The 56,287-nt window shown below is 73.4% G+C and carries 53 protein-coding genes and 2 pseudogenes (1 of these 55 cut by a window edge); 26 read left to right on the top strand and 29 right to left on the bottom strand.

Translation table 11 applies throughout. The features are described 5' to 3' along the window. Positions 1–459 carry the beginning of a LacI family DNA-binding transcriptional regulator gene (locus ACPC54_RS38120; protein ID WP_498971623.1) on the bottom strand. It extends 579 nt beyond the left edge of the window, so 459 of the gene's 1,038 nt are visible here — the first part of the coding sequence; it begins with the start codon at positions 457–459; the stop codon falls past the left edge of the window. 298 nt (positions 460–757) lie between these two features. On the opposite strand from ACPC54_RS38120, the gene ACPC54_RS38115 reads away from it, so the two are divergent. Further along, positions 758–1,732, top strand: coding sequence for a glycoside hydrolase family 6 protein (locus ACPC54_RS38115; protein ID WP_498971621.1), 975 nt, complete (start codon positions 758–760; stop codon positions 1,730–1,732). Positions 1,733–2,331: 599 nt separating this feature from the next. Then, positions 2,332–3,354, top strand: coding sequence for a LacI family DNA-binding transcriptional regulator (locus tag ACPC54_RS38110; RefSeq protein WP_498971620.1), 1,023 nt, complete (start codon positions 2,332–2,334; stop codon positions 3,352–3,354). A 274-nt stretch (positions 3,355–3,628) separates the two neighbouring features. Here the strand turns inward: ACPC54_RS38110 and ACPC54_RS38105 are convergent, their stop codons facing one another. Together ACPC54_RS38105 and ACPC54_RS38100 are read right to left on the bottom strand one after the other, a co-directional pair. After that, positions 3,629–4,417, bottom strand: a complete 789-nt coding sequence (locus tag ACPC54_RS38105; RefSeq protein ID WP_498971618.1) for a hypothetical protein — start codon at positions 4,415–4,417, stop codon at positions 3,629–3,631. Then, a complete protein-coding gene (locus ACPC54_RS38100; protein WP_498971616.1) occupies positions 4,414–4,944 on the bottom strand; it encodes a SigE family RNA polymerase sigma factor in 531 nt (176 codons plus the stop codon). Before ACPC54_RS38100 ends, ACPC54_RS38105 begins: the two co-directional genes overlap by 4 nt. 416 nt (positions 4,945–5,360) lie before the next feature. Here ACPC54_RS38100 and ACPC54_RS38095 point away from each other — a divergent pair, with 416 nt between their 5' ends. Further along, positions 5,361–5,723 (top strand): DUF1304 domain-containing protein, encoded by a 363-nt coding sequence (locus ACPC54_RS38095; RefSeq protein WP_498971614.1) that lies wholly within the window; start codon positions 5,361–5,363, stop codon positions 5,721–5,723. A gap of 172 nt (positions 5,724–5,895) precedes the next feature. Here the strand turns inward: ACPC54_RS38095 and mmsB are convergent, their stop codons facing one another. The 3 genes from mmsB to chvE all read right to left on the bottom strand — a co-directional run bounded on the left by mmsB (position 5,896) and on the right by chvE (position 9,910). Beyond that, positions 5,896–7,131 (bottom strand): multiple monosaccharide ABC transporter permease, encoded by a 1,236-nt coding sequence (mmsB, locus tag ACPC54_RS38090; RefSeq protein ID WP_498971612.1) that lies wholly within the window; start codon positions 7,129–7,131, stop codon positions 5,896–5,898. A 3-nt stretch (positions 7,132–7,134) separates the two neighbouring features. Next, complete coding sequence (mmsA, locus tag ACPC54_RS38085; RefSeq protein ID WP_498971610.1) at positions 7,135–8,700, bottom strand: multiple monosaccharide ABC transporter ATP-binding protein; 1,566 nt, start codon at positions 8,698–8,700, stop codon at positions 7,135–7,137. A gap of 115 nt (positions 8,701–8,815) precedes the next feature. Further along, positions 8,816–9,910, bottom strand: a complete 1,095-nt coding sequence (gene chvE / locus ACPC54_RS38080; protein WP_498971608.1) for a multiple monosaccharide ABC transporter substrate-binding protein — start codon at positions 9,908–9,910, stop codon at positions 8,816–8,818. 1,441 nt (positions 9,911–11,351) lie between these two features. On the opposite strand from chvE, the gene ACPC54_RS38075 reads away from it, so the two are divergent. The 5 genes from ACPC54_RS38075 to ACPC54_RS38055 all read left to right on the top strand — a co-directional run bounded on the left by ACPC54_RS38075 (position 11,352) and on the right by ACPC54_RS38055 (position 17,825). Next, complete coding sequence (locus tag ACPC54_RS38075; protein WP_498971606.1) at positions 11,352–12,383, top strand: LacI family DNA-binding transcriptional regulator; 1,032 nt, start codon at positions 11,352–11,354, stop codon at positions 12,381–12,383. A gap of 429 nt (positions 12,384–12,812) precedes the next feature. Continuing rightward, positions 12,813–14,528, top strand: coding sequence for a ribulokinase (locus ACPC54_RS38070; protein WP_498971604.1), 1,716 nt, complete (start codon positions 12,813–12,815; stop codon positions 14,526–14,528). Continuing rightward, on the top strand, positions 14,525–15,211 hold the full coding sequence (locus ACPC54_RS38065; RefSeq protein WP_498971602.1) for an L-ribulose-5-phosphate 4-epimerase: 687 nt from the start codon (positions 14,525–14,527) through the stop codon (positions 15,209–15,211). The genes ACPC54_RS38070 and ACPC54_RS38065 overlap by 4 nt, the downstream gene beginning before the upstream one ends. 11 nt (positions 15,212–15,222) lie before the next feature. Then, a complete protein-coding gene (araA, locus tag ACPC54_RS38060) occupies positions 15,223–16,731 on the top strand; it encodes an L-arabinose isomerase (protein ID WP_498971600.1) in 1,509 nt (502 codons plus the stop codon). A 38-nt stretch (positions 16,732–16,769) separates the two neighbouring features. Next, positions 16,770–17,825: an aldose epimerase family protein gene (locus ACPC54_RS38055; RefSeq protein WP_498971636.1), complete on the top strand. Its 1,056-nt coding sequence runs from the start codon at positions 16,770–16,772 to the stop codon at positions 17,823–17,825. A 166-nt stretch (positions 17,826–17,991) separates the two neighbouring features. Here the strand turns inward: ACPC54_RS38055 and xylA are convergent, their stop codons facing one another. Then, positions 17,992–19,164 (bottom strand): xylose isomerase, encoded by a 1,173-nt coding sequence (gene xylA, locus ACPC54_RS38050; RefSeq protein WP_498971598.1) that lies wholly within the window; start codon positions 19,162–19,164, stop codon positions 17,992–17,994. Between the two features lie 96 nt (positions 19,165–19,260). Here xylA and xylB point away from each other — a divergent pair, with 96 nt between their 5' ends. Continuing rightward, positions 19,261–20,691: a xylulokinase gene (gene xylB / locus ACPC54_RS38045; RefSeq protein ID WP_498971596.1), complete on the top strand. Its 1,431-nt coding sequence runs from the start codon at positions 19,261–19,263 to the stop codon at positions 20,689–20,691. A 69-nt stretch (positions 20,692–20,760) separates the two neighbouring features. Continuing rightward, positions 20,761–21,945: an ROK family transcriptional regulator gene (locus ACPC54_RS38040; RefSeq protein WP_498971634.1), complete on the top strand. Its 1,185-nt coding sequence runs from the start codon at positions 20,761–20,763 to the stop codon at positions 21,943–21,945. Positions 21,946–22,077: 132 nt separating this feature from the next. On the opposite strand, the gene ACPC54_RS38035 is transcribed toward ACPC54_RS38040, so the two are convergent. The 4 genes from ACPC54_RS38035 to ACPC54_RS38020 form a co-directional block, all read right to left on the bottom strand. Next, positions 22,078–22,998, bottom strand: a complete 921-nt coding sequence (locus ACPC54_RS38035; RefSeq protein WP_498971594.1) for an NADP-dependent oxidoreductase — start codon at positions 22,996–22,998, stop codon at positions 22,078–22,080. Between the two features lie 139 nt (positions 22,999–23,137). Next, a complete protein-coding gene (locus ACPC54_RS38030) occupies positions 23,138–24,394 on the bottom strand; it encodes an SLC13 family permease (protein ID WP_498971632.1) in 1,257 nt (418 codons plus the stop codon). Between the two features lie 223 nt (positions 24,395–24,617). Beyond that, the gene (locus tag ACPC54_RS38025) at positions 24,618–26,192 is read right to left on the bottom strand and encodes a cellulase family glycosylhydrolase (protein WP_498971592.1); all 1,575 of its coding nucleotides are present in this window, start codon (positions 26,190–26,192) and stop codon (positions 24,618–24,620) included. Positions 26,193–26,251: 59 nt separating this feature from the next. Next, positions 26,252–28,273, bottom strand: a complete 2,022-nt coding sequence (locus ACPC54_RS38020; protein WP_498971590.1) for a glycoside hydrolase family 6 protein — start codon at positions 28,271–28,273, stop codon at positions 26,252–26,254. A gap of 323 nt (positions 28,274–28,596) precedes the next feature. Here ACPC54_RS38020 and ACPC54_RS38015 point away from each other — a divergent pair. Further along, a pseudogene (locus tag ACPC54_RS38015) lies at positions 28,597–28,798 on the top strand (GntR family transcriptional regulator); the annotation flags it as partial. Between the two features lie 165 nt (positions 28,799–28,963). Here ACPC54_RS38015 and ACPC54_RS38010 read toward each other — a convergent pair. From ACPC54_RS38010 to ACPC54_RS37960, 11 genes are all read right to left on the bottom strand, one after another. Continuing rightward, the gene (locus ACPC54_RS38010; protein ID WP_498971588.1) at positions 28,964–29,455 is read right to left on the bottom strand and encodes a universal stress protein; all 492 of its coding nucleotides are present in this window, start codon (positions 29,453–29,455) and stop codon (positions 28,964–28,966) included. Between the two features lie 170 nt (positions 29,456–29,625). Further along, positions 29,626–29,769, bottom strand: coding sequence for a hypothetical protein (locus tag ACPC54_RS38005; protein WP_498971586.1), 144 nt, complete (start codon positions 29,767–29,769; stop codon positions 29,626–29,628). Continuing rightward, the gene (locus ACPC54_RS38000; RefSeq protein WP_498971584.1) at positions 29,751–30,263 is read right to left on the bottom strand and encodes a GNAT family N-acetyltransferase; all 513 of its coding nucleotides are present in this window, start codon (positions 30,261–30,263) and stop codon (positions 29,751–29,753) included. The genes ACPC54_RS38005 and ACPC54_RS38000 overlap by 19 nt, the downstream gene beginning before the upstream one ends. Beyond that, complete coding sequence (locus tag ACPC54_RS37995; RefSeq protein WP_498971582.1) at positions 30,260–31,105, bottom strand: protein kinase domain-containing protein; 846 nt, start codon at positions 31,103–31,105, stop codon at positions 30,260–30,262. Before ACPC54_RS37995 ends, ACPC54_RS38000 begins: the two co-directional genes overlap by 4 nt. Next, positions 31,069–31,638 carry a hypothetical protein gene (locus tag ACPC54_RS37990; RefSeq protein WP_498971580.1) on the bottom strand — a complete coding sequence of 190 codons (570 nt, stop codon included), beginning with the start codon at positions 31,636–31,638 and terminating at the stop codon, positions 31,069–31,071. The genes ACPC54_RS37995 and ACPC54_RS37990 overlap by 37 nt, the downstream gene beginning before the upstream one ends. 83 nt (positions 31,639–31,721) lie before the next feature. After that, complete coding sequence (locus ACPC54_RS37985; RefSeq protein WP_498971578.1) at positions 31,722–32,144, bottom strand: hypothetical protein; 423 nt, start codon at positions 32,142–32,144, stop codon at positions 31,722–31,724. A gap of 132 nt (positions 32,145–32,276) precedes the next feature. Further along, positions 32,277–32,468 (bottom strand): hypothetical protein, encoded by a 192-nt coding sequence (locus ACPC54_RS37980; protein WP_498971576.1) that lies wholly within the window; start codon positions 32,466–32,468, stop codon positions 32,277–32,279. A 222-nt stretch (positions 32,469–32,690) separates the two neighbouring features. After that, complete coding sequence (locus tag ACPC54_RS37975; protein ID WP_498971574.1) at positions 32,691–33,539, bottom strand: helix-turn-helix domain-containing protein; 849 nt, start codon at positions 33,537–33,539, stop codon at positions 32,691–32,693. Positions 33,540–33,559: 20 nt separating this feature from the next. Beyond that, positions 33,560–34,090 (bottom strand): DUF6879 family protein, encoded by a 531-nt coding sequence (locus tag ACPC54_RS37970; RefSeq protein WP_498971573.1) that lies wholly within the window; start codon positions 34,088–34,090, stop codon positions 33,560–33,562. After that, on the bottom strand, positions 34,062–34,241 hold the full coding sequence (locus ACPC54_RS37965) for a hypothetical protein (protein WP_498971571.1): 180 nt from the start codon (positions 34,239–34,241) through the stop codon (positions 34,062–34,064). Before ACPC54_RS37965 ends, ACPC54_RS37970 begins: the two co-directional genes overlap by 29 nt. 418 nt (positions 34,242–34,659) lie before the next feature. Beyond that, positions 34,660–35,559 (bottom strand): lysozyme, encoded by a 900-nt coding sequence (locus tag ACPC54_RS37960; protein WP_498971569.1) that lies wholly within the window; start codon positions 35,557–35,559, stop codon positions 34,660–34,662. 302 nt (positions 35,560–35,861) lie between these two features. Here ACPC54_RS37960 and ACPC54_RS37955 point away from each other — a divergent pair, with 302 nt between their 5' ends. The 4 genes from ACPC54_RS37955 (at position 35,862) to ACPC54_RS37940 (ending at position 40,993) form a co-directional block, all read left to right on the top strand. Beyond that, on the top strand, positions 35,862–36,428 hold the full coding sequence (locus ACPC54_RS37955; protein WP_498971567.1) for a GNAT family N-acetyltransferase: 567 nt from the start codon (positions 35,862–35,864) through the stop codon (positions 36,426–36,428). Between the two features lie 221 nt (positions 36,429–36,649). Next, a complete protein-coding gene (locus ACPC54_RS37950) occupies positions 36,650–38,365 on the top strand; it encodes a glycosyltransferase family 2 protein (protein WP_498971630.1) in 1,716 nt (571 codons plus the stop codon). Between the two features lie 178 nt (positions 38,366–38,543). After that, positions 38,544–40,670: an acyltransferase family protein gene (locus ACPC54_RS37945; RefSeq protein WP_498971565.1), complete on the top strand. Its 2,127-nt coding sequence runs from the start codon at positions 38,544–38,546 to the stop codon at positions 40,668–40,670. Positions 40,671–40,741: 71 nt separating this feature from the next. After that, on the top strand, positions 40,742–40,993 hold the full coding sequence (locus ACPC54_RS37940) for a hypothetical protein (RefSeq protein ID WP_498971563.1): 252 nt from the start codon (positions 40,742–40,744) through the stop codon (positions 40,991–40,993). A 16-nt stretch (positions 40,994–41,009) separates the two neighbouring features. Here ACPC54_RS37940 and ACPC54_RS37935 read toward each other — a convergent pair whose 3' ends face one another. Beyond that, complete coding sequence (locus ACPC54_RS37935) at positions 41,010–41,180, bottom strand: hypothetical protein (protein ID WP_498971562.1); 171 nt, start codon at positions 41,178–41,180, stop codon at positions 41,010–41,012. Next, on the bottom strand, positions 41,159–41,749 hold the full coding sequence (locus tag ACPC54_RS37930) for a hypothetical protein (protein WP_498971560.1): 591 nt from the start codon (positions 41,747–41,749) through the stop codon (positions 41,159–41,161). Before ACPC54_RS37930 ends, ACPC54_RS37935 begins: the two co-directional genes overlap by 22 nt. Positions 41,750–41,896: 147 nt before the next feature. Between ACPC54_RS37930 and ACPC54_RS37925 the strand changes: the two genes are divergently transcribed. The 7 genes from ACPC54_RS37925 to ACPC54_RS37895 all read left to right on the top strand — a co-directional run bounded on the left by ACPC54_RS37925 (position 41,897) and on the right by ACPC54_RS37895 (position 47,070). Further along, on the top strand, positions 41,897–42,127 hold the full coding sequence (locus ACPC54_RS37925; RefSeq protein WP_498971558.1) for a hypothetical protein: 231 nt from the start codon (positions 41,897–41,899) through the stop codon (positions 42,125–42,127). 24 nt (positions 42,128–42,151) lie between these two features. After that, positions 42,152–42,691: a hypothetical protein gene (locus ACPC54_RS37920; protein WP_498971556.1), complete on the top strand. Its 540-nt coding sequence runs from the start codon at positions 42,152–42,154 to the stop codon at positions 42,689–42,691. Then, complete coding sequence (locus tag ACPC54_RS37915) at positions 42,688–43,293, top strand: class I SAM-dependent methyltransferase (protein ID WP_498971554.1); 606 nt, start codon at positions 42,688–42,690, stop codon at positions 43,291–43,293. Before ACPC54_RS37920 ends, ACPC54_RS37915 begins: the two co-directional genes overlap by 4 nt. Before the next feature lie 97 nt (positions 43,294–43,390). Next, on the top strand, positions 43,391–44,011 hold the full coding sequence (locus tag ACPC54_RS37910; RefSeq protein WP_498971552.1) for a histidine phosphatase family protein: 621 nt from the start codon (positions 43,391–43,393) through the stop codon (positions 44,009–44,011). 76 nt (positions 44,012–44,087) lie between these two features. Next, positions 44,088–44,663 (top strand): TetR/AcrR family transcriptional regulator, encoded by a 576-nt coding sequence (locus tag ACPC54_RS37905; protein ID WP_498971550.1) that lies wholly within the window; start codon positions 44,088–44,090, stop codon positions 44,661–44,663. Between the two features lie 123 nt (positions 44,664–44,786). Further along, the gene (locus ACPC54_RS37900; protein ID WP_498971548.1) at positions 44,787–45,875 is read left to right on the top strand and encodes an SDR family oxidoreductase; all 1,089 of its coding nucleotides are present in this window, start codon (positions 44,787–44,789) and stop codon (positions 45,873–45,875) included. A gap of 163 nt (positions 45,876–46,038) precedes the next feature. Further along, entirely contained in the window at positions 46,039–47,070 is a 1,032-nt protein-coding gene (locus ACPC54_RS37895) for a hypothetical protein (protein ID WP_498971546.1), read from the top strand. A gap of 10 nt (positions 47,071–47,080) precedes the next feature. Here the strand turns inward: ACPC54_RS37895 and ACPC54_RS37890 are convergent, their stop codons facing one another. Continuing rightward, positions 47,081–48,664 carry a M4 family metallopeptidase gene (locus ACPC54_RS37890; protein WP_498971544.1) on the bottom strand — a complete coding sequence of 528 codons (1,584 nt, stop codon included), beginning with the start codon at positions 48,662–48,664 and terminating at the stop codon, positions 47,081–47,083. Positions 48,665–48,819: 155 nt separating this feature from the next. On the opposite strand from ACPC54_RS37890, the gene ACPC54_RS37885 reads away from it, so the two are divergent. The 4 genes from ACPC54_RS37885 (at position 48,820) to efeU (ending at position 52,689) form a co-directional block, all read left to right on the top strand. Further along, a complete protein-coding gene (locus ACPC54_RS37885; protein WP_498971542.1) occupies positions 48,820–49,053 on the top strand; it encodes a hypothetical protein in 234 nt (77 codons plus the stop codon). Positions 49,054–49,184: 131 nt separating this feature from the next. Continuing rightward, entirely contained in the window at positions 49,185–50,339 is a 1,155-nt protein-coding gene (gene efeO / locus ACPC54_RS37880; RefSeq protein WP_498971541.1) for an iron uptake system protein EfeO, read from the top strand. A 104-nt stretch (positions 50,340–50,443) separates the two neighbouring features. Next, entirely contained in the window at positions 50,444–51,802 is a 1,359-nt protein-coding gene (gene efeB / locus ACPC54_RS37875) for an iron uptake transporter deferrochelatase/peroxidase subunit (RefSeq protein WP_498971539.1), read from the top strand. 41 nt (positions 51,803–51,843) lie between these two features. Continuing rightward, entirely contained in the window at positions 51,844–52,689 is an 846-nt protein-coding gene (efeU, locus tag ACPC54_RS37870; RefSeq protein WP_498971536.1) for an iron uptake transporter permease EfeU, read from the top strand. Positions 52,690–52,755: 66 nt separating this feature from the next. Here efeU and ACPC54_RS37865 read toward each other — a convergent pair whose 3' ends face one another. From ACPC54_RS37865 to ACPC54_RS37850, 4 genes and pseudogenes are all read right to left on the bottom strand, one after another. After that, on the bottom strand, positions 52,756–53,025 hold the full coding sequence (locus ACPC54_RS37865; protein WP_498971535.1) for a hypothetical protein: 270 nt from the start codon (positions 53,023–53,025) through the stop codon (positions 52,756–52,758). A gap of 109 nt (positions 53,026–53,134) precedes the next feature. Beyond that, positions 53,135–53,434 carry a hypothetical protein gene (locus ACPC54_RS37860; RefSeq protein WP_498971533.1) on the bottom strand — a complete coding sequence of 100 codons (300 nt, stop codon included), beginning with the start codon at positions 53,432–53,434 and terminating at the stop codon, positions 53,135–53,137. 143 nt (positions 53,435–53,577) lie between these two features. Further along, positions 53,578–56,142: an ABC transporter permease gene (locus ACPC54_RS37855; protein ID WP_498971531.1), complete on the bottom strand. Its 2,565-nt coding sequence runs from the start codon at positions 56,140–56,142 to the stop codon at positions 53,578–53,580. 48 nt (positions 56,143–56,190) lie between these two features. Then, a pseudogene (locus tag ACPC54_RS37850) lies at positions 56,191–56,287 on the bottom strand (ABC transporter ATP-binding protein); the annotation flags it as partial.

The raw sequence follows: 56,287 nt of genomic DNA, 5'->3' as shown, positions 1-56,287 counted from the left end.
CACCACGGGCAGGTCCGTCTCCTCGGCCAGCCGGCCCAGGGGGTCGTCGCCGCGCACCGCCATCAGCATCACGCCGTCGGCCCGCCGGGAGCTCAGGATGCGCCGCAGGCGCTCCTTGCCGCGGGGCGTGTCGGCCAGCAGCAGGACCAGCTCCAGGTCCGTCCGATCGAGGTAGGAGCTGACGCCCACCGTCACCTCGGCGAAGAACGGGTCGGCGAACAGGCCGGGTTCGTCGCTGGACACCGCGAGCACGACCGCACCCGCGCGCCGGGTCGCCAGCGCCCGCGCGGTCGGGTTCGGCACGTAGCCGAGCTCGCGGACCGCCCGCTCCACCGCGGCGCGCTTGGCGGCGCTCACGTGCGGCACGTTGTTGATCACCCGGGACGCCGCCGTGCGCGAGACACCGGCCCGGGCGGCGACCTCGTCCAGCGTCGGCTGATGCCGTGGAGACGTCTCCATCGCGATCGTCGATCCTCCTGTTGCCGGTGGGTGCGCTCCGAACCATGGTTCCACGGGCCTCCCGTGCTGCCACGGTGATCGACGGTACCTGCTCGCCCCCGCCGACTGGAAGCGCTTCCAAGATCGGGACTTCCCGGCCCGGCCGAGCCCGAGCGAGCCGGGGCCCGGCCGGATCCCAGCGCCCGCGGGAATCGTGGGCACGTGCCGCAAGCGTCTTGACACCGGGTTCGGACTGCCCCAATCATCTGGGCCTGGAAGCGCTTCCATCCTCCCCCACCCCCCACCCAGTGGAGGAACCATGCGCCGCTCCCTCCGTACCCGCTCCCTGCTCCTGGCCCCGGTGCTGAGCACCGTCCTTCTCACGGTCCACCCCGGCACCGCCCACGCCGCCGGCCCCACCGGCATGACCAGCGGCTTCTACGTGGACCCCGACTCCTCCGCGCGGCGGTGGGTCGACGCCAACCCGGGCGACGGCCGCGCCCCCGCGATCCGCTCGTCGATCGCCGACGTGCCCACGGCACGCTGGTTCGGCAACTGGAGCGGCACCATCGGGACGGCGACCGGCGCCTTCGTCGGCGCGGCCGCCGCCCACGGCAAGCTGCCGATCCTGGTGGCGTACAACATCCCCGACCGCGACATCTGCGCCGGCCAGTCCGGCGGCGGGGCGGGCAGCGCCGCCGACTACCGGACCTGGATCGCCGCCTTCGCCGGCGGCATCGGCAACCGGCCGGCGGTGGTCGTCCTCGAACCCGACTCGCTCGGCGACGAGAGCTGCATGAGCCAGGCCCAGATCAGCGAGCGCAACGGCCTGTTGAGCAACGCCATCGCACAGTTCCACGCCAAGGCTCCGAACACCTGGGTCTACCTCGACGCCGGCAACCCCGCCTGGCTGAGCGCCGGCACCATGGCCCAGCACCTGGCCGCGGCCGGGGTGAGCGGAGCGCACGGGTTCTCGCTGAACGTGTCGAACTACCTCACCACCGGCGAGAACATCGCGTACGGCAACGCCGTCAACGCGGCCCTGGCGTCCACGAAGGGCTTCACCAAGCCCTTCGTCATCGACACCAGCCGCAACGGCAACGGCTCCAACGGTGCCTGGTGCAACCCGGCGGGGCGCAGGACCGGCCCGCCCACGCAGGTCGGCGGCGGCGCCGAGATGCTGCTGTGGATCAAGGCGCCCGGCGAGTCGGACGGCAACTGCGGCGTCGGAGCCGGATCCACCGCCGGCCAGTTCCTGCCCGAGGTCGCCTACCGGATGATCTACGGCTACTGACGCGGCGCGACGCCGGCCCCGGAGCCGTCCGGGGCCGGCGTCCCGCTCCCGTGCGGACCGGCGTCGCCGCCCTGCTCACCGGGCTCGCCGTCCTCGCACGGCCGCGAGGCAGACGGCCGCCCGGAAGCCCCGGCGCCGGTACAGCCGGCGGCTACGGTGCGTCGCCCGCCGTCGGTGCTCTCTTTCACGCGCTTCCGCTGACCGGACCGCTTGGCCGGACGACACCTGGTTGTCGCCGGTCCCGGAGAGGCTGCCGCGGCGCGAGAACTTCTCCGGCCACCGCCTTGACCCGATCCTCCGCTACCGGTCGGCGCGCGTGGCCTCGGGCCGGGGCCGGCCGGTACGGGCGGCGCGGACGGCGCGCGGGGAGGCGCCGAGTTCGCGGCGGCAGGCCAGAGCAGGAGCGGTACCGCGCGGATCCCGGACCGCTCGATGGCCTTGCCCGGCGCCGGTTCGACAGGCCGGCCCCGGGGCGCCTGCCGGCTCCCGGTCGCGCTGCCCCGAACCCCGGACGAGCCGTGGCGGTGCCGCGCCCCGTGACCTACGATCCCCTGCCAGCGGGTGCGCAAGCGATCGCGGCGACGGAAGGCGGGTGGGCAGTGGGCGACCGGCGGACCGGAAGGCCGACCCTGGAGGAGGTCGCGGCCCTGGCCGGGGTCGGGCGCGGCACGGTGTCCCGGGTGATCAACGGATCCTCGCGGGTGAGCGATCAGGCCAAGGAGGCGGTGGGCCGGGCCATCGCGGAGCTGGGCTACGTGCCGAACCGGGCGGCCCGGGCACTGGCGGGCAGCCGGACGGACGCGGTCGCGCTGGTCGTGCCGGAGACCGAGGCCAGGCTGTTCGCGGAGCCGTACTTCCTGGACGTCATCCGTGGCGTGAGCGCCGAACTCGGCGCAGCGGACAAGCAGTTGCTGCTCACGCTGATCCGCACCGAGCAGGAGCGGCAGCGCTTCGAGCAGTACCTCGCCGCACAGCGGGTGGACGGCGTGCTGCTGGTCTCCGTCCACCGGGACGACCCGTTGCCGGACCAGGTGCGCGCGCTGGGTCTGCCGACCGTGCTGAACGGGCGCCGTTCGCCGCAGGAGTCGGTGGCGTACGTCGACTCCGACAACGTGGGGGCCGGGCGTTCGGCGGTGGAGCACCTGGCGGGGCGCGGGCGGCGTCGCATCGCCACCATCACCGGCCCGCGGGACATGGATGCCGCCGAGGGCCGGCTGGCCGGCTACCGCCAGGGGCTGGCGGCGGCCGGCCTGCCGCCGGACGCGGGCCTCGTCGCCGCCGGGGACTTCACCGAGGACGGCGGCCGCCGGGCGATGCGGGAGCTGCTGGACCGCCGCCCCGAGCTGGACGCGGTGTTCGCCGCCTCCGACCTGATGGCGGTCGGAGCCCTCGCCGTCCTGCGGGCCAGAGGCCTGGAGGTGCCCGGCGACGTCGCGCTGGTGGGCGTCGACGACTCGCCGGTGGCCCGCCACCTCGACCCGCCGCTGACCACCGTCCGCCAGCCGATCGAGCGGATGGGCCGCACGATGGCCGGGCTCCTGCTGCGGCAGATCGCCGGGGAGCAGGCGGAGCCGTCCCGGCTGGTGCTGCCGACGGAGCTGGTGGTGCGGCAGTCCTCCTGACCTCGCGCCGACGGCCTGATCGGCGAGGCCGCCAGGCTGGTCGCGGACACCGGCAGCGGCGCGAGCGCCGCCACCCCGGGGCTGCGCAAGCCCGCCGCCTCGGCGGCTCCGGACTCCCCGGTCACCGAGAAGGAGCCGGTCGGCGCCTGAGCCTGCCGGCCGTCGGGCCTGGCAGCGGTGATCCGGCGGGCCGGAGTCCGAACCGGTCCGGGGGCGCCAGCTCGGTCGAGCGGGCGCCCCGGACGCGTTCCGGGGGCGGCGGCCGTTCGGCCCTTCACCGGCCCGGCGGGAAGCCTCCCCAGACGGAGACGGTGCCGCCCGCCGACTGGGCGTCGACGCGGTAGCCGTCGTTCGCGGAGGCGCGCATGCCGGTGGCGTGGTTGTACTGGCCGGCGAACTCGTGCTGCCCGGCCGGGACGGTGCGGCCCGGCTTGAGCACCCAGCGGTAGACCAGCGCGCCCCCGGTCTCCTGGACGGTGACGGTGAAGTCGTCGGCGGGCAGGGTCCGCCAGTTGCCGGTGTCGCGCACGTCGCCGGTCTGCGCGATGCGCAGTTCGACGGTGAGCGCGGTGAGCGGCTGGGCGGTCCTGAGGGTGAGGTTGCTCTGGGCCCAGTAGACGGTGCTGTGCGGGTCGATCGCCCCCTCCGACCACAGCGGGCCGTTCTGGGGCCGGGTGCTCGCGGTCGGGGTCGGGCGGGGGGCGGTCGGGGTGCCGGTGGGCGGCGCGGTGATCACCGGCGCCGGGGCGGCGGCCGGGGGAGCGGTCCGCGTCGGCGAAGGGGTGACGGCCGGCGAGGGGTCGGCCGGTGCGGTCGTGACGGTGTCCGCCGGTCGTGGGGTCCAGGGGGCGATGCCGGCCACGGCGAGTCCGCCGGTGGCCAGGGCGCCGACGGTCGCGACGCCGGCGAGCGCGACCCTGGGCCATGACCGCAGGCCCGACCGTGCGCGGTGACGGGTGGCGGGACCGGCCGTGCCGCGCTGCACGCGGGCCAGCATCCGTGCCCGGTCGGGCTGGTGGGCCTCGGCGGCCTCGCGCAGCTGCCGGGTGATGTGCTCGTTCACCGGTTCCTCCTCCCTGCCGTCAGTTCGCCGACCACGCGTGCGCCGAGTGCTCTCTCCAGCTCGGCCATCCCCTTCGAGGTCTGGCTCTTCACCGTACCGACCGAGATGCCCAGCGCCGCGGCGGTGTCCTTCTCCGAGAGGTCGAAGGCGTGCCGCAGCACCACGCACGCCCGCTTGCGGAACGGCAGCCGGGCGAGTGCCGTCCGGACGTCCAGCACGGCCGCCACGTCCGGTCCGTCGGTCCGCTCGGGGCTGCGGGTCCAGAACAGCAGGACCCGGCGCCGTTCGCGGACGGCACTGCGGATCCGCTCCCGGGCCATGTTGGCGACCACCCCGCGGGCGTAGGCGATCGGGTGGTCGGCCGCGCGGAGCCGGTCCCAGCGTTGCCACAGCGCGATCATGGCGTCCGCGGCGAGGTCGTCGGCCGCGTCCGCCTCGCCGGTCAGCAGGTGCGCGAGACGGGCGAGTTCGGCGTAGTGGCGTTCGAAGAAGCCGTGGAATTCCGCGGAGGTGTCATCGAGGAGCATGTCCCTCGGCAGCCCTCTCCCTGCAATGTGAGCGATGTGAGCGTTAACAATCTGCATGAGCCTAGCAGTGCCCCGATCCGGGGCGGCGCCTGCCCCCGGGCGTCACGGCCGGTGGAGAGTCCCCGACCTGCCCTCGTCCGTGCCGCGCCCGGGAAGCGGCGTACTTCGCAGCCCTCATGCCCATCCAGTTCGGTAGATCGCGTCGACGTTTCACCACTCAGTGGCCGCCGGGGCCGGAAAGGTTGCCGGTCCGGGCGATGTTCGTCCCCGCCGCCGGGGCGGGCTCACGTCGGGGCATGCGGATCGGCCCGGGCTTGACGGTTCCGCGAGGGCTGAGCAGAATGCCGGGCCGACCCCGTCTGTGATCGCTCACATCACGACGTGTGGGGCCCCGGCCACTGCGTAGGATGCCGGGCATGTCCACAGTTGCCGTGATTGCGGTTGTCGCGCTCGCCCTGCTGCACGTCTACATCCTGGTCCTGGAGATGTTCCTGTGGACCACTCCCCGGGCCCGGGCCTCGTTCGGTACGTCCCAGGAATTCGCCTCGGCGAGCAAGGCCATGGCCGCCAACCAGGGCCTGTACAACGGCTTCCTGGCAGCCGGGCTCCTCTGGGGCGCGTTCGCCTCCGACCCGGTCGGGTTCCAGGCGCGGGTCTTCTTCGCGTCCTGCGTCGCCGTCGCCGGGCTGTTCGGCGCGGTGACGTCCTCCCGGAAGATCCTCTTCGTGCAGACCGTCCCGGCGGCGGTCGTGCTGGTCCTGGTGCTCCTGGCCCGCTGAATCCCGGACGACCGTCCCTCGCGGGGCGCCGCGGCACGGAGCGGTCCGCGTGGAGGGACGGCTCCGCACGGGCGGTCGGTCGGCGGAGGGGAAGCGAACGGGCGGGGACCGGCACGGTGCCCACACACACCGCGCCGGTCCCCGCCCGGGTTCAGGGGCGGGCCGGGTCAGGTCACGAACCGGCCTTGCGCTTGTTGTAGACGTCGAAGCCGACGGCCGCGAGGAGCACCAGTCCCTTGATGACCTGCTGGTAGTCGGTGCCGACGCCCACGATCGACATGCCGTTGTTCAGCACGCCCAGCACCAGGCCGCCGATGATCGCGCCGAGGACGGTGCCCACGCCGCCGCTGGCGGAGGCACCGCCGATGAAGGCCGCGGCGATCGCCTCCAGCTCGAAGTTGACGCCGGCCTGCGGGGTACCGGCGTTGAGCCGCGCGGCGAAGACCAGCCCGGCCAGCGCCGCGAGGACGCCCATATTGGTGAAGGCCAGGAAGACGACCCGCTTGCTCTTCACCCCGGACAGCTTGGCCGCCGCCTCGTTGCCGCCGATCGCGTAGGTGTGCCGTCCGATGATCGAGTTGCGCATCAGGTAGCCGAAGCCGACCAGCAGCGCACCGAGGATCAGCAGCACGATCGGCACGCCGTGGTAGCTGGCCAGCAGCAGCGTGAACACGAGCACGGCCGCCGTGATCACGGCGAGCTTGGTGAGGAAGAGCCCGAGCGGGAGCACCTCCAGCCCGTACGAGGCGGTCTGCCGACGCCCGCGCAGCTCCTGGACGATCGCGACGGCCAGCACCGCGAGACCGATCAGCAGGGTGAGGTTGTGGTAGTCGGTGTGCGGGCCGACCTCGGGGAGGAAGCCGCTGCTGATGCTCTGGAAGCCCTTGGGGAACGGTGCCACGGACTGGCCCTGAAGCAGGATCTGGGTGCCGCCGCGGAACAGCAGCATGCCCGCCAGGGTGACGATGAAGGACGGGATCCCGAGATAGGCGATCCAGAAGCCCTGCCAGGCGCCGGCGAGTGCCCCGATCACCAGCGCCGCCAGCACGGCCACCGGCCAGGGCAGGTGGTGCTTGACCATCAGCACGGCGGCGGCCGCCCCGACGAAGGCGGCGAGCGAGCCGACCGAGAGGTCGATGTGGCCGGCGATGATGACGATCATCATGCCGATCGCCAGGATGAGGATGTAGCCGTTCTGCTGGATCAGGTTGGTGATGTTGAGCGGCTGGAGCAGGATGCCGTCCGTCCAGATCTGGAACAGCAGCACGATCAGGGCCAGCGCGACCAGCATGCCGTACTGGCGCACGTCGCCGCGCAGCGCGCGGGCCAGGACGGAGCCGAGGGAGGGGCTCGGGCCGGCCGGCGGCGCCTTCGGGGACGAATCCGGGATGATCTCGGTCGGGGCCATGCCTCACACCTGCTCGTTGCTGGATGCGGTGCTCATGGTCATGAGCCGCATGAGGTTTTCCTGGGTGGCGTCGGCGCGGGCGAGTTCGCCGGTGATCCGGCCCTCGGCCATGGTGTAGATCCGGTCGCACAGGCCCAGGAGTTCGGGGAGTTCGGACGAGATGACGAGTACGGCCTTGCCCTGGGCGGCCAGCTCGGCGATGACGGTGTAGATCTCCGCCTTGGCGCCGATGTCGATGCCCCGGGTGGGCTCGTCGAGGATCAGCACCTCCGGCTCGGCGAAGATCCACTTGCTGAGGACGACCTTCTGCTGGTTGCCGCCGCTGAGCGTGCCGGTCCGGGTGAACACCGTCGGGGCCTTGATGTTCATCGTCCGCCGGAACGATTCGGCGACCCTGGCCTCCTCGTGCCGGTCGACCCGGCCGTACCGGGCGACCTTGCCGAGCGCGCTCAGCGAGATGTTCCGGCTGATGTCGTCGATGAGGTTGAGGCCGAGGTGCTTGCGGTCCTCGGTGACGTAGGCGATGCCGTGCCCGATCGCCTCCGGCACCGTCCGGGTGCGGATCTCCCGGCCGTGCAGCCGCACCCGGCCGCCGCTCCAGCGCCCGTACGAGCGGCCGAAGACGCTCATCGCGAGTTCCGTGCGGCCGGCGCCCATCAGCCCGGCGACGCCGACGATCTCGCCGCGCCGCACGTTCAGGCAGGCGCCGTCCACCACGGTGCGCTGCTGGTCGATCGGGTGCCGGACGGTCCAGTCCTCGATCTCGAAGGCGACCTCGCCGAGGTCGGCCGCTCCGTCCGGACGGGGCCGCCGTTCGGGATAGCGGTGCTCCAGGTCCCGGCCGACCATGCCGCGGATGATCCGGTCCTCGGAGATGCCCTCCGGGCCGATCGCGATGGTCTCGATGGTCCGCCCGTCGCGCAGGATGGTGACGGCGTCGGCGACCCGGGCGATCTCGTTCAGCTTGTGCGAGATGATGATGCAGGAGATGCCCTGCGCCTTGAGTTCGAGGATCAGGTCGAGGAGCTTGCGGCTGTCCTCGTCGTTCAGCGCGGCGGTCGGCTCGTCCAGGATGAGCAGCTTGACCTTCTTGGCGAGCGCCTTGGCGATCTCGACCAGCTGCTGCTTGCCCACGCCGAGGTCGGCGACCCTGGTGTGCGGGCTCTCGTCCAGGCCGACCTGGCGCAGCAGGTCGGCGGCGTGGGTCAGCGTGCGGTGCCAGCTGATGATGCCCCGGGTGGCGTGCTCGTTGCCCAGGAAGACGTTCTCGGCGATGGACAGGTAGGGCACCAGCGCCAGTTCCTGGTGGATGATGACGATGCCGCGCTGCTCGCTCGCCCGGATGTCCCTGAACCGGCAGGGCTCGCCTTCGAAGAGGATCTCGCCCTCGTAACCGCCGTGCGGGTAGACGCCGCTGAGCACCTTCATCAGGGTGGACTTGCCGGCGCCGTTCTCGCCGCAGACGGCGTGCACCTCGCCCGTGGCCACGGTCAGGTTGACCTCGGAGAGCGCCTTGACGCCGGGGAACGACTTGCTGATCGACCGCATTTCGAGAACGGGTCCAGCCATGGGTGTGCGTCCGTATCGTTCGGGGCGGTGCGGTGGGGGAAGCCCTCGGGGCGCCCAGGGTCCCGGGCGCCGCACCGCCGGTTCGGCGCGGGGCCCGTCGACCGGGCCCCGCAGGCTACTTGAGCTGGTCCGCGGTGTACTGACCGCTGTCGACCAGGACCTTCCGGTAGTTGTCCTTGTCGACGCTGACCGGCTGGAGCAGCTGCGCCGGAACGACCTTCACGCCGTTGTCGTACTGGGTGGTGTCGTTGACCTCGGGCTTCCCGCCGGTCAGCAGGGCGTCGCCCATCTGGACGGCGGCCTGGGCGAGTTGCCGGGTGTCCTTGTAGACGGTCTGGGTCTGCTCGCCCGCGATGATCGACTTCACCGAGGCCACCTCGCCGTCCTGGCCCGTGACGACGGGCAGCGACTTGGAGGTGCCGTAGCCCACGGCCTTGAGCGAGGAGAGGATGCCGATCGAGATGCCGTCGTACGGCGACAGCACGGCGTCGACGTGGGCGCCGGTGTAGGCCTTGCTCAGCAGGTTGTCCATCCGGGACTGGGCGAGGGCACCGTCCCAGCGCAGCGTGGCGACCTGGTTGAAGTCGGTCTGGCCGCTCTGCACGACCAGCTTCTTCTGGTCGATGTACGGCTTGAGGACGCTCATCGCGCCGTTGAAGAAGAAGGTGGCGTTGTTGTCGTCCGGCGAGCCGGCGAACAGCTCGATGTTGAACGGGCCCTTGCCGTCCTTGAGGCCGAGCTTGTCGGCGATGTAGCTGCCCTGGAGGACGCCGACCTTGTAGTTGTCGAAGGTCGCGTAGTAGTCGACGTTCTGGGTGCCGCGGATCAGCCGGTCGTAGGAGATGACCGGGATGTGCGCGTCGGCGGCCTTCTGCAGCACGTTGGTGAGGGAGGAGCCGTCGATGGCGGCGATCACCAGGAGCTTGGCGCCCTTGGTGATCATGTTCTCCACCTGGGAGACCTGGTTCTCCACCACGTTGTCGCCGTACTGCAGGTCGGTCTTGTACCCCTTGGCCTGGAAGTCCTTGACCATGTTGTTGCCGTCGTTGATCCAGCGCTCGGAGGCCTTGGTCGGCATGGCGATGCCGACGAGCCCACCCTTGGCGTCGCCCTTGGCCGCTCCGTCGCCGACTCCGTTGTCGCTCTGACCGCAGGCCGCCAACGAGAGCGTCAGGCCCACCGCCACGAGGCCAGCTGAAAGCTTCCGCACAGTTCCTCCAGTGATGATGATCCGCGACCGGCGCAGGGCGACCCTGATGGGGCGACTGGGAGCGGTCGAGCGGGGCCGGCCGGAGCGGTCCCTCGCGCTGTGGAGACGTCGGGGCTGCGGTAGCTCTGGCCTGGCGTGCAATGAAGTGTTAACGCTCACAAGGATGGCGTCAAGGGCCCCGCGGATCACCGTTGGGTCGCGGTGCTCCGGAGGTCGGCCCGGTGGCGGCGCGAAGCGCCGGACGGGGGCTGCGCCGTCGCGCCGCGGGTGAACAAGAGGCAACCGGTGGACGAATGGTGAGGTCGCCACAGGTGGGCCGGGGGGGGAGAGGTGCCGGGTTCTGCTTCGAGGGTTGCGGCGGCGGCGTGCCCGTCTCGCGTCGGCGGCCGGGGGCGGGCACGTGCCGGTCCGGGGTCGGCCGGTGGCCGGGGGCGGGCACGTGCCGGTCCGGGGTCGGCCGGTGGCCGGGAACGGGCCGTCGGTCCGGAGGGCTGGGGCGACGGGCTGGACGTACGCCCGGGGCGGCTCCGGGCGGTCCGCCGCTCCGGGCGCAGCTCGGGCACCATCGATGGCCCCGATCGTCGTCGGGCGGTGAAACCCGGCTCCACGGCGCACGGCTATGGGGGCGGGAATTCCGGAGAACGCCAATCGGCGAGGGTGGGGGGAATCGACGGATTCCCCTGGACGCTGCCGAAATCCGGGGAAAGGGGGACCCCTCCGGTCGGCCGCCCGGGGAAGGCGGCTGCCAGCCGTTTCACGCCACGGGGGAGTGCGGGAAACGACCGCCGGGTGACCGGAGGGGCCGGATCGCGGCCCGGGCGGATCATTGATGGCAGGCCGCCCGGGATTGTTCTGGAATGCTCCGAGGTTTCTCCGGCCAGCGCATCCGGTGTTGACGATACCATGCTGACGCCGTGACATGTTATCGCTAACAATGCCACCGCATTACCTGCGGCGGGCCATCCCGGAGCGGGGCTTCGGGTCGCGTCCAAGGGGATCTCCAGCGGCGGGCGCGCGGGCCTGACGGTGACTCGGGTGACTCGACCAGCGGAGCGCCCCCGCTGGAGTCGCCGGGGTGGCGACAACCAGCGGCGGACGATCGGATGGCACCGACGACGGCCCGGCGCCGAGAACCGGCCCCGGCAACCGGCCCTGACCACCGGCCCCGGCCCCGGTCCCGCGCTCCCGCGGGCCGGGGCCGGAACGCGTTCCGTTCCCGACTGCTCACCGGCCGCCGGCCGCCGGTCCCTGCGCGGGCAGTTGGCGGTGATCGCGGCAAGCACCCCCGTGGAGCGGATGTGAGCGGTAACTTGGCGGTATCGGCGCATGTCGACGGCGCGTGGGGCTGGTATGAAGAGAGGCCGCCTGTTGAACCGAGGGTGACGGATCGGCCTGGACCTGGTCGCGTACTGTGGTCCACAACCGAGGATGGGGACTGCGAGTGGGAACCGACAGCGCCGGTGCGGAACAGCGCCAGCCCGTGATGGCGGACGTGGCGAAACTGGCGGGAGTGTCCCACCAGACGGTGTCCCGGGTGCTCAACGGCGCTCCGCATGTCCGGCCCGACACCCGGGACAGGGTGCTGGCGGCCATCCGGGAGCTGGACTACCGGCCCAACTCCGCCGCCCGCGCGCTGGTGACCCGTCGCTCGCAGACCCTCGGGGTCGTCAGCTTCGACTCCACGCTCTACGGTCCCGCCGCGATGCTGGACGGGATCGAGCGGGCCGCGCGCAGCGCCGGGTACTTCGTGAGCGTGACCAGCCTGCGCTCCCTCGACGGCCGTTCGGTCCAGGAGGCCGTCGACCGGCTGCGCGACCAGGGCGTGGAGGGCGTCGTGGTGATCGCGCCGCAGACCTCCGCGGTCAGCGCGGTGGCCCGGCTCTCCAGCTCCGTGCCGGTCGTCGCGGTCGGCTCGGGCGACCAGACCCAGGTGCCCATGGTGTCGGTGGGCAACCGCTACGGTGCCGGTGAGGCCACCGGGTACCTGCTGGACCTGGGCCACCGTACGGTGCACCACCTCGCCGGGCCGGCCAACTGGCTGGAGAGCCAGGACCGGGAGGAGGGGTGGCGGTCGACGCTTCAGGCGGCCGGAGCCCCCGTGCCCGAGGTGGAGCGCGGAGACTGGAGCGCTCGCTCGGGCTACCAGGCGGGGTTGCGGATCGCCGCACTGCGCGACGTCACCGCGGTCTTCTGCGCGAACGATCACATGGCGCTCGGCCTGCTGCGGGCGCTGCACGAGGCCGCCCGGGCGGTCCCAGAGGAGATCAGTGTGGTCGGCTTCGACGACATTCCGGAGGCCGCCTACTTCACCCCGCCGCTGACCACCGTGCGGCAGGACTTCGGCGAACTCGGGCGCAGGGCCCTGGAACTGCTGGTCGAGGAGCTGGAGGGCGTGGCGCACCCGCCCGCCCATGTGCAGATCCCCCCGGAGATGGTGCTGCGGCGCAGCGCGAGCCCGGCCACCCGGCGCTGAGCCGGCCGGCGGTCCCGTCACGGGGCTCCGCCGCCGGGCGCCGAGCCGGCAGCCGCTCCGCGGCGCCCCGATCAGTCCCGAGCAACGCCGAACAGCCCCGAACAGCCCCGAGCAGCCCGGATCACCCCCGTTGCGCGGCCGCGCGGCTGGGCGCCCGTGCGACCCAACCTCCCTTGACACAGTGATTGTTAGCGTTAACAATCACTGTGAGCGTTCACAACGACGCCCTCCCACTCCGCCGGCCGGTCCACCGCCTTTCCCGCTTCCGTGGCCCGGCCGGCGGCCATCCGTTCCGCCCGACCGAGGGTGAGGGCGGAACGAAGTCTGTCGCCGGTGCGGGCCGCCCCTGCCCCGGTCGCGGATCGCACCGGCGACAGGTGATGACGGCGACAGGTGATGACGCAGGCCTCCCGTACGAAGGATGAGGAAGTGACCGTGACTCCTGCCGCCCACGACGCCGACCAGTACGTGATCGGGGTCGACTTCGGAACCCTCTCCGGCCGCGCCGTGGTGGTCCGGGTCCGGGACGGCGAGGAGCTGGGCACCGCCGTCCACGACTACCCGCACGCCGTCATCGAGCGCGAACTTCCGGGCACCGGGCAGGCGTTGCCGCCCGACTGGGCCCTCCAGCACCCGGCGGACTGGCGCGAGGTGCTGCGCACCGCCGTGCCGGCCGCGCTCGCCGCCGCCGGCGTCGACCCCGCCCGCGTCATCGGCATCGCCACCGACTTCACCGCCTGCACCGTCCTGCCGGCGCTCGCCGACGGCACCCCGCTGGCCGAGACGGCGGACTGGGCGTCGCACCCGCACGCCTGGCCCAAGCTCTGGAAGCACCACGCCGCGCAGCCCCAGGCCGACCGGATCAACGCGCTGGCCCACGCCCGCGGCGAGAAGTGGATCTCCCGGTACGGCGGCCGGATCTCCGCCGAGTGGCAGTACGCCAAGGCCCTCCAGGTGCTGGAGGAGGACCGGGCCGTCTACGCCGCCTGCGAACGCTGGATCGAGGCCGCCGACTGGATCGTCTGGCAGCTCACCGGCGCCGAGAGCCGCAACACCTGCACGGCCGGCTACAAGGGCATCCACCAGGACGGCGGTTACCCGAGCGAGGACTACCTCGCCGCGCTCCACCCGGAGTTCGCCGACTTCGCCCGCACCCGCCTGGAACACCCGCTCTCCCCGCTCGGCTCCCGGGCCGGCTCGCTCACCGCGCGGGCCGCGGAGTGGACCGGCCTGCCGGAGGGCATCGCGGTCGCCGCCGGCAACGTCGACGCCCACGTGGCCGCACCCGCCGCCCGGGCCGTCGACGACGGCCGGCTCCTCGCCATCATGGGCACGTCCACCTGCCACGTGCTCAACGGTGCGGCGCTCGCCGACGTCCCCGGCATCTGCGGCGTGGTCGAGGGCGGCATCGTCGCCGGCTCCTACGGCTACGAGGCCGGCCAGAGCGCGGTCGGCGACATCTTCGCCTGGTGGCTGCGCCAGGGCGTGCCCGCCGACTACCTGGCCGAGGCCGAGGCGACCGGCGAGGACCTGCACCGCCTGCTCACCCGCAAGGCCGCCGACCAACCGGTCGGCGCGCACGGACTGGTGGCCCTCGACTGGATGAACGGCAACCGCTCCACCCTGGTCGACCACCACCTGTCCGGCGTGATCGTCGGACTCACCCTGGCCACCCGCCCCGAGGAGATCTACCGCGCCCTGCTGGAGGCCACCGCCTTCGGCACCCGCGTCATCGTCGAGGCCCTGGAGCGGGGCGGCGTCCCCGTCACCGAGTTCATCGTCACCGGCGGCCTCAAGAAGAACGCCCTGCTGATGCAGATCTACGCCGACGTGCTGCGCCGCCCGGTCTCGGTCGCCGAGTCCGAGCAGGGCCCGGCGCTCGGCTCGGCGATCCACGCCGCCGTCGCCGCCGGAGCCCATCCCGACGTCCGGACGGCCTCCGCCGCCATGGGCCGGGTGCGCCGGGACGCCTACCGGCCGGACCGGGCCGCCGCCGACACGTACGACCGGCTGTTCGCCGAATACCGCGCGCTGCACGACCACTTCGGCCTCGGCGCGGACAAGGCCCTGCACCGCCTGCGCGACATCCGCGACGCCGCCCGCACCACCCTCCCCACCCGCACCCCATCGAGCGAGGCTTCGTGAACGCGAACGCGAACGGGAACGCGACCATCGACCTCATCCGCCGCCAGGTCAGCGACCTCCATCAGGAGCTGGTCCGCTACGGCCTGGTGGTCTGGACCGCCGGCAACGTCTCCGCCCGCGTGCCCGGCGAGGACCTCCTGGTCATCAAGCCCAGCGGGGTCTCCTACGACGAGCTCTCGCCCCGGAACATGATCGTCTGTGACCTCGACGGCCACGTCGTCGACGGCGGGCACGCGCCCTCCTCCGACACCGCCGCGCACGCCTACGTCTACCGCCACCTGCCCGAGGTCGGTGGAGTGGTGCACACCCACTCCACCTACGCCTGCGCCTGGGCCGCCCGCGGCGAGGCCGTCCCCTGCGTCCTCACCGCGATGGCCGACGAGTTCGGCGCCGAGATCCCGGTCGGCCCGTTCGCCCTGATCGGCGACGACTCGATCGGCCGCGGCATCGTGGACACCCTCAAGGGCCACCGCTCGCCCGCCGTCCTGATGCAGAACCACGGCGTCTTCACCATCGGCAAGGACGCCAGGTCGGCGGTCAAGGCCGCCGTGATGTGCGAGGACGTGGCCCGCACCGTCCACCTCTCCCGCCAGCTCGGCGCGCCCCTGCCGATCGCCCAGGCGGACATCGACAGTCTCAACTTCCGCTACCAGAACGTCTACGGCCAGCCCCGGGCCCAGTGAGGAGCCACCCCATGACCAAGCCACTCGAAGGCCGCGAGGTCTGGTTCCTGACCGGCAGCCAGGGGCTCTACGGCGAGGAGACACTGCGTCAGGTCGCCGAGCAGTCCCGGCGGATCGCCGCGGCCCTGGACCACGACCCGGCCGTCCCGGTCGAGATCGTCTGGAAGCCCGTCCTCACCGACGCGAGTGCCATCCGCCGGGTCTGCCTGGAGGCGAACTCCGCGGACGACTGCATCGGCCTGATCGCCTGGATGCACACCTTCTCCCCGGCCAAGATGTGGATCGCCGGGCTCGACGCCCTGCAGAAGCCACTGCTCCATCTGCACACCCAGGCCAACGTCGAACTGCCCTGGGGCACCATCGACATGGACTTCATGAACCTGAACCAGGCCGCCCACGGCGACCGCGAGTTCGGCTACATCCAGTCCCGCCTGGGCATCGCGCGCAAGACCGTCGCCGGACACGTTACGGACCCGGCCGTGTCCGCCAGGGTCGCCGCCTGGGCCCGCGCCGCCGCCGGACGCGCCGAGCTGCGCGGCCTCAAGCTCGCCCGCTTCGGCGACAACATGCGCGACGTCGCCGTCACCGAGGGCGACAAGGTCGAGGCCCAGCGCCGCTTCGGCGTCTCCGTCAACACCTACGGCGTCAACGACCTGGTCGCCGCGGTGGACGCGGCCGACGAGGACGGCGTCACCGCGCTGGTCAAGGAGTACGAGGACAGCTACCGCCTGGCGCCCGGACTGCGGACCGGCGGGGAGCGCCACGACTCGCTGCGCTACGCGGCGCGCATCGAGCTGGGCCTGCGCGGCTTCCTGGAACAGCGCGGCTTCAAGGCCTTCACCACCAACTTCGAGGACCTCGGCGGGCTGCGCCAGCTGCCCGGCCTCGCGGTGCAGCGGCTGATGGCCGACGGCTACGGCTTCGGCGGCGAGGGCGACTGGAAGACGGCCACCCTGCTGCGCACCCTCAAGGTGACCGCCGGCGGACTGGCCGGCGGCACCTCCTTCATGGAGGACTACACCTACCACCTGGAGTTCGGCCACGAGCTGATCCTCGGCGCGCACATGCTGGAGGTCTGCCCGAGCATCGCCGCCGGCACCCCCTCCTGCGAGATCCACCCGCTGTCCATCGGCGGGCGGGAGGACCCGGTCCGCCTGGTCTTCGACGCCGAGCCCGGCCCGGCCGTGGTGGTCGGACTCGCGGACCTGGGCGACCGCTTCCGGCTGGTGGCCAACGAGGTGGACGTGGTCGCGCCGCCCGCACGGCTGCCTAACCTGCCCGTCGCCCGGGCCGTCTGGAAGCCGCGTCCGGACCTGCACACCTCCACCGAGGCCTGGCTGACGGCCGGCGGGCCGCACCACACCGTGCTCTCCGGCGCGCTCGGCACCGAGGAACTCGACGACCTGGCCGAGATGCTCGGTGTGGAACTCCTGGTGATCGACGACGACACGTCCGTCCGCCAGTTCACCAGGGAACTGCGGTGGAACCAGGCCTACCACCGCCTGGCCCGGGGGCTGTGAGCCCGGTGTCCCGGGACGTCCTCGCCTCCCCCGGTGACCTGATCGCGGACCAGGAACTCACCGCAGCCCTGCCGGACGGCCGGCGCGTCACCCGATGGACGTTCGGCTCCCCGACCGGGGTGACGGCCGAGGTGCTCAGCCTGGGCGCCCGTCTCCAGGCCCTGCACGTGCCGGACCGCGCCGGCCGGCGGGCCAACGTGGTCCTCGGCGGCGCCGACCCGGCGGACCTGATCGGAGCCGGGGCGTACCTCGGGGCGACCGTCGGCCGCTACGCGAACCGGATCGCCGGGGGCGTGCTGCCCCTCGACGGTGAGACCCACCGGCTGGCCACCCAGCCCACGGGGCACACCCTGCACGGTGGCCCGGACGGCTTCGCCACCCGGATCTGGGACGGCGTGCCGGTCCGGGCGGACCGGCAGGTCGGCGTCCGCTTCCGCCTGCGCAGCCCCGCCGGGGACCAGGGCTTCCCGGGAACGGTCAGCGCCGAGGTGACGTACCTGCTCGATCCGGACGGCGACCTCGCGATCACCTACCAGGCGGCCACGGACGCCCCGACGGTCGTCAACCTCACCAACCACGCCTACTTCAACCTGGCCGGCGAGGGCTGCGGACCGGTGCTCGACCACCTGCTGCGCGTCGAGGCCGGGGGGTACCTCCCGGTGGACCGGGACCTGCTCCCGCTCGGCCGGGCCGAGCCGGTGGCCGGCACCCCGTTCGACCTCCGCCGCGCCCGCAGGATCGGCACCTGCATCAGCGTGGAGCACCCCCAGCTCCGGGCGGCCGGTCACGGGTTCGACCACACCTGGGTGCTCCACGGCAGCGGGTTCCGCCGGGCCGCCGTGCTGAGCCACCCGGCGAGCGGCCGGCAGGTCGAGTGCCTGACCACGGAGCCGGGGCTCCAGGTGTACACCGGGAACCACTTCGACGGTTCGCTGACCGGCACCTCCGGTCGCCGGTACACCGCACACGCGGGCATCGCGCTGGAGACCCAGCACTTCCCGGACTCGCCGAACCGGCCGGACCACCCCTCCACCGTGCTCCGCCCGGGGGAGAAGTACCGGTCGAGGACGGTGTACCGCTTCTCGGCGCAGTAGCGACCGCCGGGAGCGAGCAGGAGGGGTGGTGGGCCCGGCGGGGCCCACCACCCCTCCGCGTTCCGCGTCCTCGGCGGGAGACGAGGACCCGCACGTCCCGGGCGCCGAGGGAGAGCGACCCGCCCCCGCCCACGGACGCCGGCCCCCGGCTCCGTTGTGGGTACGGTCAGCGGGCGCCGAGGAGATGTTCGAGGGCCAGCTGGTCCAGCTGCTCGAAGGCCATGCCGCGCCGGGCGGCGGCGTCCACGTCGAACTCCTCGAAGGCGGAGCGGTCCGCGAGCAGTCCGGTCAGGCCGTCCTCGGCCGTGGGGAGGGCGAGTTCGGGCAGCCGGGCGGCGGCGAGTGCGGCCCCGACCCGCGCGTCGGCCCGGAAGGCGCGGGAACGCTCGGCCAGCAGCAGGTAGTTGCGCATGCAGGCGGCCGCCGAGGCCCAGACGCCGTCGAAGTCCTCGGTGCGCGACGGCTTGAAGTCGAAGTGCCTGGGGCCGTCGTAGCCGGCCGTCTCCAGCAGGTCGACCAGCCAGAAGGCCTGGCGCAGGTCGCCCGCGCCGAAGCGGAGGTCCTGGTCGTACTTGATGCCGGACTGGCCGTTGAGGTCGATGTGGAACAGCTTGCCGTGCCACAGGGCCTGGGCGATGCCGTGCGGGAAGTTGAGCCCGGCCATCTGCTCGTGGCCGACCTCGGGGTTGAGGCCGACCCGGTCGGGGCGCTCCAGCGCGTTGATGAACGCCAGGGCGTGGCCGACGGTGGGCAGCAGGATGTCGCCGCGCGGCTCGTTGGGCTTGGGCTCGATCGCGAACCGCAGGTCGTAGCCCTGCTGTTCGACGTACTCGCCCAGCAGGTCGAAGGCCTCCTTGAGCCGGTCGAGCGCGGTGCGCACGTCCTTGGCCGCGCCGGACTCGGCGCCCTCGCGCCCGCCCCAGGCGACGTAGACCGAGGCGCCGAGCTCGGCCGCGAGGTCGATGTTGCGGATCGTCTTGCGCAGCGCGTAGCGCCGGACGTCGCGGTCGTTGGCGGTGAACGCGCCGTCCTTGAAGACCGGGTGGGTGAACAGGTTGGTGGTCGCCATCGGGACCTTCAGGCCGGCGGTGTCCAGCGCGGCGCGGAAGCGCTTGACGGTCTGTTCGCGGGTGGCCTCGTCCGCCCCGAAGGGGATCAGGTCGTCGTCGTGGAAGGTGACGCCGTAGGCGCCGAGCCCGGCCAGTCGCCGCACGGTCTCGACCGGGTCGAGGGCGGGGCGGGTCGCGTCGCCGAAGGGGTCGCGGCCCTGCCATCCGACGGTCCACAGACCGAAGGTGAACTTGTCCGCCGGGGTGGGGGTGAGGCTGTCGCTGGACATGGAGCGGCTCCGGAATCACGGCCGAAAGGGTGTTTGTCAGGGCTCTCAACAAATTAGTATGCCGGAACGTCAGAAGGAACCCCACCGGAGGAACGCATGGCTGAGCAGCGCGTCGTGATCGGCTTCGACAGCTCCACCCAGTCCACCAAGGCGCTCGCCGTCGACCTCGACACCGGCGCCGTCCTGGGCCACGGCCGCGCCCCGCACGCCGTCAGCACGGGCGCCGGCCGGGAGAGCGACCCCGAGCAGTGGTGGGACGCGCTCGGGCAGGCCGCGGCCGGCACCGGCTGGGCGGACCGCGCGGCCGCCGTCGCGGTCGCCGGCCAGCAGCACGGACTGGTCGCCCTCGACGCGGCCGGAGCGCCGGTCCGCCCGGCGCTGCTCTGGAACGACGTCCGATCGGCCCCCCAGGCCGCCGAGTTGAGGGCCGCGATCGGCGCCGCGGAACTCGCCCGCCGCACCGGCAGCGTGCCCACCGCCGCCTTCACCGCCCCCAAGTGGGCCTGGCTGCGCACCCACGAGCCCGCCGCCGCCGACCGGGTCGCGGCCGTCCGCCTGCCCCACGACTTCCTCACCGAGCGGCTGACCGGGGCGGCGGTCACCGACCGGGGCGACGCCTCGGGAACCGGCTGGTGGGGCCCGGACGGCTACGACCGGGACGTCCTCGACCGGATCGGCCTCGACCCGGGCCTGCTGCCGGAGGTCCTGCCCCCGGGCGCCCGGGCCGGCGTCGTCCGCCCCGGGACACCGCTGCGCGCAGGCACGCCGGTGGCCACCGGCACCGGCGACAACATGGCCGCCGCCCTCGGCCTCGGCCTGCTCCCCGGACAGCCGGTGCTCAGCCTCGGCACCTCCGGCACCGTCTACGCCGTCGGCCGGCGCAGGCCCGCCGACCCGAGCGGCACCGTCGCGGGCTTCGCCGACTCCCTCGGCGGCTGGCTGCCCCTGGCCTGCACGCTCAACTGCACCCTCGCCGTCGACCGCTTCGCCGCCCTGCTCGGCCGCGGCCGCGAGGAGGTCGAGGAGGGCGGCACCGCGGTCGTCCTGCCCTACCTGGACGGCGAGCGGACGCCGGACCTCCCGGCAGCCTCCGGCCTGGTCCACGGGCTGCGCCACGACACCACCCCTGGCCAGGTGCTGCAGGCCGCCTACGACGGCGCCGCCCACGCCCTGCTCGCCGCCCTGGACGGGGTGCTGCGCGAGGGCGGCGCGGACCCGGCGGGCGACGAACCGCTGCTGCTGATCGGCGGCGGCGCCCGCGGGCCGGCCTGGCAGCGGACCGTGCTGCGGCTCTCGGGCCGCGCCGTCCAGGTGCCGCAGGCCCGGGAACTGGTCGCGCTCGGCGCCGCCGCCCAGGCCGCCGCGCTGCTCACCGGCGAGCCCGCCGACGCCGTCGCCCGCCGGTGGCGGACGGCGCGGGGCCCGGTGCTGGCCCCGGTGCGGCGGGACGACGACGCGCTCGAACTGATCGGCGATACCCTGCGTCGGGCCGGGGCCTTGCAGGGCGCCCCGGCCCACGACCGGTAGGAGGGGCACGTGACACTGGTGGGCAGGGCGGACGGGCCGGCGGCGAGCGGACCGGCGTCGCAGCAGGACATGCGGCGGCAGAACCTCGCGGTCGTCCTCGGCGCGGTGCGCGTGCACAGCCCGCTCTCCCGCGCGGACGTCGCCGGACACGTCGGGCTGACCAGGGCGGCGGTCTCCTCCCTGGTCGACGAGCTGATCGGCCGCGGCGCGCTGACCGAGGCGGCGGCCACGGCCAGCGGCCGGCCCGGCCGGCCCGGGCGGGCGCTGGCCGTCAGCGAGCAGGGCCCGGCGGGCCTCGGCCTGGAGGTCGGCGTCACCCACCTCGGCGCGTGCGTGGTCGACCTGCGCGGCGAGCCGCGGGTGTGGCGCCGGGTGGAACGGACCAACGCGGGCCGGCCCGCCGGGCAGGTGCTGGCGGAGGTCGCCGCGCTGGCCGCCGAGGCGCAGGCCGAGGCCACCGCCCTCGGACTGCGGATCGAGGGCCGCGTCCTGGCCGTGCCCGGGGTGGTGCCGAACGGGCCCGGCGTACTGGTCGAGCGCGCGCCCAACCTCGGCTGGCACGGCGTCCGGCTCGCCGACCACTGGCCCGACCCGGACACCGTGCCCGAACCGGAGAACGAGGCCAACCTCGGGGCGCTGGCCGAGTACTGGGGCGTCGAGCCGGCCGTGGAGACCTTCGTCCACGTGTCCGCCGGGACCGGCATCGGCGCCGCCCTGGTCATCGGCGGGCGGCTGTTCCGGGGCGCCCGCGGCTTCGCCGGCGAACTCGGCCACATCCCCATCCAGCCGGACGGCGTCGCCTGCGCCTGCGGCGCCCGTGGCTGCCTGGAGCAGTACGCGGGCGAGGCCGCCGTGCTGCGCGAGGCCGGCCTCACGCGGCACGGCGGCGCGGACGGGGCCGGACCGGCCCCGGCGGGCGACCCGGTCGCCCTGCTGGCCGAGCGGGCGGCCGCCGGGCACGCGCCCACCCTGGCGGCACTGGACCGCGCCGGGCGGGCCCTGGGCCTCGCCCTCGCCTCCGCCGTGGAACTCATCGACCCGGACGGGCTGGTCCTCGGCGGCGCCTACGCCGAGCTCGCCGACTGGCTGCTCCCGTCCGTGCGCGCCGAGTTGGCCGCCCGGGTCACCGTACGGCCGTGGGCCCCGGAGGCGCTGCGCCCGTCCGCGCTGGGGCGGCGCGGGCCGCTGCTGGGCGCGGCGCTGACGACGGTCCGCCGGATCATGGCGGATCCGACCCTGCTGCCCGTCGGCTGACCCGGGGCCGGACCCTGCGGCCGACCGGCCGGCGGGCGGGGGCCCGACCCGCGGAACGGGAGTCCGGCCGCTGCCGTGCAGCCCGGGTGCGGCCCCCGCCACGCGCGCTCCCGGCAACGAAGGCACGGGCCGTCACGGCACGATGACCAGCTTTCCGCGGGTGTGGCCGGTGCGGCTGGCGTCGAAGGCCTCGCCCGTCCGTTCCAGGGGGAAGGTCCGGGCGACCTCCACGGTGAGCGCGCCGCGGTCCACCGCCTCCGCCAGTTCGGCGAGCTTGGCGCCGTCCGGGCGGACCCAGAGCCAGTGGCCGCCGTGCTTCTCCACGGTCGGATCGGCGACGGACACGTGCCGGCCGCCGTCCGCGAGCACGGCCAGCGTCGTCTCCAGCTGGCCCCCGACGAAGTCCGCGACGGCCGACACGCCGCCGGGTGCCAGCGCGCGCACCCGCTCGGTCAGCCCGTCCCCGTAGCTCACCGGTTCGGCGCCCAGCTCGCGGACGAAGGCGTGGTTGCGCTCCGAGGCGGTGCCGATCACCCGGGCCCCGCGGTCGCGGCCGAGCTGGACGGCGAGGCTGCCGACGCCCCCGGCGGCGCCGTGCACCAGCAGCACGTCGTCCGGCCCGACGGCGAGCCGGTCCAGGCTGCGCAGCGCGGTCAGGCCGGCCAGCGGCAGGCCGCCGGCCTGGGCCCAGTCGAGCGCGGCGGGCTTGCGCGCCACCGCGGGTGCGGCGACCGCGACGTACTGGGCGAAGGTGCCGGCCTGCACCACGTCCTTGCGGGCGTACGCCATCACCTCGTCCCCGGGGGCGAACTCGGGCGTGTCGGGGCCGGTGCGGGTGACCACGCCGGCCACGTCCCAGCCGGGGACGACGGGGAAGACCGTGTCCATCATGCCGTCCAGACCGCCCGCCATGACCTTCCAGTCGACCGGGTTGACGGAGGCCGCCCGGACCTGGATCAGCACCTGGCCGGGGCCCACCTTCGGGTCGGGCACCTCGCCGTACGTGAGCCGGGAGTTGTCCGGGGCGTACGAGTCGTAGGTCACCGCGCGCATGGACCGGCCTCCTGGAGTTCGGGCTGTCTGTCGTCTCGCGCCCGCGACGTGCCGGCGGGCGCCGTCGGCCACGCTATGCCGAGGGCCGGCTCCCGGCACCCGAGCAGAGCCGTCGGAGGGGCGGGACGGGCGGCCGTCCTCACCCTCCGATGGTCTGCAGGGACCCCCACAGCGCGAGCACGGCCGCCACCAGGGCGGCGGGTACGACGAGCAGTCCGAGCCGGGTGAACTCGCCCAGGCCGACGTCGGTGTCGTGCTCCCGGACGATGCGCCGCCACAGCAGGGTGGCGAGGGACCCGGCGTAGGTGAGGTTGGGGCCGATGTTCACCCCGAGCAGCACCGCGAGCACCGCACCCGCCCCGGCCGGGGCGGCCAGCGGCAGCAGCACGAGGGTCGCGGGCAGGTTGTTGATGACGTTGGCCAGTACCGCCGCCAGCGCCGCGATGCCGAGCAGCGCGGCCAGGCCGGTGCCGTGCGGGACGAGGTGCCCGAGCGCGGAGGCCAGTCCGTTGTCGACCACGGCCCGCACCACGACGCCGAGCGCCAGCACGAAGGCCAGGAACGGCACGGCGGCGGAGCGGACGATCGCGGACGGGGTGGTGCGCCGCCGGGCCAGCGCGCGGACGGCGAGGACGAGGGCGCCGGCCAGGGCGGCCCACGCGGGATCGATCCCGACCACGGAGGTGAGGATGAATCCGCCCAGCGTGCCGGCCACGGTGACGAGGGCGAACAGCGGCATCCGCGGCGGCGTCGGGTCGACCGGCCCGGGTGCGCCCGCGTCCAGGTCGGCGGCGAAGAACCGGCGCAGCACGAGGTATTCGACGGCGATGGCCGCCAGCCACGGCAGCGCCATCAGTGCGGCGAACCGGGTGAAGCTCAGCCCGCTGGCGGCGAACGCCAGCAGATTGGTCAGGTTGGAGACCGGCAGAAGCAGCGAGGCGGTGTTCGACAGGTGGGTGCAGGCGTAGAGGTGCGGCTTGGGCCGGGCGCCGAGACGCGCGGCGGTGGCGAAGACCACCGGGGTGAGCAGCACCACGGTGGCGTCCAGGCTGAGCACCGCCGTGATCACCGAGGCCACAACGAACACCTGCGCCAGGAGCCGCCGCGGCCGCCCGGCGGCGGTGCGGGCCATCCAGGCCCCGCAGGCGTGGAAGAGGCCCTCGTCGTCGCAGAGTTGGGCGAGTACGAGCACGGCTGCCAGGAAGCCGACCACCGGTCCGAGGCGCTGTGCCTCGGCCAGGGCGTCCGACGGTGCGATCGCGCCGACGCCGACCACCAGCCCGGCCGCCGGCACGGCGACCACGGCCTCCGGCCAGCCCCACGGGCGTACCACCGCGCAGAGCAGGACCAGCGCCAGCAGGACGACCGACAGCGCTTCCGCGAACGAGGTACTCAGGATCCACTCCTTGCAGACGATGGCGGCATCACACCGGGCAGCACCCCCGAAGAGCCGGAAACGCGAGGTCACGGCATGCGGGTGCGGCCCAACAGTACGCGCTGTGCGCGCGGCGGACGCGCACCGCTCCGGACCGTGGGGGATCGCGGAGTCCACCGTCTGTTAACGTTCACACCCCGGAACGCCTCCGGCTGGGACGCGTCGACGACCGGGAGCCGGCCGGCTACAGGCCGGCCAGGTGGGCGCGGTAGCCGGCGCCGAAGGCCGTCGGCGTGCCGTCGTAGGAGCTGATCAGGGCCGGGCCGCTGCCGCAGTCCCAGGTGTTCCAGGCCCAGGCGAGGTAGGAGACGCCGTGCCGGTCCAGCCAGGGCAGCAGGGCGTCCAGGTAGCCGTGCGCGCAGTCGTTCTCGCCCGACTCCCCGGTCACGACCGGCACTTGGGCGGCTACCGGGGCGACCTGGGCGTCCCAGCAGGAGGCGGTGCCGCAGGCGTTGAAGTTGTACGAGTGCCAGGACGCGGCCAGGTTGTGCAGGGGATCGGCCGGCCGGTACGCGGCCCACTGGGTGAGGTCGTTGGCGTACTCCAGGCCGCCCAGCATCAGGACGTTGTCCGCGCCGGTGGAACGCACCGCGTCGACCATCGCCTGCATGCCGGCGACCTGGAAGCCGATTCCGGGGCAGCTGCCGCCGTCCCGCCAGCAGGCCCAGCCGCTGGCCTCGCCGCCGGTGGCGCGTGACGGGTAGGGCTCGTTGAACAGGTCGAGGACGGTCGCGTCGTCGCCCTTGAAGGTCTGCGCCACCGAGGTCCAGAACGGGATGGCGCCGGCGGCGTCCGGCATGGGCTTCTGGCAGGTGGCGTTGGCGTCCGGGCAGCCGGCGGACGGTCCGGTGTACGCGCCGTCCGTCCAGTGCAGGTCCAGGACGGCCACCAGGCCGTTCCGGTGCAGCAGGTCGACGTAGCCGCGCACCGCGCCGATGTAGGCCGAACCGGCGTAGGCGGGGTCGACGTTCGAATGGCCGAGCCAGCAGTCCTCGTTCAGCGGCACGCGGACGGCGTTGATGTGCCAGGACGTCATCGCGGTGACGGAGGCCTGGTCGGCCGGGCCGTCGAAGATGCCGTGGCCCTGGACGCACATGAACTCGGCCCCGGAACGGTTGACCCCGTGGAGGGTGATCGGGGTGCCGTCGGGCTTCGCCAGGGTGTTGCCCGCGACGTGCACGGCCGGGGCGGGGCCGCTCGGCGGCGACGGAGGGGGAGTCGTGGTGGGGGGCGCGGTGGGCGTGGGGCTCGGGGGCGGGCTCGACGGCGGTCCGCAGGGGGTGCCGTTGACGGTGAAGGCGGTGGGGGCGGCGTTGGGGCCGCTGTAGGAGAAGTTGGCGCTGGTGGTGTAGGAGGCGCCGGGGTCGATGGTGGGGGCGTAGCCGGGGTTGGTGACGGTGACTGTTCGTCCGCTCTGGCTCCAGGTGCCGTTCCAGCCGTTCTGGAGGGTCTGGTCGCCGCTGTAGGCGTAGCCGAGGGTCCAGCCGTTGACGGCGGTGGTGCCGGTGTCGGTGAGGGTGAGGTTGGCGGTGAAGCCGCCGCCCCAGTCGTTGACGGCGTACTTCACGCCACAGGAAAGGCCGGCGGTGGGGGCCGCGGCGGCGGTGAGCGGGAGCACCGCCAGGGCGGCGCACGCGGCGGTGGCGGCCGCCAGCCCGGCGGTGCGGGCGGATGCGGTACGGGCGGAGGTACGGGCGGATGCGGTGCGGGCGGATCCGGCGCGGCGAGGGGCGGTGCGCGCAGGGACGGTACGGGGCATGCCGAGCTCCTCGGAGGTGGGGCCGGGGCCGCGGGCGCGGCCCCGGCGGGGGGTGGAGGTCAGCTCGCGGTGCAGGTCAGGGACGGAGCGGTGTCGCCACCCGAGTAGGCGGCCTGGAAGCCGAAGCTGGTGGTGGCGTTCGGCGCGAGCGCGCTGTTGTAGGCCTGGCCGGCGGCCGTCACCGTGCTGCCGCTCTGGGCGACGGTGGCGTTCCAGCTGTTGGTGATCTGCTGGTTGCCGCCCCAACTCCAGGTGACCGTCCAGGACTTGGTGGGCGTGGTGCCGGTGTTGGTGACGGTGACGGCGGCCGTGAAGCCGCTGCCCCAGTCGTTGCCGACCGCGTAGCCGGCGGAGCAGCCGCTGCTGCCGCCGCCGCCCGAGGCCGCCGTGGTGGCGGTCACCGCGGTGGAGGCGGGGGAGACCTTCCCGGCCGCGTCCTGCGCCGTGACGGTGTACTGGTAGGCGGTGGCGGGGGAGAGTCCGGAGTCGGTGTAACCGGTGCCGGTCGTGGTCGCGACCCTGGTCCCGTTCCGGTACACCGAGTAGCCGGTCACGCCGGCCGGGTCGGTGGACGCCGTCCAGCTGAGCGACACGCTGCCGCTGGTGGTACCGGTGACGGTCAGTCCGGTCGGCGCGGTCGGACCGGTGCCGCCGCCGGGGGTGCCGAACGCCGGGTACGCGTTCTGCACCAGCTGCCGGAACTGGGCGGGGTGCCACTGTCCGGCCGGGATGTTGTCACCGGGCATGGAGTCGGTGGGGTAGGTGTTGCCGTTGCCGTCGGTCTGGGTGCCGTTCGGGTCGCAGTGCGGGTCCCCGTGGGGGTGGGAGGCGCTCGGGTAGTCGCCGTCCGACTCGCCCGGCGGCTTGACCCAGAGGAACGCGATGATCGGGTTGCCCGCGCCGTACGGCTGGGCCTGCGGACGGGCGCCGATGCCGGTGCCGATGATGTTGCACCAGTCGCCGCGGAAGGGCTTCCGGTCGACCTTGTTGGCCGCGACGTACGCGTTCACCGTGGTGGGGGCGGAGTCGAGCGCGGTGGGTCGGGCGGGGCCGCCCCAGCCGTTGCGCGAGGTGTCGACCAGCATGCCGATGCTGCTCGGGAACCCGTTGGAGACCAGGGTGGCGTACATCGCGGTGTCGTAGTGGTACTCGTCGAACGCGGGGTTGTACTGGTAGAAGTCGGCCGACTTGAGGGGCTGCCCGCCGACGTTGAGGTCGGGGTCGGTGAGGAACGGCTCGCCGAGCGGCGTGGTGTTGGCGGTGTCGCTGATGAAGCCGTCGACGCTGGCGAACCCGGCCGTCGTGGCCTGGGCGACCTTGGCGTACTCCCGGCCCGCCGGCACCATGTTGGTGGACCAGCCGAGCCAGCCCGCGTGACCGATGTCGAGGTAGTCGTACACGTTGGGGATGGCGTGGAGCTTGTTGAGTGCGTACTCGATGCCCGCCTCGTAGTACGGGGTGGCGGTGGCGCAGGTCGGCTTGGACTGGTTGGTCACGGCGTTGGGCAGTGAGTCCGGCTCGATGACGGCCGCGATCCTGACACCGGCGTACTTCGGATCTGCCAGCACGGCCGCGATCGGGTCCACGTACTGCGTCTCGTAGGTGGTCAACCCGGCTGCTGTGGCGGGGAGTTCACCGTTGGAGGCGATCGCGGCGCAGTCCCGTCCCGGCAGGTCGTAGACGACGACCGGGAAGACGATCGGCGTGCTTCCCTGCTGCTGGGCGAGGGCCTGGTCGAGGTGGGACCGGAGGCTGAGATGGGTGGAGTCACCGGTGATCGCGCCGATGTGGTCCATCCAGACGGCGGTGGGGTTGGCGGCGACCTGGGATTCCAGCGCCCCCAGGGCGCCGCCGTCGGCGCCGGCCTGGGAGTTGACCTTGGCCGTGAAGTCCGGGTTGAGGTAGCTGGTCGCGCCGACGAACGGGTTGGCGACGTGGACGGCGGCGGCTTGCGCGGGGGCGGCTTGTGCCGGGGTGGCTTGCGCGGGGGTGGCGGCGCCGATGCTCGGCAGCAGGCCGGCGACGCCGAGCACCATGGCGGCCGCTGCTGTGCGCAGGCGGCGCAGGGCGGGTTGGGGCACGTCCGGGTCCTTTCGGAAGGGTGGTTCCTGGCGGATCTCGGAATCGAGTGGGAGCGCTCCCGCGGCGAGGCGAGGCGATCCCCTCCTCATCAAGCCAGCGCTCTCGAATCGTCGTCAATGGTCGCGGGAGCGCTCCCGCACGACCGTGAAACTTACCTGCCCCCGCCGGGCCGACACATGGGATGGATCGGCCCGGCGGGGGCACCCTCGGGCGATCACGAGCTGTGCCGGTGCCGCCGAACTGGCAGGTGGTGTACGGGAGTCGACGAAGGTGAATCATCGGGTCTCCTCCAGGACACGGGATCTCCCGCCAGGTTGACGCTGTGTCACCGGCCGACAAGGCCATCGCCCGCATCCGGCAGCTGATCCGGGACGGCGAGCTGCCCCCGGCTCCAAGCTGCCCCCCCCCCGAGCAGCAGCTCGCGGCCGAGCTGGGCCTGTCCCGGAACCTGAGGCGCGAGGCGGTCAAGACACTCGTCGTCGCCCGGGTCCTGGAGATCCGGCGGGGCGACGGCACCGGCGGGAGCCTCACCGCCCTCGCCGCCCTCCTGACCGACGAGGCGGGCAACCTGGCCGCCACCACCGTCCCCGGCGACGGGCGGCGCCTTCGGGCCCGCTTTCCCGCGGGCAGCCGGCGCCGGCTCTCCTACCCGGCGCCGGACGTCGGCCACTGACCACCGGCCGGTGGCGTCACCGGTGGTGGCGCGGCGGGGGCGGCAGGGTGTCGGCCCCCGGTGCGGGTTCCGGCCAGACCAGCAGCACGGGGCAGGGAGCGTGGTCGACGACGAAGCGGGTGGCGGGGCCGAGGCTGTGGGGCCCGAGGCGGGTGCGGTCGCCGTCGCGGGCGAGGACGAGCAACTCGGCCCCGTCGGCCGCCGCGACGACCTCGCGTTCGGTGCGGCCGGTGCGCTCCAGGCGGGTGCAGGGCCGGCCGAGACGGTCGGCGGCGGCGTCCAGGAGGTGCTGGCCGGAGGCGGTGGCCAGGACCTCCACCCGGTCGCCGGGGTCGCGCTCGCGGTGGCCGCGTCCGAGCAGGCCGGCGAAGGCCCCGTGCGCGAGGCCGGCGACGTCCTGTCCGCTGATGTGCAGCAGCACGAGCTCCGCGCCCTGCGGCGCGTGGGCGCGGGCGGCGTCGACACAGGCGGGCCAGGTGCCTTCGGTGATCCAGACGACGACGGTCACGGTGTCAGCCTCCAGTGACGTGCGGGGAATCCCACAGTGCCACCCCGACCGGCGCCGCGGCAGCGGGCACGACGGGCTGTCCCCGCCCGCACCGCCCCCGGCCCCGGGCGGCCCCGGTGCCCCGCGATCGTCCGCAGGGCGCCGGGGCCGCCGTGCTCAGCGGCCGGGCGTCAGCCGAGGGCGAGGGCGCTCAGGCGGTCGGAGGCGCCGTTGAAGAGGTGCCGAGGTCGGCCTCGTCCCCGGGGCGTGCGGTAGTAGCGGATGCCGGTCACCGCGTAGATGGCGAGGATGACGATCAGAGCAACGCGTTCCATGGCGTGCTCCGGTTGTGCGGGGATGGGCGGACGGCTGGTGGGGGCCGGATGGCGTAGGTGTGGAGTCCGGTGAGCGTGCCGGTGGGGGTGAACCCGGCCTTGGCGAGGACGCGGCCCGAGGCGGGGTTGTCCGGGTGATGCTTGGCGCGGACCTCGGGCAATCCGAGGTGCCCGAACGCCAGGGCGAGGATCTTGCGGACTCCCTCGGTGGCGTATCCCCGCCCCCAAGCGTCCGCGCGCAGGATGTAGCTGATCGCGGCGACGGGCCGGTCAAGGTGGAGCTTGAGGACTCCGACGAGGTCACCGTCCACGACGAGTCCGAGCACGTAGAGCGTGCGCGGCGACTGTGCTGCGGAAGCGGCGGCGCTGCGGGCGTAGTAGCGGGCTTCGCCAGCATCCATCGGGGCCCGGCCCAGATGCTTGGTCGACTCCGCGCTGTAGATCCGCAGAACGGCCTCGGCGTCGCCGGGGGCCAGCTCCCGCAGCTCGATCACACGTCCACCGCTTCGATGAGCTTCACGAGTTCTGCGGCGGTGGGCCGGTCGTCGGGTGCGGCCAGCAGGACGTAGCGCAGCCGGGCCTGGAGGGCGGGCCAGGGCATCGCGGTGGCGATCGGGACGGCGCGGTGGGCGATGGCCTTGCGGATCTCCTCCAGCGGCGCTTCCTTCTTCAGGCCGGCCCGCTCGTAGTCCAGGGGCCACGCGCCGGTGACGCAGGTCCACAGGGTTCCGGCGAGGGCGTAGACGTCGGCTGTCCGGGTCGTGTCGACGGGTTGGGGTCCGTCGATGATCCGGGCGGCCAGCTCGGGTGCGGTGAGGTGGATCATCGTGCCCTCGAACGCCGTCCACGGGGTGCTGCCGATCCTGCGGGACCAGGCGAAGTCGATGAGGCGCGCCGTTCCGTCCTTGCCGTGGATGCCGTGGGCGGGCTGGAGGTCACCGTGGACCCACCCCTCTGCGTGGAGATCGGCCACGGCGCGGCACAGTCCCGTCACAGCGCTCAGGGCGTCCTCGCGCCCGCCGTCGCCCTTGCGTACGGGTCGGAAGACGTCCCACGTGGACGGCCCGGACAGCCACGGGGTGACGTACCAGACACCAGTGGCAAGCCGGCCGACATCCACGGAGTAGCCGGGGAGCTGTTCCAGCACGGAGGCTTCGCGCGCGGTGATCTCGGCTGCCTCGCCTGTGCCGAGCTTGATGCTTGCCGAGCCCAGCGGACCGGTTGCCTTCCACACCGTCGAGCCCCGCCGGCTGCTGACCTCCTCCAGCTTCAGAGGGCCGCAGATGCTCTCGGCAGCCTTCAGCGCGTCACCGGCATCGGACGCGAACTCGCCCATTCTCGAACTGCCTTCCACTCGCAAGGGATGTGCTCGAACACGTCCCGGCCGTCATCGGCCGACACGGCCAGCGCCGACGCAAGATCGGGCGTGTCCTTCAGGAACTTCGGGTCCAGTGGGCGGACGCCCACCCGCACCGGGAGGAACGAGAAGGGCGGCGGCGGGATGTTCTCCCCGCGTCGGCCCAGCTCGACAGCACCCCTGGGGAACTTGCCGAACATGACCCCGACCGGCGCATAGAGGTTCTTCAACGCCCAGTGCGGCCAGGCCAGCAACTCGCGGTGGTCCGCGCCTTCGCAGCGCCCGACCAGCACCACGTTCTCGCACACGAGAAGTCCGTTCGGCCGCGCCATCAGCGGGCGAACCCATTCGGCGGCCTGGACCCCGGCATGGAACAACTCGGCTTCCACGGCGTACCGGTGGCTGCCCGGGGTGATCTCGTACACGGTCCACCCGGTCATGCCGCGTCTCGTGGACGGGCGCAGGAACGGGCAGTGCTGGTACAAGCCGGCGAGGTAGTTGTTCACGTCCACGCTGACGGGGTTCTCCGTCCGAGCCTCGGTGAGGCGGAGCGCCCCGGCGGTGGGCCGGGACGCTCCGTCGATCGGCGCGATGATCACAGGTAGGACGCCGCGGGGACCACGTCGCCGTCGCCGTCGCCCGGGGCGGGCGAGCAGTCCCACTCGGCGAAGACCTCGCCCGTGTCGCGGTAGCGGGCCAGAGCCCCGGTGTTGACCCTGCCGTTGGCGTCGGTGAACCAGATCTCCGGCAGGGAACCGTACGCCTCCTCGTACGCGCTCACCCAGGCGATGTGGCCGCTGCCCGCGCTCTCGACGTGGGCCAACTTGCGGCCGGCGTGCCGGAGGGTGAACGCCTCGTGCGCGGCCGGGTCCGCGACGAGCGAGTGCCACGTGGCGTCGATCGCGGTGGAGAACATCTCCGGCGCGCTCTGGCCCGCGTCGATCCGGCGCGCGGCGATTGTGAAGAACTTGCCCAGTTCGTCCAGCTCGACGCCGGGCTTGATGGTGGCGGTGCTCACATGCCTCTCCCATCGGGTTGGCTCTGTCCGCCCGGGTGTGGGCGAACAGTCGTGCGGGGTGATGCAGGCCCAGCCCGTCAGACTCTTCGTCGGGCCGGGAGCTTGTGGGCGCCCGAGGGGCGCGGGTTGCGCCTAGAAGCGGCCGCAGGCGATGAGTGCCGTCGCCAGCGCTATCAGCGTGAGCAGCGAGAGGGTGTAGGCGACGGCGGCCGGCACGGGGGTCGGGACTCCGCGAGCTGCCCGCTCAGCGGTCTCGAGGTAGCCGTCCGGCCGGTCCCCGGCGAACCCCTCACCGGTGACCCGGACGGGCAGCGGCGTGCTCAATCCGCGGCCTCCGAGTCCTCCAGCGGGACCATCTCCGGGTAGGGGTCACTGGAGCCGTCCCGGTTGACCCAGGCGTGAGCGCCTCCCGGTACTCACGCTTGGTCTTGGGGGGTGCGTCTCACCATCGGTCTCTCCTCCGTCGCCGTGGCGGTGGGGGTGCGTAATAGACCGTAGGGAGTCCGTCACAGGCAGTGCCACGAAGTTGCACGCGGTTGCACAGGTTCACCCGAGGGCGCTGCGTGCCTTGGCGATTCGCCTTCGAGCTTCGGCTCCGTGAACTGCGATCCTGGCCAGTTCGGCGAAGGCGCGGAGGTAGGTGCGGATCTCGCCGGGAGCCGTGACGTTGATCTCCGCCGTCAGCGTCTCGACCGCCACGAGGCTCTCGTCGAAGACGTAGAACGCTTCGAGTGGCCAAACGGTTCGGCGGGCCCGGAACGGGATGACGCCGACAGAGACGTTCGGGAGGGAGGCGATCACCAGCAGGTGGTCGAGCTGACCCGCAAGTGCTTCGTCGTCACACACGCCGTAGTAGAGAACGGCCTCTTCCAGGACGAGGGCGAACTGATGGCCGGCATCGTTCAGGACACGGGATCGCTTGAGCCGGGCCTTCACCGCATCCTCCACGTCGTCCGGGGTGCCCTGGAAGGTCGTGATCGAGCGGAGGAGCCCGGTTGCGTACGGGGCCGTCTGCGTCATCCCAGGCATGACGTTGGAGGCGTACACCTTGAACTTTCGTGTCCGCTGGTAGAGCGGCAGGGTCTTCTGGTGCACCCGTTTCATGCCGTCACGGTGGAGGTCTCGCCACTGTGTGTACATCGACTCGGCGGTGCGCGACGCCGCGACCAGATCCGACGCCTTCTCCGCAGACCCACAGGCCGTGCACCAAGCACGGATGTCGCTGTCGGAGGGCACCGTCAGACCACGGGCGATGCGGGACGACTTGGACTTGTGCCACCCACACCGTACGGCCAGTTCAAGCCCTGAAAGCCCGGCGTCACGCCGGATCTGGTCGAGCTGATCGGCGAGCGCCTTCCGTGCGGCTTGGGCACTGGAGAGGGGAGACGAGGACATGGACCGGCCGCCTGTGGTGGCTACTCGGCGATGCTGTAAGCCTCGTGAGGGATGGCACGCTCCCACACAGCGTCGAAGGCTGCCGCGCAGAGCCGGGCCACATCGGGATCTTCACTCTGATCCGTGTGCACCCATCGGCCCTCGCCGTCAAAGATGTTGAACTGGACGATCCTGCCGTCGAACAACCAGAAGTCGTTTCCGGGAAGAAGAAGGTCGGAGGCATTCCGGCGAGGCAGCCACCGCACTTCCTCGCCACCGGCCACGTTGGTGAAGGTGAACGAGTGCTCGTACTGGATGTACTCGCTCGCCGGCTCCGAGATGACTCTGGCTCGCTTCACGGAGACGCCACTGGCGGTCACCTCCTGAACGAGGTCGAGCCACGGCCTCCACCAGGACGAGCGGTCGGCAGGATCAAGTCGGTGGCCGGCCTTCCAGGCCCGGAAGCCTTCATCCTCGTTGCCGACCGAGTAGACATCGCGCAGTTCCAGATGGACCGCGGACTTCCGCGCAGCCCTCAAGAGGTCAGCGAAGCTGTTCAAGCTCTGCGACATCCAACGCCTCCTTGAGCGCCTTAGCCATCCGGGCAGGGATGCGGACCACGGTCTCATGATCCGGGATCGGACCGTCAGCCAGGCAATCGGCCGTCGTTGCCTCGTCGATCTTCCACCCCTGGATGACGAAGTCGCGGGTGTCCGGGTCCACCCACACAGTGGGAGACCCGTGATCCCCCGACTTCTCGTCCTTCGCAACGAACCGTAGTGCCATCTGATCCTCCCGTGTCGAGCCGGTTGCGCTCAGTTGCAGACCTGAGCCGATGCCCATACTCCGCCTTGGAGGCTCGCCCTGTCAGGAGTTTCCATTTCTGGCGAACTACCAGGTTTGAGGCAGCGGAACGTCCAGTCCCGAGGAGGGGGCAAGGCTTGGCGCGGCGAAGTCGCCGTCGTTGAGGACGACGTCGAAGCGGTGGTCGGGCCAGGCACCGATCCCCCCACCCCGCCAACCCTCTGCCCAACGGCCGATGTCGTTGAACCCCCGCCGCTGCCGTTGGTGGAACGGCAGCGGCGGGGGACGGTCCCGGCCGCTCACGGCGAGCGGCCGGGACCGGCGGGCCGGGGGGTGCTCAGCCGAGGGCGAGGGCGCTCAGGCGGTCGGAGGCGCCGTTGAAGAGGTTCTGGTCGCCGGGGAAGGTGCCGGAGTCGGCGTACTGCCAGAAGGTCTGGTAGCCCCAGCCGTTCGGGAGGGTGCCGGGGCTGCTGGAGTAGCGGGCGATCCAGAGCGGGTTGGTCGAGCCGAAGCTGCCGTCGTTCCCGGTGCACTGGGACCACCAGTTGGTGGTGGTGTAGATCGTGGGATAGCGGCCGGTGAGGTTGTGCACGGTGTTGCTGAAGTCGCGGATCCAGTTGACCATGCCCCACTGGCTCAGGCCGTAGCAGGTCGCGCCGTAGGGGTTGTACTCGATGTCGAGCGCGGGCGGCAGGGTCTGGCCGTCGGCGGACCAGCCGCCGCCGTGGCTGACGAAGTAGTTGGCCTGGGTGGCGCCGGAGGAGCTGTTCGGCAGCGCGAAGTGGTAGGCGCCGCGGATCATGCCCGCGTTGTAGGAGCCGTTGTACTGCTGGGCGAAGTACGGGTTGGTGTAGCCGGTGCCCTCGGTGGCCTTGACGTAGGCGAACTGGGCGCCGTTGGCGGCCGCGGTGCTCCAGTCGACGTTGCCCTGGTAGCTGGCGACGTCCATGCCGGGGGTCTGGGTGACGGCCAGCGAGGCGTACGGCGCCGCGCCGCGGCCCTCGTGGGCGGCGACGGTGGAGCCGGCGAAGTCGCGCTCGGGGTGGAAGCCGGGCCGGCCCTCGACGACGGGGGCGGCGGAGTCGGCCGTGGTCGGCTCGGCCGCGTACGCGGTGGCGGCGAGGCCGGTGACCAGGGCGGTGGCGGCGGCGAGGGCGGCGAGGACGGGCAGTCGGCGGCGGCCGGCCGGTCTCGGCGCGGGGGCGGCGGTGCGGGCGGAGCGGGAAGAGCGGGTCATGAGCACTCCTCTGTTCCGGTGCGTTGGCCCAAGGGGCCTGCTGGTGCCGGGAGTTGATCCGGCAGGGGAGCACCCTAGCCATGTACCCGCCAGTGCCGCCAGATATCCTCGGCCACTTCTTGAACGGACGTCACGCGGCAGCGGCCGCCCCCGGCCGGCGCGGGCGGTGCCCGCCGGGGGCGGCCCGGCTGGGCGTTCGTGCTGGTCCCCGGCCCGGGGGGCCGCCCGGGGGCTGTGGCACGATGCCCGGACCGGCCGCCGCCCGGCGCGGCCGGTGCCGCCGTAGGACGAAGGGATTCGCCATGTCCGAGACCACCGCCGGTTCCGCCGGCTTCACCGGGGAGCCGACTCTCCGGACCGCCACGCTCGCCGACGTCCCGGCCTTGGTGACGCTCGTCGAGTCCGCCTACCGGGGCGAGGCCAGCCGGGCCGGCTGGACCACCGAGGCCGACCTGCTGGACGGGCAGCGCACCGACCCGGACAGCGTGGCCGCGGCCGTCCAGGACCGGGAGGGGGTGGTGCTGGTGGCCGAGCGCGACGGCGAGCTGATCGCCTGCTGCCAGCTCGAACGGCGGGCGGACAGCGCCTACTTCGGCATGTTCTCGGTGCGCCCGACGCTGCAGGGCGGCGGCATCGGCCGGGTCGTGCTGGCCGAGGCGGAGCGGGTGGCCCGTGAGGAGTGGGGCGTGCGGGTGCTGGAGATGAAGGTGGTGGAGCAGCGCGCCGACCTGATCGCCTGGTACGAGCGGCGCGGCTACCGCCGGACCGGGGTGTACAGCCCGTTCCCGTACGGCGACGAGCGCTTCGGCCTGCCGCGCCGGGCGGACCTCCGGTTCGAGCAGTTGACGAAGGAGCTCGGAGCGCTCTGAGGGGCGGGCGGGAGGCGAGTGATCGGACGTCCGAACGTTGATCATTTGACGTTTCGTCGGGAGCTGATTTGACGTCAACCCGCTGACCAGGGGCGATGCGGAGATGTCACACCGAATTCATGATTGGTCTAGGCCAATGTGAGAGGCTGAGGGCGAACGGCCACGTTCCGTCCCATGCCCAGGGGGGCCATTTCCGCATGCCCGTACTCCATGGCACCGCCATGCCCGCACCCGGCACCGGCCCGCACCGCCCGGCCGCCGCCGACCCCGACCACCGCCTGCCCCGCCCACCCGACGACGAGGAGCTGTACTGGTACTTCGGCCCGCAGCGCCGCTGGGTGCTGCTCTGCGCCACCCTCTCCTACGCCGGCGCCACCGCCACACTCGGCCTGTTCGCCCTCAGCACCCCGCTGCTCTGGCCGTTCCTGCTCCTCACCCTGCTCAACGCGGCCACCTGGCTGCTCTCCGTCGCGGACGGGCAGCGCGCCCGCCGCTACACCCGCGACTCCCACGACCTGCTGCTGCGTGCCTGGAACCCCGAGCGCCACCCCAGCGTCGACCTGCTGCTGCCCACCGCCGGCGAACCCCTCGCCGTCCTCGACAACGCCTACCGGCACACCGCCGCCGTCCGCTGGCCCGGCGAACTCACCGTCCTCGTCCTCGACGACGCCGACCGCCCCGAAGTCCGCGAACTCGCCGAGTCCTACGGCTTCCGGTACCGCGCCCGCCCCGACCGCGGCCGCTTCAAGAAGGCCGGCAACCTCAACCACGGCCTCGCCGAGGGCGACGGCGAGATCATCGCCGTCCTCGACGCCGACTTCTGCCCCCGCCCCGACTTCCTGCACCACCTGGTGCCCTACCTCGACAACCCCGAGGTCGGCATCGTGCAGAGCCCGCAGTGCTTCGACACGGACGCCGACATGTCCTGGCTCGAACGCGCCGCCGGAGCCACCCAGGAGATCTTCTACCGCTGGATCCAGCCCTCCCGGGACGCCCAGGACGGCACCGTCTGCTGTGGCACCAACGCCCTCTACCGCCGCGCGGCACTGCGGCGCGTGGGCGGGTTCGCCGAGATCGACCACAGCGAGGACCTGTACACCGGACTCGCCCTCGCCCGCGCCGGATGGACCACCCGGTACGTGCCCGCGCTCGTCGCCAAGGGCATGTCGCCCACCGGCCTGCCCGCCTTCATCAGCCAGCAGTACCGCTGGTGCCTCGGCTCGCTCGCGCTCGTCGGCGACCCCGACTTCCGGCGCGGCCCGCTGCCCCGCTCCGCCCGGCTCTGCTTCTGGAACGGCATCCTCGGTTACGTCACCAGCGCGGTCAACGTCTTCGCCGTGCCGCTGCCCGCCCTGATCATGCTGTACTTCCGGCCCGAACAGATCCAGCCCTGGCAGGTCCTGCCGTTCCTGCCGCCCATCTGGGTCGCCCTCGTGCTGCTGCCCGCGATGTCCCGCACCCGCTGGCGCTTCGAGGTCACCCGCGTCCAACTCCTCGGCGGGCTCTGCCACATCGTCGCCATCGCGCACGCGCTGCGCCGCCGCTCCGCCGACTGGGTGCCCACCGGCGCCGTCTCCGGCGGCAGTTCCCTCGCCCGCACCGTCGCCCGGACCGGCGTCGGCTGGCTCGGGCTCGTGGTCGTGGCCGGCGCCGCCGGACTCGCCCAGGCCGCGCTGCGGTACGGCTGGCAGCCCTACTGGGCGCTCACCGCGCTGCTCGCCCTCACCGCCTACACGATGGTCCCGCTGATCCGGGCCCTGTGGCCGCTGCTACGGGGGACGGACGGCGGCAAGGGCGCCGCAGTCGGCGAGGTCGCCCCGCCCGCCCGCGGCCGCTCCGACCTCGGATTCGGACAGGCCGAAGCCGTCGCCGTCACCGCCGCACTGCTGCTGTGCGGGCTGCTCGCCTCCGGGTGGGCCGACCCACTGCTGTTCTGACGGTCCCGCCCGGCCCCGCCCGGCCCCGCCCGGCCCCGTCCGAACCCGTCCCGAACCCTTCCCCAGCCGTTTCCTTGCGCGTCGCCCCACCGGCGCGGACTCCGCCGCCCGGCCGCCCCATCGGCCCGGCGGGCCAGACCACCGACTCCGCCCTGCCAGCCCTGCAAGGAGCACCGCCGTGCCAACGGCCGTACCACCGCCTTCTTCCAGCCACTCCGCAGCCGCCACCGCAGCCGCCACCGCAGCCTCCGCCTCCGTCGAACTGCCCGGCCTCGTCCGGGTGTCGCGGCCCGCCGAGGTCGCCACCGTCACGGCGGAGGCACCCCGGCGCATCGCCTTCCGGCCCGACATCGAAGGCCTGCGCGGCGTCGCCGTCCTGGCCGTCCTCGCCTTCCACGCGGCCGTCCCCGGCCCGACCGGCGGCTACGTCGGCGTCGACATCTTCTTCGTCATCTCCGGCTTCCTGATCACCGGCCTGCTCGTCGGCCGCCCGATCGGCCTGGGGGACTTCGCCGCCCGCCGCGCCCGCCGCATCCTGCCTGCCGCCGCCACCGTCCTCGTCGCCACCGCCGCCGCCGGCGGAGCCCTGCTCGACCCGCTGCGCGGCACCGACCTCGCCCGCGACCTCATCGCCGCCGCCGGCCAGTTCGCCAACTGGCGCTTCGTCGGCCAGCAGACCGACTACCTCGCCGCCGAACGCGACCCCAGCCCGCTCCAGCACTTCTGGTCCCTCGGCGTGGAGAACCAGTTCTACCTGCTCTGGGGCGTCCTGCTGCTCGGCCTCGCCCGGTACCTGCACGGACGCCGCCGCACCGCCGCGATCACCCTCGCCACCCTCGGCGTCGGCGCCGCCTCGCTGCTGCTCTGCCTGCGCTGGACGGCCACCTCCGCGCCGCTCGCCTACTTCTCCACCGCCAGCCGGCTCTGGGAGTTCGCCGCCGGCGCCTGCGCGGCCCTGGCCGGGCGGGCCCTCGCCGCCCGCGACGCCACACCCGCCCTGCGCCCGCTCGGCTGGCTCGGGCTCGCCGCTCTGGCCGGCCCGGTCTTCCTCTACGACCGCACCACCCCCTTCCCCGGCGCCGCCGCGCTGCCGCCCGTCCTCGGCACCGCCGCCCTGCTGCTCGCCGGCGCCACCCCGCGCCCGCTCGGCGCCGCCGACGCCGGCCGGCTCCTCGCCACCCGACCGCTGCGCGCCGCCGGCCGCCTCTCCTACGCCTGGTACCTGTGGCACTGGCCCGTCCTCACCATCGCCCAGGCCCGCTACGGCGCCCTGAGCTGGCCCGTCCTCCTCGCTCTCACCGCCGCCGGCGCGCTGCCCGCCTGGCTCACCCTGCGGCTCGTCGAACAGCCCCTGCGGTACGGCAGCAGCCCGGCACCCCGGCGCGGCCTCGCGGTCGGCGCCAGCGCCCTGGTCATCCCGCTGATCGCCGCCCTCACCCTCGGCGGCGGCACCGTCCGCGCCCTCGGCACGGCCGCCGCGGGCGAGGTGGCCGCGCCCGCCGGAGCCGTCGACGGGCCCGCCCTGCTCCCGCCCGGCACCCGGCTCGCCGCCCTCACCCCCTCGCTGGCCCGCGCCCGCGAGGACTTCCCGCCCGGCAAGGGCTGCGAGATCGCCCTCAACGCCGACCGCAGCCCCCGCTGCCTCTTCGGCGACGAGCACAACCCCGACCGGCTCGTCCTGCTCGGCGACTCGCACGCCGGGCAGTGGATCTCCTCCGCCCTGAAACTGGCCGAACAGCGGCACTGGGCGCTGGAAGTGCTGGTCAAGCCCGGCTGCCCGCTCGCCACCCTCACCGTGCGCAACAACGTCCTCGGCCGCACCTTCGAGGAGTGCGACCGCTGGCGGGAGAACACCCTCACCCGGCTCGCCGACGAACCCAAGCCGCGCCTGGTCCTGATGGCCGGACTCAACCGCTACGGCAGCCAGGACGAGCGCACCCAGGGCTGGACCCGCACCCTGGACCGGCTCGCCGCGCTCGGCGCCCCGCTCGCCTACCTCGGTGACACCCCGATGCCCGGCAAGGACATCCCGACCTGCCTCGCCGCCTCGGACGGCCGCTCCGACGCCTGCTTCTTCCCGCGCGACACCGCCTTCGAACGTGACCCGATGCTCGACGGCGGCCTCGCCGTGCGCTACGGCGTCCGGACCCTGGACCTCGGGCCGTTGCTCTGCCCCGGCACCGGGCCGTCCTGCCCGGCCGTCCTGGAGGGCGTCGTGCTGTACCGCGACACCGGGCACATCACCGACACCCTGGCCCGGGTGCTGGCACCCCGGCTCGACAAGGGCCTCCTCGGCGCGGCCTGAGCCGCCGGAAGCCCCCGGGGAGCGGGACGGGCCGCGGCACGCGCCGCGGCCCGTCCCGTACGCTGCGCACCATGGTTCGGTTCAAGGTGGCAGCGGACGGTCCGGGCGCGTTGACCGTCCGGTTCGAACCCCTCGCCTGGGAGGTGGTGATCGAGCCGGGCGACCACATCGTCGTCGAATGGCCGGAGCGCCGGCCCGGCCCCGCCGGCACGGGCACGTTCTGCCATGAGCCGGGTCTACTGACGATCCTGGAGCCGCACTTCCTGCCGGGGCGGAACTGGGCCCGGGTCTGGGACTCGAACGGCGAGGAGATCACGTACTGACTCCCGCCCCTGCCCGTCAGATGCAGGGCGTGCAGCGCCAGGCCGTCGTGCCCGGCGCGAACGCCCAGGTGGCGGCGCAGCGGGCGCTCCAGACCAGTTCGACGTCCACACCGCCGACCGGCACGCTCGCCACACTCGTGGCGTCCGGGTCGGGGGCCGCCGCCGTCAGCCGTAGACGCTGCGGCACAGCCGGGCCTGCTCGGAGCCGGGGGCCCAGCGGGCGGTGCGTTCGGCCTGGTCGCAGACGTTCCGCGGCCCCAGGGAGGGCGGGGCCGGGGCGGCGGCGGGGGTCGCGGCCGCGCGGGGGGAGGCGGCCGGGTGCGCGGAGTGGCTCGGCTTCGGGCGCGGGGCCGTCACCGGGTGCTGCGGGTCGGCCGACTGCTCGGCCTCGCCGGTGGCGCCCAGGCCGGTCTCCGGGGTGGGCGGCGGCAGCGGGGAGGGGGCGGGCGTGGCAGGCGTGGCGGGCGTGGCGGGCGGCGGCCCGGCCGAGGGGGAGGCCGGGCCGGAGGGCAGCGCCACCAGCCGGGAGTCGTCGCCCGCACCCGGCCCGCCGCAGGTCGCCAGCACGGCTGCCAGCACCGCGCCCGTGCCGACCGCCGCCAGCACCCAGGCCGCCCGGGCCCGGTCCGAACGGCGCGGCGCGGGCGCCGGGGCGGCCGGCGGCGCGCCCGGCGGGGGCGGAGCGGGCACCGGGGGCGGCTGCCAGGCGTTCGCCGGCCACTGCCACGGCTGCGCCTCCGAGGGCCGCCCGGTCACGTCCTGGTCCTCGTCATGTCCTCGTCCTCCAGCCGCCGAGCCCCCGCCGTACCTTTCCGTGCTCAACGAGCGGGCGGACGCGGGGACATGACCCGGAAGAGGGGTCTGGACGGGCGCGGGTTGCCACCGGACCACATGCTGGGGGGCATGGAGAACGACAGCACGTCCGCGCACCTGGTCGAGGTGGCCGAGTTCCGCACCGACAGCCGCTACCGGCTGGTCCACTTCGAGGGGCAGGGGTGGGAGCCGCTGGGCCCCGAGGAGTTCGAGCCCCGCGTCCACCAGCTCTTCCCCGACCTCGACCCGCACGACCCGGTCCGCGTCCACTGGGTCGACCACCCCTGGGAGTGGCCCGCCTGGCACCCCGGTGAGGCCTGACCCGCCGTTCGTTACGCTGTCCGGGTGAGCGTGGATCACTTCTGGCGCCGACTGCCCGGGCAGACCGTGGACGCCTGCTCGCCGCAGGAACTCGGCGAGCTGGTGCCCCGGCACCGCGACGTCCGGTACGACCGGCTGGCCGCCGCCGGACTCGCCCTCGGCGTGCGCCGCACCGCCCTGCTGATGGAACTCGCGCTCACCGAGAACGGCCTGCACCCCGACCCGGCCGCCCGGCTGCCCGTCTACGGCGGCCCGCCCCGACCGGACGGCACCGCCGCGCAGGGCGCGCCGCTCGTCCTGCGCCCCGAGCAGGTCGCGGCCGCGTCCGCGTTCCTGCGCGGCTCCGCGCTCGGCGAACTCGTCCGCCAGCAGGCCGCCGTGCTCGCCCGTACGGTCGCCACCCAGGGTTTCCCCACGCCGTGGTCCGAGGTGTGGGCCGCCCGCATCGTCGCCGACCTACGCGACCTGCGGGACTTCTTCGCCGACGCGGCCGCCGCGGGCGACGCCGTGCTCGTCGGCGACGCGGAACGGACCGACCGGACCACGAACGGGGGGCTTTCATGAACCAGCCTGCGGGAACGACCGGTTACGGACCGGCGGCCGAGCGGCTCGCCGAACAGTACGAGAGCGTCGACTACGCCGACGTCCACCGCGAACTGCGGCCCCACTACCCGCCGCCGCCCGCCGCCGTCCTCGACGTCGGCGCCGGCACCGGGCGCGACGCCGCCGCGCTCGCCCGCCTCGGCCACCGGGTGACCGCCGCCGAGCCGACCCCCGAATTCCTCGCCATCGGCGAGCGGTTGCACGCCGGCACCGGCATCCGCTGGGTGCCCGACGCCCTGCCCGCGCTGCCGCTGCTCCGCGCCGAGGCCGCGCGCTACGACCTCGTCCTGCTCACCGCCGTCTGGATGCACCTCGCCCCGGACGAACGCCCGGTCGCCATGGACGCGCTCGCCGCCCTGCTCGCCCCCGGCGGCCGGCTCTCCCTCACCCTGCGCCACGGGCCCGTCCCCGCCGACCGCCGGATGTACGAGGCCACCGCCGAGGAGGCGATCGAGCTCGGGGAGGCACGCGGCCTGCGGCTGCGCCACCACGCCGAGCGGGCCGACCTGCACGGGCGGACGGACGTGCACTGGTCGCTGCTGCTGCTCGAACGGGCCGGCTGACGGGCGGGGCAGGGGCGGACGGGAGGCGGAACCGGGCGGTGGCCCGGTGGCGTCGCTCCCCAGCGACCCACCACCCCCACGCGCAGCGAGGAACCGCATGACCGACACCGCCACCCGCTACCTCTACCTGGCCCGGCACGGCGAGGCGGCCCCGGACGGCCGGCTCACCGCCAACGGGCGCCGCCAGGCCGTCCTGCTGGGCCGCCGGCTCGCCGACCGGCCGATCACCGCCGTCCACCACGGGCCGCTGCCGCGCGCCGCGCAGACCGCCGGGCTCGTCGCCGAACAGCTCGGCGGCATCCGGCCGGTGGTCTGCGAGGAGGCCGGCGACTACGTCCCCCACGTGCCCGAGCGCGGTGAACTGCCGGAGGACAGCGCGGAGTTCCTGCTCGACTTCCTGTCCCGCACCTCGGCCGCGGAACGCGACCAGGGCCAGGAGCTCGCCCGGCGGGCCGTCGCGCGCTTCACCGGGCCGGTGCCGGACGGCGCGGACCGGCACGAACTGGTCGTCACCCACGCCTTCCTGATCGGCTGGCTGGTCCGGCAGGCCATGGATGCCCCGCCGTGGCGCTGGCTCGGCCTCAACCCCGGCAACACCGCGCTCACCGTGCTGCGCTACGCTCCCGGCCGGCCGCCGTCCGTGCTGCTCTTCAACGACCTCCGACACCTGCCGGAGGAGCTGTGCTGGACCGGCTTCCCGCCCCAACTCAAGGTCTGACATCGTCGAACTCGCCTGCCGAGAAGGATCGTTGATCCATCGACAGGAATATGTCGACCGGTCTATGGTTTCCCGCATGGGATCCAAGGGGGAGGAGACCCGGGCCCGGCTGATCGCCGGAACCCGGGCGCTGATCGAGACCCAGGGCTACCACGGCACCGGGCTCAGCCGGATCGTGGCCGAGACCGGCACGCCGCGCGGCTCGATCTACTTCCACTTCCCGGAAGGCAAGGACCAGCTGGTCGCCGCCGCGCTCGGCCAGGCCGGGCGCGAGGTCGAGGAGCTGCTGGCCGCCCTCGCCGCCCGCGGCGAGGGCCCGGCCGCCCTCGTCGGCCGGCTCGCCGAGGTGTTCACCGAACGGCTGGCGCGCTCCGACTACGCCAGGGGCTGCCCGATCGCCACCGTCGCGCTGGAGGTGACGGGCACCAACGAGCCGCTACGGGAGGTGTGTTCAGCGGTGTACCGGAGCTGGCAGCGGGTGCTGGCCGGGCGGCTCGAAGCCGCCGGGCAGCACCCCGACCGGGCCGAGGCCGCCGCCGGCCAGGCACTCGCCCTGATCGAGGGCGCGGCCCTGCTCGCGGCGGTGCGGCGCAGCCGCGAACCCCTGGAACAGGCGCGCACGGCCGCCCTGCGGCTGATCGGCGCGCAGTAGCCGCCGCCGTCCGGGCCCCGAGGGCCGGTGACGGCCCTTCCGCATGCCCGTAAGGAGTCGGTAACCTCCGCGCGCCAGAACAGAGTTGTTGCAGACCGGAATCCAGATTACGGAGTGTCCGCCATGTCACCCACCCTGCCGCCCCGTGTGCTGATCCTCGGCTCCACCGGCTTCATCGGCCGCTGGCTGGCCCTCGAACTCCTCACCCAGGGCGTGCCGGTGGCCGCCGCCGTCCGCGGCATCGGGGCCGCCGCCTGGCTGCGCAGATGGCTGCGCGACCACGGGGCCGACAGCGCCGAACTCACCACCGTCGCCGCCGACCTCACCCGCCCCGTACTCGGCCTCTCGCCCGCGGACGACGCCCGGCTCGGCGAGGTCCGGGACGTGTACAACCTCGCCGCCCGCTACCGCTTCGGCCTCACCCGGGCCGAGGCCGAGCCGGTCAACCTGTACGGTGCGCTCAACGTCCTGCAGTGGGCGGCGGGCCGGCCGATGCTGCGGCGGATGGTCCACGTCTCCGGGTACCGCACCGGCAACGAGACCGAGCCGCGCTACCCGCTCGACCAGCCGGCCGTCGAGGCGCTGTACCGCGGCCTCGACGGGTACCTGGCCTCCAAGCGGCTCGGCGACGCCGCCGTCCGGGTCACCGCCCCCGGGCTCGGGGTGCCGCTCACCACCGTCAACCCGGCCAGCGTCATCGGGAACTCGCGCACCGGCGAGGCCGGGCAGCACATCGGCCTCGCCGAGATGGTCCGCCACCTGTACACCGGGCGGCTGGCGCTGCTGCCCAGCAGCAAGCGGACCTTCGTGCCGGTCGTGACGGTCGACCACCTGGCCCGGTTCCTGGCCGCCGTCCCCGAGCTCGACCGGGCGCCCGTGCAGACGCACACGGTGCTCGACTCCAGCACCCCGTTCCTTCCGGAGCTGATCGGGATGCTCGCCACCCACCTCGGCGTGCGCCCGCCGCGGGCCACCGTCCCGCCCGCACTGGTGCGCAGGCTCCCGCGCGTGCTGACCGGGAGCGCGCCGAGGAGCTTCGCGTTCCTGTCGGAGGAGCAGTACGACACGGCCTCCGCCGACCACCTGGCTGCCACCGCCGGCCTGACCCACCCGCCCGTGCTGCCCGCGCTCCAGCGCTGGGCGACGCGGCTGGTGGCGGACGGCTTCGCCGGCGCGGGCGGGGCGGTGGTGGCGCAGGGGAGCCCGGCGTAGCCGGGGCGGGGACTTCCGTCGCCGCCGGTCGAGCGGGCGTGGATGTCGGCCCCGGGGAGGGGCCGCGCACGAGGCGGCGCCGGCAGGGGCCGCCGGCGGGCCGATCCGCCGTCTGGGCTGACAGCACCGCCCGCCGCCGCTCCGCCGGTCGCATACTGACGGCATGACGAGCCGAGACGGTCAGCCGGGCCGGCGCGAGCTGCTGCGGGCGGGTGCGGCGGCGGTGCTGCTGGGGGCGACGGGGTGCGCGAGCGGGGCTGCCCGCCGCACGGGCAGGGCGACGGCCGCAGCGGGGGCGGCGTCCACCGGTTCGCCGGCCGCCGCGACCCCGGCGCCGCCCGGGAGCCCGTCCGCGACCCCGTCCGCGCTGCCGCGCCCGCCGCTGTGGCAGCCCGGCCCCGGTGAGCTGCAGCCGGACGTGAAGCGCCGCGCCGTCGAACTGGTGGCCGCGCTGGGCGGGTGGCCGCCGGGCGGGCAGGGGGCCGAGGCGGCGCGGGCCCGGGTGGCGGCGCTGGGCCTGCCGCCCGCCCTGGCGGACCGGGCCGGCCCGCTGGCCCCGGCGGCGCCGGAGGCGAGCCTGGAGGTGATCGCCGCCCAGTACGGCGGTCTGCTCGCCGACTCGGCCAGTGTGCTGGTGGTGTGCCGCCAGTGGCGCCGGCAGGCGGACGGCTCGGTGGCCGAGGGCGGCACCACGGTGGACGTCCGGCTGAGCCGGGCCGAGCCGCGCTGGACGGTCACCGACCTGCGTCCCGGTGACCCGGGCCAGGCCGCCGCCTCGCCGGCCCCGGCGGTGGCCCGGGTGCTGGCCGAGCCGCGGATCGAGCTGCCGCCCGAGGCGGCCGCCGATCTGCGCAGCGGCACCGTCCACGACAGCGTGCTGGAGGCGATGCTGCGGCTGGCCGGCCCGTACACGCTGTCGGTGAGCGTGGTGCGGACCGGCCACCCGTTGGACGTGTTCGGGACGACCCGGCCCAGCGACCATCCGCTGGGCCGGGCCTTCGACGTGTGGCGGATCGACGGCCGGGCCGTGGTGGATCCGGCGACGCCCCGTCAGCTGGTCGAGTCCTTCATGCGGGACGCGGCGGCCGCCGGCTCGTACAACGTGGGCGGGCCGGTGGCGATCGCGGGGGCGGGCAACCAGTTCTTCACCGACGACACCCACCACGACCACGTCCACATCGGGTTCAACGCCTAGCGAGCAGACGCTAGTTGACGCTGACCGCGCTCCACGCCGCGGCGATCGCGCTGTATTCGGTGCTGCCCGCGCCGTACAGGTCCCGAGCGGCGTTGAGGGAGGCCGCGCGGGCGCCCTTGTAGGTCGTCGTGGACGTCATGTAGACGGTCAGCGCGCGGTACCAGATCTTGGCGACCTTCTGGTTGCCGATGCCGGTGACCGTGGAGTTGTTGCAGGTCGGGCTGTTGTACGTGACGCCGTTGATCGTCTTGCCGCCGCTGCCCTCGCTGGCCAGGTAGAACCAGTGGTTGCCGACGCCCGAGGAGTAGTGCACGTTGAGCTTGCCGACCGAACTGCTCCAGCAGTCCGCCGACTTGCCGTCCAGCGAGGGCTTGTCGAAGCGGCGCAGCCACGGCGGGGTGGACTGGTCGCTGAACAGGTAGTCGCCGGTGTCGAGGCTGTTGTTGGCGTACCACTCCACCATGGTGCCGAAGATGTCGCTGGTGGACTCGTTGAGGCCGCCGGACTCGCCGCTGTAGCGGAGGTTGGCGGTGGCGCTGGTGACGCCGTGGGTCATCTCGTGGCCCATGGTGTCGAGGTCGACCTGTTCCGGGTCGGTGGTGCCGTTGCCGTCGCCGGTCATCATGCAGAAGCAGGCGTCGGACCACTGGGCGTTGTCCCAGTCGGTGCCGACGTGGACGAAGACGGTGGCGCCGCGGCCGTCGTTCTTGATGCCGTTGCGGCCGTGCACGTTCTTGTAGTAGTCGTACGTCCAGGCGGTGTTGGCGTGGGCGTCGACGGCGGCGGTGGAGCGGTCGGCGGAGAACTTCTTGCCGTCGCCCCAGATGTTGGTGGCGCTGCTGAAGGCGACGCCGGAGCCGGCGTTGAGCGAGCTGGCGCTGACGTTGCGGGCGTCCTTGGTGACGTGGCCGCGGATCGGGTCGGTGAGGGTGTAGCCGCCGCCGGCCTGGGCGGTGGTGTCGACGGCCACGGTGCCGGTGTACTCGGAGTTGCCGGTGCCGGAGGCCTCGTGCTCGGCGTCATAGGCCTCGATCTGCTCGCCGGTGGCGGCGTCGGTGACGACGATCCGGCCGGCCGGCTGGCCGTGCTCGCCGGTGCCCTCGACGGTGGTGCGCCAGGCCAGGCGCGGGGTGCCGTCGGCGGCCCAGACGACCAGTTCGGGGGTGCTGGTGGCGTCCTTGACGCCGGGTGCGGCGGCGAGCGCGTTCTGCGCGGGCAGCTTGGGGACGGTGGACTTGACGGCCGCGTCGTGGGCGGCGGCGCGCGAGGAGTCCTTGAGCCTGCCGCGGGCGTCCTGGTGGACGACCAGGTCGCCGCCGACGACCGGCAGGCCCTGGTAGGTGCGGTCGAAGCGGACGTGCGAGGTGCCGTCCTGGTCGAGCACGACGTCCTTGAGGACGAGGTCCTGGCCGGTGCCGTAGCCGAACATTCCCGAGTTCCGGGCGACGTTGGCGCGGGCCTGGGCGATGGCGGCCGCGCGCGCGTCGGGGGCGGCGGAGGCGGTGGTGGCGGGGACGGTCGCGGCGGCCAGGGCCGCGACGACGGCTATCGCGCCCGCTGCGAGGGCACGACGGGAGGAGGTGCTGGGGGACACGCTGGCTCCTGTGGGGGTGGGGGCAGGGAAAAGAGCTGGACCGAGATTGACGGCGGGCAGTCATGGTCAGCTAGAGGGAAGGTCATATCTTTGCCAAGTTGTGTCCTGTGCAAATCAAAATGACCGGACGTCAATCCGCGCCCTACGCTGTCGCCGTGACGCACCCTGAGCTGGCCGGCGTGCTGGTCACCCACCACCTGGAGGAGCTGCCGGAGAGCACCACCCACGCCCTGCTGCTGCGCGGCGGGGAGTGCGTGGCCGCCGGGCCGGTGGAGCGGGTGATGGCCACCGCGCTGATCAGCGAGACCTTCGGCCACCCGATCCGGATCACCCGCCACGAGGGGCGCTGGACGGCCCGGGCCGCCACCCGCAGGGCACCGGAACGGTAACGGCCGGGGGGTGGGTGTGGAAGGTAAAGCATTCCTACGTAAGGTATGCCTTAGCTAATGAGGAGGCTCCGGTTCCGGCCGGTGCTTTACCCCACCTTGGCACCCCCATGCCCTTTTCCGTTGGAGCACGTATGTCCGCCCGCCGCCGTTCCACCGCAGCCGCGCTGCTCGCCCTCGCCGTGGCCACCGCCGCCCTGGCCGGCTGCGCCTCCAAGAAGGACGACAAGGCCGGCGGCGACGCGGACGCGGTCAAGGTGAACGCCACCGACAGCGCGTGCGAGGTCTCCAGGGCCACCTTCCCGGCCGGGCACGTCGTGCTGGAGATCAGCAACAAGGGCTCCAAGACCACCGAGGTCTACGTCTACGGCGAGGGCGACAAGATCGTCACCGAGCGCGAGAACATCGGCCCCGGCACCAAGGCCAGCATCAACGCCGAGATCAAGGCCGGCTCGTACGAGATCGCCTGCAAGCCCGGCATGGTCGGCGACGGCATCCGCCAGAAGATCACCGTCACCGGCGGCGAGAGCGGCAGCACCGCCCCGGCCGACCCGCGCCTGGCCGCCGCCGTCGACGCCTACCGGAAGTACGCGCAGGAACAGGCCGACGCCACCATCCCGGCCGTCGAGGCCTTCGCCGGCGCCGTCAAGGCCGGCGACGTCGAGAAGGCCAGGTCGCTGTACGCGCCCTCGCGCACCGGCTGGGAGCGCACCGAGCCCGTCGCCGAGAGCTTCGGCGACGTCGACCCGAAGACCGACACCCGCGAGGACAAGGTCGAGCAGGGCAAGAAGTGGACCGGCTGGCACCGGCTGGAGAAGGCGCTCTGGGCCGACGCGAAGATCGGCGACGAGGAGAAGACCCTCGCCGACCAGCTGGTCGCCGACCTGAAGGACTGGCAGAAGAAGATCCCCTCCGCCGAGATCACCGCCACCAGCATGGCCAACGGCGCCAAGGAGCTCCTGGACGAGGTCGCCACCAACAAGATCACCGGCGAGGAGGACCGCTACAGCCACACCGACCTGGCCGACTTCCAGGCCAACGTCGAGGGCGCGCAGAAGGCCTACGAGCTGCTGAAGCCCGTCGCCGCCGAGAAGGACCCGGAACTGTCCAGGACCCTGGACTCCGAGTTCACCGCGATCAACACCCTGCTGGCCAAGTACAAGCAGGCGGACGGCACCTTCACCTCCTACGACAAGGTCACCGAGGCCGAGCGCAAGACCTTCTCCGACGCGGTCAACTCGCTGGGCGAGCCGCTGTCGAAGCTGGCCGCCGCCGTCGTCGTGAAGTAGCCGGCCCCACCTCGTCGCCGCCCGGCCGCCTCCATGGCGGGGCGGCGACACCACCAGCAGCACCAGCAACGAGCAGTTCAGTACGAGGAAGGGCCCGGCCGCCGATGGACGCCGAGAACCAGCAGCAGAACGAGACGCCGGCCGGCACCGACGCCACCGCCACCGCCACCGGCACCGACGCCACCGCCACCGCCGCGCCCCGCAGCGTCGTCAGCCGCCGCTCCGTGATCGGCTGGGCCGGCGCGGGCGTCGCGCTCGGCGCCGCCGCGGTCGGCTCGGTGGCCGCCGCCACCCGGCAGGACGACGACCCGGCCCCCGCCGCGGCCGCGCCGACCGCCGCCGAGGTGCCGTTCTACGGCGACCACCAGGCCGGCATCGCCACGCCCGTCCAGGACCGCCTGCACTTCGCCGCCTTCGACGTCTCCGAGCGCGCCACCCGGGAATCCCTGGTCAAGATGCTCAAGGAGTGGACGAAGGCCGCCGCCGCGATGACCGGCGGCCGCGAGGTCGGCACCGGCGCCGCCACCGGCCTGCCCGAGGCGCCGCCGGACGACACCGGCGAGGCGCTCGGCCTGCCCGCCTCCCGGCTCACCCTCACCATCGGCTTCGGGCCCAGCCTGTTCGAGAAGTCCGGCCCGGATGGGCAATCAGTCGACCGCTTCGGCCTCAAGGCCAAGCGGCCCGAGGCACTGATCGACCTGCCCGGCTTCAAGGGCGACAAGCTCGACCCGCTGCGCAGCGGCGGCGACATCTGCGTCCAGGCCTGCGCCGACGACCCGCAGGTCGCCGTGCACGCGATCCGCAACCTGGCCCGGATCGGCATGGGCACCGTCAGCATCCGCTGGTCGCAGCTCGGCTTCGGCAAGACCTCCTCCACCACCCCGGACGCGCAGACCCCGCGCAACCTGCTCGGCTTCAAGGACGGCACCCACAACATCGCGGGCACCGACACCGACAAGCTGGCCGAGCACGTCTGGGCCGCCCCCGGCGACGGCGCCGACTGGATGACCGGCGGCTCCTACCTCGTCGCCCGGCGCATCCGGATGCACATCGAGACCTGGGACCGCACCTCGCTCAAGGAGCAGGAGGACGTCTTCGGCCGCACCAAGGGCGAGGGCGCCCCGTACGGCAAGGCCAAGGAGCACGACGCCCCCGACCTGAAGGCGATGCCCGCCGACTCGCACGTCGCCCTCGCCCACCCGGACGCCAACGGCGGCCTGATGATCCTGCGCCGCGGCTTCTCCTTCACCGACGGCACGGACGGCCTCGGCCGCCTCGACGCCGGCCTGTTCTTCCTCGCCTACCAACGCGACAGCCGCAAGGCCTTCGTGCCGCTGCAGCAGCGGCTCGCGGGCAGCGACAAGCTCAACGAGTACATCCAGCACGTCGGCTCCGCCCACTTCGCCTGCCCGGCGGGCGTGCGCAAGCCGGGGGAGTGGTGGGGCCAGGCCCTCTTCGGCTGACCCCGGACCCCCCACACCCCCACCACCCCGAGGAGTCAGCCGTGTTCGGCAACTACCTGATCGGCCTGCGCGAAGGCCTCGAAGCCAGCCTGGTCGTCTGCATCCTGATCGCCTACCTGGTCAAGACCGGCCGCCGGGACAAGCTGCCGCCGGTGTGGACCGGCGTCCTGACGGCCGTGGTGCTGAGCATGGCCTTCGGCGCCGTGCTGCAGTTCGGCTCCTCGCAGCTCACCTTCGAGGCCCAGGAGGCGCTCGGCGGCTCGCTGTCGATCGTCTCGGTCGGCCTGGTGACCTGGATGGTGTTCTGGATGCGGCGCACCGCGCGGCACCTGAAGACCGAACTGCACGGCAAGCTGGACGCGGCGATCGCGATGGGCACCACGGCCCTGGTGGTCACCGCCTTCCTGGCGGTCGGCCGCGAGGGCCTGGAGACGGCGCTGTTCATCTGGACGGCCGTGCAGGCGACGGAGGACGGCTGGAACCCGCTGGTCGGCGCCGCGCTCGGGCTGCTCACCTCGGTGGTGCTCGGCTGGCTGTTCTACCGCGGCGCGCTGAAGATCAACCTGGCCAGGTTCTTCACCTGGACCGGCGCGATGCTGGTCGTGGTGGCCGCCGGCGTGCTCGCCTACGGCGTGCACGACCTGCAGGAGGCCGGCTGGCTGCCGGGCCTGCACGACGTCGCCTTCGACATCTCCAGCACCATCCCCAAGGACAGCTGGTACGGCACCCTGCTGAAGGGCGTGTTCAACTTCCAGCCGGACCCGACCGTGCTGCAGCTGGCGGTCTGGCTGCTCTACCTGGTGCCGACGCTGGCCGTCTTCTTCAACGTCCTCGGCGGCGGCAAGGCCAAGCCCACCGGGCCGGTGGCCGCCAAGCCCGCCGCCTGACACGGTGGTTCACCCCCGCGCCCCGCCCGGCACCAGCCGGGCGGGGCGCCGCCGTGTGCGGCGGTCCTAATGCCTGAGGAAGAACACGACGATGACGAACAGCGCGATGCCGGCCACGATGAACGGGCCCGGCGCCAGGCGCTGGGAGAACCCGAACGCCCCGTGTTCCCCGGCCAGATGGGACTCGGCGTCGTCGCGCGCGCTCCAGGACACCCGCCGCTGGTAGCCGCAGCTCTCGCACTCCACGTAGCGCTGGTCGTTGCCGCGCGAGACGATGTTCGCCGTGCGGCGGTACCCGCGCGAGTCCGTGCCCGTGATCCGACTGGTGATCACCACCCACCCCCTTGGTCACTGACCGAGGACGCGCGGCAGCCCCGGGCGGTTGCGAACCGTCCCCGGAATCCCCGGAATCCCCGGAATCCCCGGAATCCCCGGGAACCGCCGGTCAGCGGCCGGCGAACAGCAGGATCAGCAGGGCGAGCACCAGGCAGCCGGTGCTGATCCACAGGCGGGCGGTGTACTCGGGCGTGCGCTCCTCGTCGAAGGCGCGCCCGGGGGCGCGGCTGTACGCGGAGTGGGCCGCCCCCAGGTGGTCGAAGGCCTTCTCCCGGGCGGCCCACACGGCGCGTTGACGGTGGCCGCAGCTGTCGCACTCCACCCACGTGGTCTCCCCGCGGTCCTCGGTGATCCGCACGCTGTGCCGGCGTCCTGCCCGGTCCGTCCCCGAGATCAGACGCTTGTCCATGACCCGTCCCCCTTCGCGTCGTGGGTCCGTGTGCCCTCCCGGTGCCGCGAGTAATCCGGGAGCGCGGTGTGTTCACCGGGCCGTGACGCGCGGGAGCCCCGTACGGTCCGGACCGTACGGGGCTCCCCGCTGCGCGGCGGGTGCTACTCGCTCTTGATGCTCTCCAGGATGTCCAGCCTGGACGCCCGGTGGGCCGGCCAGAGTGCGGCCAGCAGGCCGATCACGGCGGCCGCGAGCAGGAAGCCGAGGGTCTGCACCGGGGGCACCACGGTGGTGAGGCCCTTGAAGGAGTCCCGCAGCGTCTGCAGGCCCGCCCAGGCGACCAGGATGCCGAGGCCGACCCCGACCAGGCCGCCGAACAGCGCGATCAGCAGCGACTCCAGCCGGACCATCCGGCGGATGCCGAGCCGGTCCAGGCCGATCGCCCGCAGCATGCCGATCTCCCGGCGGCGCTCGAACACCGACATGGCCATGGTGTTGACCACACCGAGTACCGCGATGACCACGGACATGCCGAGCAGCCCGTACATCATGTTCAGGATGTTGGTGACCATCGAGCGGCTCTCGGCCTTGACGTCCTTCTCACCCTTGACGGAGATCAGCGGGTTGCCGCCGGTCGCGTCGCGCAGCGCCTGCTTCAGCCCGGCGGTCGCGCCGTCGGTGCCCTTGACCAGGACCTTGTCCAGCCCGCTGCCGGGCGCGGTGTGCGGGCCGGCCAGGGCGTCCGGGACGAGGACGTTGCCGAGCACGGTGTCCTCGGCGAGGATGCCGCCGACCGTGAGCGAGCCCTTGGCGCCGTCCGGGTAGGTGACGGCGAGCGTCTGGCCGAGCCGGTAGCCGTCGTGCTCGACGGCGTACGGGCCGACCAGCAGCTTGCCCTGCTTGAGCGCGTCGGCCGCGCCCTCCTTGACGGGGAGCGTGTACAGCCGGTCGATGGTCGCGCCGTCGACCGAGGTCATCCACTCGTTGTCCTCGCCGCTGTCCGCGGTCCTCACCGGGACGTTGCGCACCACGCTGGTCGCGCTGACGCCGGGCGCCTTGGCGATCTTGGGGGCGAGCTCGGCGGAGAGCATCGAGCCGTTCTGCATCGCGACCGTGTAGTCGGCCCGGAGGTCCGTCGCGGTCGCCTTGTCCAGGGCCTGGTTCACCGAGGCGCCGATGACCGTCAGCGAGGTGATCAGGGTGACGCCGATGGTCAGCGCGGAGGCCGTGGCGGCGGTGCGGCGCGGGTTGCGCACCGCATTCTCCTTCGCCAGCTTGCCCGGCGTGCCGTACAGGGCGCGCAGCAGCGGGGCGATCAGCGCGATCAGCGGCCGGGACAGCAGCGGGGTGAGGACGAACACGCCGATCAGCAGCGCGCCCGCGCCGAGGCCGACCAGCTTGACCTCCTTGCCGCCCACGCCGGCCGCCAGCGCGCCCGCACCGGCCAGCGAGAACAGCAGGCCGATGGTGTTGCGGACCAGCAGGCCCTTCTGGGTGGCGGGCTGCTCGGCCGAGCTCATCGCGGCGACCGGGGCGATCCGGGAGGCGCGGCGGGCGGGCAGCCAGGCGGCCAGCACCGTCACCAGCACGCCGACCGCGATCGCGGCGACGACGGTGGCCGGCGCGACGACCAGCGGGCCGTCCGGGAGGTTGGCCTCCATCGGGCCGTTGAGCAGCGCCTTGAGCCCGATGGCGATCCCGATGCCGGCCACCAGACCGGCCACCGAGGCGGTCAGGCCGACCAGCAGCGCCTCGACCAGCACCGAGCGGGTGATCTGGCGGCGGGTGGCGCCGACCGCCCGCAGCAGGGCCAGCTCCTTGGTGCGCTGGGCGACCAGCATCGAGAAGGTGTTGGCGATGATGAAGATCCCGACGAACAGCGCGATGCCCGCGAAGCCCAGCAGGAAGGTGGTGAGGAACCTGGTGCCCTGCTGGATCATCCGCTCCTGCTCGGCGGCGAGCTCGCGGCCGGTCCGGGCCTCGATGTCGTCGCCCCGCGGGACGGCCTGCTCGACGGCGGTGAGCAGCGCGGCGTCGTCGGTGCCCGGCTTGGCCTTGACGTCCAGCTCGGCGAACCGGCCCGGGCTCAGGTAGAGCTGCTGGGCGGTGGCGGTGTCGAACGCGGCCAGCGAGCCGCCGGCCTGCACCCGCGGGTCGTTGGTGTGCAGGGTGCCGGTGAGCCTGAGCTCCATCACCGGGCCGTTGACGGCGACCCGGACGGTGTCGCCGACCTTGAAGCCGCCCTTGTCGGCGGTCCTGGTGTCGAGCGCGATCTCGCCCGCGTTCTGCGGGCCGCGGCCCTCGACCAGCGGGTAGCGCGGGTCGGTGCCGTCCGCGCCCGGCACGTAGTTGGTGCCGGTGGTGGAGAAGCCGTTGCCGATCAGCGCGCCCTTGCGGTCGGCGATCCCGGCGAAGCCGCTGACCACGCCGCGCACTTCGGCGGCGCCGGGCAGCGCGGCGACCTTGGTCCGGGTCTCCTCGGTGAGGTGCGGGCTGGCGTCGGCCCGGGCGCCGTGGTCGTAGCCGCGGCCGACGGCCCCGTGGTCGCTGACCGTGACGGCGATGTCGGTGTAGCTCTTGGAGTTCTGGGTCCTGAGCGCGTTGCCGAAGGTGTCGGAGAAGACGAGCGTGCCGGCCACGAAGGCGGTGCCGAGCAGGACGGCGAGCGTCGTCATCAGGAGTCGGCCCTTGTGGGCCAGGACGTTGCGCAGTGCGGTGCGGAACATGGGGGAGTGTCAGTCCTGGGGTAGTTCGGGTGCGGGCTGCGAACGGGCCTAGCTGGTGCGGCCCTTGGCGTCGAAGCGGCGCATGCGGTCCAGGACGGTGTCGGCGGTGGGGTTGAGGAGTTCGTCGACGATGCGGCCGTCGGCG

It is taken from the genome of Kitasatospora sp. NPDC094028, from assembly GCF_049543595.1.
GTDB lineage: Bacteria > Actinomycetota > Actinomycetes > Streptomycetales > Streptomycetaceae > Kitasatospora.
Note: the sequence above shows the minus strand (reverse complement) of the source record. Positions and strands in the feature narration are given on the sequence as shown.

Bases quoted from the DNA above. Each gene is read 5' to 3' on its own strand.
- ACPC54_RS37975 (WP_498971574.1), bottom strand. From the start codon at position 33,539: ATGTCCTCGTCTCCCCTCTCCAGTGCCCAAGCCGCACGGAAGGCGCTC.
- ACPC54_RS38095 (WP_498971614.1), top strand. From the start codon at position 5,361: ATGTCCACAGTTGCCGTGATTGCGGTTGTCGCGCTCGCCCTGCTGCAC.
- mmsA (WP_498971610.1), bottom strand. From the start codon at position 8,700: ATGGCTGGACCCGTTCTCGAAATGCGGTCGATCAGCAAGTCGTTCCCC.
- mmsB (WP_498971612.1), bottom strand. From the start codon at position 7,131: ATGGCCCCGACCGAGATCATCCCGGATTCGTCCCCGAAGGCGCCGCCG.
- ACPC54_RS38035 (WP_498971594.1), bottom strand. From the start codon at position 22,998: ATGCGCGCGGTGACCTACGACTCGTACGCCCCGGACAACTCCCGGCTC.
- ACPC54_RS37995 (WP_498971582.1), bottom strand. From the start codon at position 31,105: ATGGGCGAGTTCGCGTCCGATGCCGGTGACGCGCTGAAGGCTGCCGAG.
- xylB (WP_498971596.1), top strand. From the start codon at position 19,261: ATGGCTGAGCAGCGCGTCGTGATCGGCTTCGACAGCTCCACCCAGTCC.
- ACPC54_RS38025 (WP_498971592.1), bottom strand. From the start codon at position 26,192: ATGCCCCGTACCGTCCCTGCGCGCACCGCCCCTCGCCGCGCCGGATCC.
- ACPC54_RS38115 (WP_498971621.1), top strand. From the start codon at position 758: ATGCGCCGCTCCCTCCGTACCCGCTCCCTGCTCCTGGCCCCGGTGCTG.
- ACPC54_RS37905 (WP_498971550.1), top strand. From the start codon at position 44,088: ATGGGATCCAAGGGGGAGGAGACCCGGGCCCGGCTGATCGCCGGAACC.
- ACPC54_RS37895 (WP_498971546.1), top strand. From the start codon at position 46,039: ATGACGAGCCGAGACGGTCAGCCGGGCCGGCGCGAGCTGCTGCGGGCG.
- ACPC54_RS37915 (WP_498971554.1), top strand. From the start codon at position 42,688: ATGAACCAGCCTGCGGGAACGACCGGTTACGGACCGGCGGCCGAGCGG.
- ACPC54_RS37925 (WP_498971558.1), top strand. From the start codon at position 41,897: ATGGAGAACGACAGCACGTCCGCGCACCTGGTCGAGGTGGCCGAGTTC.
- ACPC54_RS38040 (WP_498971634.1), top strand. From the start codon at position 20,761: ATGCGGCGGCAGAACCTCGCGGTCGTCCTCGGCGCGGTGCGCGTGCAC.
- ACPC54_RS38100 (WP_498971616.1), bottom strand. From the start codon at position 4,944: ATGCTCCTCGATGACACCTCCGCGGAATTCCACGGCTTCTTCGAACGC.
- ACPC54_RS37910 (WP_498971552.1), top strand. From the start codon at position 43,391: ATGACCGACACCGCCACCCGCTACCTCTACCTGGCCCGGCACGGCGAG.
- efeB (WP_498971539.1), top strand. From the start codon at position 50,444: ATGGACGCCGAGAACCAGCAGCAGAACGAGACGCCGGCCGGCACCGAC.
- ACPC54_RS38005 (WP_498971586.1), bottom strand. From the start codon at position 29,769: ATGGAACGCGTTGCTCTGATCGTCATCCTCGCCATCTACGCGGTGACC.
- xylA (WP_498971598.1), bottom strand. From the start codon at position 19,164: ATGTCCAGCGACAGCCTCACCCCCACCCCGGCGGACAAGTTCACCTTC.
- ACPC54_RS37960 (WP_498971569.1), bottom strand. From the start codon at position 35,559: ATGACCCGCTCTTCCCGCTCCGCCCGCACCGCCGCCCCCGCGCCGAGA.
- efeO (WP_498971541.1), top strand. From the start codon at position 49,185: ATGTCCGCCCGCCGCCGTTCCACCGCAGCCGCGCTGCTCGCCCTCGCC.
- ACPC54_RS37970 (WP_498971573.1), bottom strand. From the start codon at position 34,090: ATGTCGCAGAGCTTGAACAGCTTCGCTGACCTCTTGAGGGCTGCGCGG.
- araA (WP_498971600.1), top strand. From the start codon at position 15,223: ATGACCAAGCCACTCGAAGGCCGCGAGGTCTGGTTCCTGACCGGCAGC.
- ACPC54_RS37860 (WP_498971533.1), bottom strand. From the start codon at position 53,434: ATGGACAAGCGTCTGATCTCGGGGACGGACCGGGCAGGACGCCGGCAC.
- ACPC54_RS37955 (WP_498971567.1), top strand. From the start codon at position 35,862: ATGTCCGAGACCACCGCCGGTTCCGCCGGCTTCACCGGGGAGCCGACT.
- ACPC54_RS37950 (WP_498971630.1), top strand. From the start codon at position 36,650: ATGCCCGCACCCGGCACCGGCCCGCACCGCCCGGCCGCCGCCGACCCC.
- ACPC54_RS37900 (WP_498971548.1), top strand. From the start codon at position 44,787: ATGTCACCCACCCTGCCGCCCCGTGTGCTGATCCTCGGCTCCACCGGC.
- ACPC54_RS37940 (WP_498971563.1), top strand. From the start codon at position 40,742: ATGGTTCGGTTCAAGGTGGCAGCGGACGGTCCGGGCGCGTTGACCGTC.
- ACPC54_RS37855 (WP_498971531.1), bottom strand. From the start codon at position 56,142: ATGTTCCGCACCGCACTGCGCAACGTCCTGGCCCACAAGGGCCGACTC.